The sequence below is a fragment of the Streptomyces sp. NPDC005722 genome, assembly GCF_040630935.1.
Lineage (GTDB): Bacteria > Actinomycetota > Actinomycetes > Streptomycetales > Streptomycetaceae > Actinacidiphila.
Genome location: NZ_JBEXYN010000061.1, coordinates 1 through 41519 on the forward strand (window position 1 = coordinate 1; position 41519 = coordinate 41519).

At 68.8% G+C, this 41519-nt stretch carries 36 protein-coding genes and 4 pseudogenes; 20 read left to right on the forward strand and 20 right to left on the reverse strand.

Features of this window, described 5'->3' with window-relative positions; translation table 11 throughout:
• Window positions 1–294: 294 nt before the first annotated feature.
• Window positions 295–426 (reverse strand): hypothetical protein, encoded by a 132-nt coding sequence (locus tag ABZ479_RS37820; protein ID WP_500465799.1) that lies wholly within the window; start codon window positions 424–426, stop codon window positions 295–297.
• An 85-nt stretch (window positions 427–511) separates the two neighbouring features.
• On the opposite strand from ABZ479_RS37820, the pseudogene ABZ479_RS37825 reads away from it, so the two are divergent.
• Window positions 512–874, forward strand: a pseudogene (locus ABZ479_RS37825) (transposase); the annotation flags it as partial.
• Window positions 875–1747: 873 nt separating this feature from the next.
• Here ABZ479_RS37825 and ABZ479_RS37830 read toward each other — a convergent pair.
• The 4 genes from ABZ479_RS37830 to ABZ479_RS37845 all read right to left on the reverse strand — a co-directional run bounded on the left by ABZ479_RS37830 (window position 1748) and on the right by ABZ479_RS37845 (window position 4792).
• Window positions 1748–2611, reverse strand: a complete 864-nt coding sequence (locus ABZ479_RS37830; RefSeq protein ID WP_500465800.1) for an LLM class flavin-dependent oxidoreductase — start codon at window positions 2609–2611, stop codon at window positions 1748–1750.
• Between the two features lie 559 nt (window positions 2612–3170).
• Entirely contained in the window at window positions 3171–3647 is a 477-nt protein-coding gene (locus ABZ479_RS37835; RefSeq protein ID WP_500465801.1) for a hypothetical protein, read from the reverse strand.
• A 559-nt stretch (window positions 3648–4206) separates the two neighbouring features.
• On the reverse strand, window positions 4207–4572 hold the full coding sequence (locus tag ABZ479_RS37840; RefSeq protein ID WP_500465802.1) for a DUF6247 family protein: 366 nt from the start codon (window positions 4570–4572) through the stop codon (window positions 4207–4209).
• 34 nt (window positions 4573–4606) lie between these two features.
• On the reverse strand, window positions 4607–4792 hold the full coding sequence (locus ABZ479_RS37845; protein WP_500465803.1) for a type II toxin-antitoxin system Phd/YefM family antitoxin: 186 nt from the start codon (window positions 4790–4792) through the stop codon (window positions 4607–4609).
• Between the two features lie 182 nt (window positions 4793–4974).
• Between ABZ479_RS37845 and ABZ479_RS37850 the strand changes: the two genes are divergently transcribed.
• Both ABZ479_RS37850 and ABZ479_RS37855 read left to right on the forward strand, forming a co-directional pair.
• Window positions 4975–5583 carry an HhH-GDP family DNA glycosylase gene (locus tag ABZ479_RS37850; protein ID WP_500465804.1) on the forward strand — a complete coding sequence of 203 codons (609 nt, stop codon included), beginning with the start codon at window positions 4975–4977 and terminating at the stop codon, window positions 5581–5583.
• Window positions 5584–6031: 448 nt separating this feature from the next.
• The gene (locus ABZ479_RS37855; RefSeq protein ID WP_500465805.1) at window positions 6032–8728 is read left to right on the forward strand and encodes a helicase associated domain-containing protein; all 2697 of its coding nucleotides are present in this window, start codon (window positions 6032–6034) and stop codon (window positions 8726–8728) included.
• Window positions 8729–9537: 809 nt separating this feature from the next.
• Here ABZ479_RS37855 and ABZ479_RS37860 read toward each other — a convergent pair.
• A complete protein-coding gene (locus tag ABZ479_RS37860) occupies window positions 9538–10110 on the reverse strand; it encodes a hypothetical protein (protein ID WP_500465806.1) in 573 nt (190 codons plus the stop codon).
• A 79-nt stretch (window positions 10111–10189) separates the two neighbouring features.
• Here ABZ479_RS37860 and ABZ479_RS37865 point away from each other — a divergent pair.
• Window positions 10190–10315: pseudogene (locus tag ABZ479_RS37865) on the forward strand (aldo/keto reductase); the annotation flags it as partial.
• A 203-nt stretch (window positions 10316–10518) separates the two neighbouring features.
• On the opposite strand, the gene ABZ479_RS37870 reads toward ABZ479_RS37865, so the two are convergent.
• Window positions 10519–11862, reverse strand: coding sequence for an MFS transporter (locus tag ABZ479_RS37870; protein ID WP_500465807.1), 1344 nt, complete (start codon window positions 11860–11862; stop codon window positions 10519–10521).
• 135 nt (window positions 11863–11997) lie between these two features.
• Window positions 11998–12663, reverse strand: coding sequence for a TetR/AcrR family transcriptional regulator (locus ABZ479_RS37875; RefSeq protein WP_500465808.1), 666 nt, complete (start codon window positions 12661–12663; stop codon window positions 11998–12000).
• A 126-nt stretch (window positions 12664–12789) separates the two neighbouring features.
• Here ABZ479_RS37875 and ABZ479_RS37880 point away from each other — a divergent pair, with 126 nt between their 5' ends.
• Together ABZ479_RS37880 and ABZ479_RS37885 are read left to right on the forward strand one after the other, a co-directional pair.
• Window positions 12790–13668: a shikimate dehydrogenase gene (locus ABZ479_RS37880; RefSeq protein WP_500465809.1), complete on the forward strand. Its 879-nt coding sequence runs from the start codon at window positions 12790–12792 to the stop codon at window positions 13666–13668.
• A gap of 36 nt (window positions 13669–13704) precedes the next feature.
• A complete protein-coding gene (locus tag ABZ479_RS37885) occupies window positions 13705–15510 on the forward strand; it encodes a bifunctional sugar phosphate isomerase/epimerase/4-hydroxyphenylpyruvate dioxygenase family protein (RefSeq protein ID WP_500465810.1) in 1806 nt (601 codons plus the stop codon).
• An 86-nt stretch (window positions 15511–15596) separates the two neighbouring features.
• Here ABZ479_RS37885 and ABZ479_RS37890 read toward each other — a convergent pair whose 3' ends face one another.
• From ABZ479_RS37890 to ABZ479_RS37930, 9 genes are all read right to left on the reverse strand, one after another.
• Window positions 15597–16493 carry a shikimate dehydrogenase gene (locus ABZ479_RS37890; protein ID WP_500465811.1) on the reverse strand — a complete coding sequence of 299 codons (897 nt, stop codon included), beginning with the start codon at window positions 16491–16493 and terminating at the stop codon, window positions 15597–15599.
• 256 nt (window positions 16494–16749) lie between these two features.
• The gene (locus ABZ479_RS37895) at window positions 16750–17442 is read right to left on the reverse strand and encodes a TetR/AcrR family transcriptional regulator (protein WP_500465812.1); all 693 of its coding nucleotides are present in this window, start codon (window positions 17440–17442) and stop codon (window positions 16750–16752) included.
• 14 nt (window positions 17443–17456) lie between these two features.
• Window positions 17457–18356 (reverse strand): shikimate dehydrogenase, encoded by a 900-nt coding sequence (locus ABZ479_RS37900; RefSeq protein WP_500465813.1) that lies wholly within the window; start codon window positions 18354–18356, stop codon window positions 17457–17459.
• A 142-nt stretch (window positions 18357–18498) separates the two neighbouring features.
• Window positions 18499–19233: an ABC transporter ATP-binding protein gene (locus ABZ479_RS37905; RefSeq protein ID WP_500465814.1), complete on the reverse strand. Its 735-nt coding sequence runs from the start codon at window positions 19231–19233 to the stop codon at window positions 18499–18501.
• Window positions 19230–21065 carry a branched-chain amino acid ABC transporter ATP-binding protein/permease gene (locus ABZ479_RS37910; protein ID WP_500465815.1) on the reverse strand — a complete coding sequence of 612 codons (1836 nt, stop codon included), beginning with the start codon at window positions 21063–21065 and terminating at the stop codon, window positions 19230–19232. The genes ABZ479_RS37905 and ABZ479_RS37910 overlap by 4 nt, the downstream gene beginning before the upstream one ends.
• The gene (locus ABZ479_RS37915; RefSeq protein WP_500465816.1) at window positions 21062–21931 is read right to left on the reverse strand and encodes a branched-chain amino acid ABC transporter permease; all 870 of its coding nucleotides are present in this window, start codon (window positions 21929–21931) and stop codon (window positions 21062–21064) included. Before ABZ479_RS37915 ends, ABZ479_RS37910 begins: the two co-directional genes overlap by 4 nt.
• A gap of 46 nt (window positions 21932–21977) precedes the next feature.
• Window positions 21978–23135, reverse strand: a complete 1158-nt coding sequence (locus ABZ479_RS37920; RefSeq protein WP_500465817.1) for an ABC transporter substrate-binding protein — start codon at window positions 23133–23135, stop codon at window positions 21978–21980.
• A gap of 5 nt (window positions 23136–23140) precedes the next feature.
• Window positions 23141–24886 carry a thiamine pyrophosphate-binding protein gene (locus ABZ479_RS37925; RefSeq protein WP_500465818.1) on the reverse strand — a complete coding sequence of 582 codons (1746 nt, stop codon included), beginning with the start codon at window positions 24884–24886 and terminating at the stop codon, window positions 23141–23143.
• A complete protein-coding gene (locus tag ABZ479_RS37930; protein WP_500465819.1) occupies window positions 24883–26391 on the reverse strand; it encodes an aldehyde dehydrogenase family protein in 1509 nt (502 codons plus the stop codon). Before ABZ479_RS37930 ends, ABZ479_RS37925 begins: the two co-directional genes overlap by 4 nt.
• A 209-nt stretch (window positions 26392–26600) precedes the next feature.
• Here ABZ479_RS37930 and ABZ479_RS37935 point away from each other — a divergent pair, with 209 nt between their 5' ends.
• From ABZ479_RS37935 to ABZ479_RS37985, 11 genes and pseudogenes are all read left to right on the forward strand, one after another.
• A complete protein-coding gene (locus ABZ479_RS37935) occupies window positions 26601–27368 on the forward strand; it encodes an IclR family transcriptional regulator (protein WP_500465820.1) in 768 nt (255 codons plus the stop codon).
• A gap of 72 nt (window positions 27369–27440) precedes the next feature.
• A complete protein-coding gene (locus ABZ479_RS37940) occupies window positions 27441–28646 on the forward strand; it encodes a CaiB/BaiF CoA transferase family protein (protein WP_500465821.1) in 1206 nt (401 codons plus the stop codon).
• Entirely contained in the window at window positions 28643–29482 is an 840-nt protein-coding gene (locus ABZ479_RS37945) for a citryl-CoA lyase (protein WP_500465822.1), read from the forward strand. Before ABZ479_RS37940 ends, ABZ479_RS37945 begins: the two co-directional genes overlap by 4 nt.
• 476 nt (window positions 29483–29958) lie before the next feature.
• Window positions 29959–32112 (forward strand): outer membrane protein assembly factor BamB family protein, encoded by a 2154-nt coding sequence (locus tag ABZ479_RS37950; protein WP_500465823.1) that lies wholly within the window; start codon window positions 29959–29961, stop codon window positions 32110–32112.
• A 254-nt stretch (window positions 32113–32366) separates the two neighbouring features.
• Window positions 32367–33359 (forward strand): ThuA domain-containing protein, encoded by a 993-nt coding sequence (locus ABZ479_RS37955; protein WP_500465824.1) that lies wholly within the window; start codon window positions 32367–32369, stop codon window positions 33357–33359.
• 270 nt (window positions 33360–33629) lie between these two features.
• Complete coding sequence (pqqA, locus tag ABZ479_RS37960) at window positions 33630–33755, forward strand: pyrroloquinoline quinone precursor peptide PqqA (RefSeq protein WP_500465825.1); 126 nt, start codon at window positions 33630–33632, stop codon at window positions 33753–33755.
• Window positions 33756–33764: 9 nt separating this feature from the next.
• The gene (pqqB, locus tag ABZ479_RS37965) at window positions 33765–34664 is read left to right on the forward strand and encodes a pyrroloquinoline quinone biosynthesis protein PqqB (protein ID WP_500465826.1); all 900 of its coding nucleotides are present in this window, start codon (window positions 33765–33767) and stop codon (window positions 34662–34664) included.
• Complete coding sequence (pqqC, locus tag ABZ479_RS37970; RefSeq protein WP_500465827.1) at window positions 34661–35392, forward strand: pyrroloquinoline-quinone synthase PqqC; 732 nt, start codon at window positions 34661–34663, stop codon at window positions 35390–35392. The genes pqqB and pqqC overlap by 4 nt, the downstream gene beginning before the upstream one ends.
• Window positions 35389–35661 carry a pyrroloquinoline quinone biosynthesis peptide chaperone PqqD gene (gene pqqD / locus ABZ479_RS37975; RefSeq protein WP_500465828.1) on the forward strand — a complete coding sequence of 91 codons (273 nt, stop codon included), beginning with the start codon at window positions 35389–35391 and terminating at the stop codon, window positions 35659–35661. Before pqqC ends, pqqD begins: the two co-directional genes overlap by 4 nt.
• Complete coding sequence (gene pqqE, locus ABZ479_RS37980; RefSeq protein ID WP_500465829.1) at window positions 35658–36767, forward strand: pyrroloquinoline quinone biosynthesis protein PqqE; 1110 nt, start codon at window positions 35658–35660, stop codon at window positions 36765–36767. Before pqqD ends, pqqE begins: the two co-directional genes overlap by 4 nt.
• Before the next feature lie 391 nt (window positions 36768–37158).
• Window positions 37159–37338, forward strand: a pseudogene (locus ABZ479_RS37985) (transposase family protein); the annotation flags it as partial.
• A gap of 51 nt (window positions 37339–37389) precedes the next feature.
• Here ABZ479_RS37985 and ABZ479_RS37990 read toward each other — a convergent pair.
• A protein-coding gene (locus ABZ479_RS37990) for an IS3 family transposase (RefSeq protein ID WP_500465830.1) occupies window positions 37390–38591 on the reverse strand; the annotation gives its coding sequence in 2 pieces (ribosomal slippage) (window positions 37390–38300 and window positions 38300–38591; 1203 coding nt in all).
• Window positions 38592–38611: 20 nt separating this feature from the next.
• Here ABZ479_RS37990 and ABZ479_RS37995 point away from each other — a divergent pair.
• The 3 genes and pseudogenes from ABZ479_RS37995 to ABZ479_RS38005 all read left to right on the forward strand — a co-directional run.
• Window positions 38612–39412, forward strand: a pseudogene (locus ABZ479_RS37995) (ISL3 family transposase); the annotation flags it as partial.
• A 191-nt stretch (window positions 39413–39603) separates the two neighbouring features.
• Entirely contained in the window at window positions 39604–40623 is a 1020-nt protein-coding gene (locus ABZ479_RS38000; protein WP_500465831.1) for an MFS transporter, read from the forward strand.
• Window positions 40623–40835, forward strand: a complete 213-nt coding sequence (locus tag ABZ479_RS38005; RefSeq protein ID WP_500465832.1) for a hypothetical protein — start codon at window positions 40623–40625, stop codon at window positions 40833–40835. The genes ABZ479_RS38000 and ABZ479_RS38005 overlap by 1 nt, the downstream gene beginning before the upstream one ends.
• 115 nt (window positions 40836–40950) lie before the next feature.
• Here the strand turns inward: ABZ479_RS38005 and ABZ479_RS38010 are convergent, their stop codons facing one another.
• A complete protein-coding gene (locus ABZ479_RS38010; RefSeq protein ID WP_500465833.1) occupies window positions 40951–41097 on the reverse strand; it encodes a hypothetical protein in 147 nt (48 codons plus the stop codon).
• Window positions 41094–41324, reverse strand: coding sequence for a hypothetical protein (locus ABZ479_RS38015; protein WP_500465834.1), 231 nt, complete (start codon window positions 41322–41324; stop codon window positions 41094–41096). Before ABZ479_RS38015 ends, ABZ479_RS38010 begins: the two co-directional genes overlap by 4 nt.
• Window positions 41325–41519: the final 195 nt, after the last annotated feature.

Here is a 41519-nt window from a genome sequence, read left to right on the forward strand (position 1 = left end):
CGGTGGCCGTTTGTCTATGCGGGCACCAACCCAGACGCCGGAGCAAACCCCCGCATCAGGTCCAACCCGCTACACCACTTCCAAGGACGCAACCCGCGCTCTTTCTCTTCGTGCGCATGTGTGGCATTTTGGCCGGCCGGGCCAATCGGCGACTTCGGCCAGCAGCTGCCGCGAGGCGCCAGGCCGTGGCGTGGCCGACTCATACATGGCCCGGGAAGACAGTTGACGGGAATGGCGGCACACCCCCCGACCGAGACACGGCGAGCGTTCCGCGCCGCGGGTAGCCGCACATGGCTACCAGCTCTTCGGGGCGCCTGCACGGACCCGAACGATCTCCACGACCGCCCGGATCCCGACGACGCCGACAACGGTCAGCCAGGTGACGATGCCGAGGACGACGAGCGCTAGGGTCGCGTTGCTGCTCACTCTTCATCGCCTCCTTCCTGGTCGTGGTCGCAGTCTGGACACATCTGGCGCAGGCGCCGGTTCACCTGGTCGACCACGTCGCGGAGGCTGCCGCCTGGTGGTGCGCAACGGATACCACCAGGTGCGGACCGTGGTCACCGCGGCCGGGCCGGTGGAGGTGAAGGCGCCGCGGGTGAACGACCGGCAGGTGGACGAGGCCACCGGGGAGCGCAAGCGGTTCTCCTCCAGGATCCTGCCGCCCTGGTGCCGTAAGTCGCCGAAGATCTCCGAGGTGCTGCCGCTGCTGTATCTGCACGGCCTGTCCACCGGCGATTGCGTCCCGGCACTCGAGCAGTTCCTCGGCGGAGCGGCGGGCCTGTCCGCGGCGACCGTGACCCGGCTGACGAAGCAGTGGCAGGACGACCACGCCGCATTACAGGACCGGGACCTGTCGGACCGCGACCTCTACGCCTTCTCACAACAGGACATCGAAGGTGGAGCAATCGAACATGCACCGTTCTCGGTTCGATCGAGACTCCAGGTCGTGAGTGTGACCTCACGACGGGTCTGAGGGGGGCGCCGTGGCTCGCGCGAAGTCCTTGACCGCTCAGTTGTTGCAGGCCTACCAGGACGCGAAGAAGGCCAAGGCCGCCGAGGAAAAGCGCCTGCAGCAGGAAGAGGCCCGCCAAGCCCGTGCCGCGGAGCAGAAGCGCCTGCGTAAGGAGCGGGAAGCGGCCAAGCAGGAGCGGGGGCAGGCGCAGCGGTCGGTGGCGGCGCAGCAGGAGAAGAAGCGGCAGGATGCGGAGCGTGCGCGGAAGGTGGAGCGGGTCGAGCGGGATTTGGCGCGGCGGCAGGCGGCGCGGGGTGTTGGTGGATCCATTCCAGGACACCGAGGTCGAGGCGGCTGCGTGCGCGGGGAATGGAGAGCTCCCGTCGCTTGGCACCAGGTCTCCCCGACTTCCCGGGGAGACCTGGCCCGGCGCGGAAGGGTAATCCGAAAGGCATCCGTACCCCGGCCATGTGGCCAGCGATGAGACTAGGCCACACGTATGTCACCACGACCGCCAGGTACCTGCCCCACCGCGTCCGGAACACAACGCCGACGGCGCGTGCAGCCCAGACCACACCAACCCTCAATCGCCGACGGCCCGCCCCCGGCTCTGTCCGCCGGGCAGTAGGAAACGGCATACGGACGTCAACGCCTCGGGGAGGTCGGCCTGTCCCGCCTGTGGCATGGCCCTACCCCGAGCGGCACGGGTCGTACTGAGGGCATTCCCGTCACGCGTGGCACGCACAACTCGTTCCGGGACCACGGATTCGGCGAGAATGCGCGCAGGCGCTGTCAGACCGACGGCGGGCCCGCCTCGATGCGTCGCAGCACCGGGCGCAGGTGGTCCAGGTCCGGGCTGCTCTGGATTTGCCGCTCGTCCCACCACGTGGCGCCCGCGTCCCGCAGTGGCCCGATCACGTCCCTGGCCTTCGCCGCGTCCAGGGGCGTCGCACCGCCGAGCACGAACTCGAAGGGGGGCTCGATCCCGGCCGTACGGTGCTTGCGCACAAAGCTGACCAGCTCCTGCACCTCCGCCACGTCCGGCACCTGACCATGCCGGGCCGTCTCGAACAGCGGCACCGCGCCGTCCCAGCGCGTGGCCCGCCGCATGGGCGCCCGACGCGGCCAGAACCCGCCGATCCAGACCGGCGGAGCGGGCTGCTGCACGGTGGCGGGCAGGAGTGTCACGTCCCGCACCTCGTAGTGCCGGCCGTGGTGGTCGACCGGCTCGCCCGACCAGAAGCGCCTGAGCACCTCCAGTCCTTCGTCAAGGCGCTCGCCCAGGACGCGCGGCTCGGCGGTGTCGCCAAAACTCGCGTACTCGTCCTCGACCGGACCACCCAGGCCCGCGGCGAAGATCACCCGGCCGCCACTGAGGTGGTCCAGCGTGACCACTTGGCGGGCGAGTTGCTGCGGACGGTAACGAGGAACCGGCGTCAGCAGGGTGCCCAGCCGTATCCGGGAGGTCGCCAGCGCGGCGGCGGTCAGCAGCATCCAGGGGTCGCCGAAGGGACGTCCCTGATGCCGCCGGTGCAATATGTGGTCCCACACGAAGAACCCGTCCCAGCCGGCCTGCTCAGCGGCGGCCGCCGCGGTCGCGACGTTGCGGGGGTCCGCGAAGTCCCCGAAGTTGGGCACGTTGATCGAGAAGCGCATCCCCGCAGGATGCCCAGCAGGCCGGGCACGAGGCAATCGCAATTCCGCCTCGACCGGCCCCGCCTTCCCGAACCGTTCGAACGGTCCCGGGCACGCGGTGCCGACGCCGGCCACGGCACTGGAGAGGCCAAGATCGTACGGCGCAGCCATGGCCTGGCAGGGACCTCAGCCGCGTTGCCGACGATCCGGCGGTCTGGGCACCGATCCATCGGATCGCCGGAACGCTCGATAAGGCACTTCCTGAGCTGTTCGCGCCTGACTATGACCACAGGCTAAAGGCGGCTCGTGAGCGGCTTCGGCCAGGGGACTGATCGAGCCGCGACTGCCTGCATGACCGAACCCATCGGGCCTGTGGCAAAGGCGGGACGACGGGTGGATTCAGCTCGAAGCCCCTGCAGGATGTCGTGAACCCGTGGGCTTCCCGCCGGGGCGCACGAAAATCGGTGCGCGCGGACCCTTTGATCCGTCTGACGTGGCCTTCGGCGACGACGTGGCGTAGCGGCCGTGGAGCGCCCCCGCTGTCCTTCGGGACGGCGGAAGCGCGTCCGTATCTCCGGGGCTATCCCTGCCTTCGGTCCCACTTCGCCCATTCGCCCGTCTTGAGGTCGCGAGCGCTGTAAGGACGGCCAGGCTCTTGAGTTTGGCCGGTCACGCCGATCCTCTTCCAGGCCCGTACGGCACCCCACACAAAGGCGCCTGCAAGCACGAAGCACATGACCGTCATGGCCGGGTCATGAACCTTGCCGACCGTTATGAAAAAGACAAGAGCCCAGAAACACAGAAACAGCGCGAGAACATTCCACAAAACCTTGCCCCAGGCACTGAGCGGCGTCCGGGGTGCGGACCGGGTGCCCTTGGCTCTTCGCCAGGCGCCGGACACACCGAACCCGAGACCAACGAGAATGGGCGCAGAAACGATGAGCACGTCGAGGGCACTGTTCCGGCCATCGAAGTAGAGCAAGGCCATGACTGCGACCACGGCGACAATCGCCAGGCCGAGCACGGCAGTACAAATGACCCACGGGATGGATTTCATAGCGGCACAGTAGTTTTCGCTGACCTGCGCAGATGCGCCGCCCAGTCTGTTCGGGACAGTACCCGCGGTCAGCGCCCCGGCTTGGCGGCTTCGTGACGAACACGCCCAGCCACGGGTGCATGACGGCCAGGCCGTCCCGCGTAGTGGGCGCCGTACCTTCTGCCCGGTCGCCACAGCGATCCCCCACCCCTGCTGCAACTCCCTCAGCGAGGGCAACGGCAGCTTCCCGCCGGGCGGGTACGCGCCGTCAGCTCACGGCCTGTCAGGTCCAGAAGACGTCAGTGATGGTGATCTGGGGTTCGGCGTGGCGGCGGATGAAGGTGTAGACAAGCCATCCACGGCCGCCGGCGAGATCGGCGATGTGGGGTCCGCCGGGGCTAATGGAGGCAAGGGGGCGCACGTGATCGTCGGCGTCGATCCCTCGGTAGTAGGGGTCCGGGGCGGTGATCAGTTCCGCGCGGGCGGCCAGGACGAGTTGCCGACCGTCGGCGGGCGTCGAATTCCTGTCGTGCCTCAGCGGTCCGGTCCATCTGCCAGGGCGGCTGCGGGAGGTCGTCCGTCACTGGCCAGGCTTCACAGTCGCCGCTTCACGCCGCAGGCGGCTGTACTCGGCCAGGAGAATGGCCGACTCCTCGGGGTCCTCGGACTTCGCGGCGCGGGCCTCGAGACGGTGAAGGTGTGCTGCCAGGCGGGGGTCGCGAGCGATGGCGTACTGGGTCCACCACAGCCGAATGAACGCCGGCACAGGGGTGAGGTTGAAAGCGTCCCCGATCGCCTGGTGCCAATGTGACTCGAAGTCCGGCAGGAGATGCGGGGCGTGCTCCTGGATCGCCAGACGCAGGGCTTGCGGTGTCCGTTCGGGCATCAATGGAACCTGGGGTTCTTCTCCCCCGGGTCCATCGAAATACACTGGCTGAGCAGTCATGAAGTCAGGGCTCCCGGTCTTCCTGCCTGGCGCTTCAGGCCGCGTCGTGGCCGACGTCGGAGGCCGCCTGCCGTGCGGCCTGTTGCTGGTGTTGCTCGAACCATTCGGCGGGCACCAGATGGGCCACCGTCTTCCCCTTGCGCGTGATCGCGGCCGCCTCACCCGCGATCCGGGTGCGGTCAAGGATCTCCCCCGTGGCCTTACGGAGGTCGATTGTCATGTATGTCCTCGTCTCCATGGAGGCCACCGTGCCCGAACTATCATAGTTGCGATACTTGCCGTCTGTCCCTCGTCACTCGGCGGCCCTCCCGCCCGGCAGCGCCCCGGCGCCGGTTCCTCTTCCCCTCCCCGGCTTTCGGTGTTCCCGGGTTTGCGGGCCCGGCCGGCCGCCATCATGGGCCGGTGACCGTACACAGCCCGGTGCAGCGCCTGACCGCCCACGTGCGGGCCGCCCTCGGCGACGGCCCGTTCCTCCCGCCTCGCGGCTGGACGCACATGGGCGCCGTGATCTGCGACGCCAGCTTCCACGCCCGCCGCAGGTACAAATCGACGATCTGGCCGCGGCTGATCCGGCTCCAGGCCGCTTGGCCCGACGCCGCAACCGTCCAGGGCTTCCAGGCACGTCTGGCCACCGAAGACCTCGCCACCGCCATGGACTTCAACAGCCCCCGCCGGGTCGCCACCGCCCACGCCCTCACCGACCTCCTGGTCACGAGGCGCGTCGACACCCGCGACGAGCTCCACGCATGGCTCGGCCAGCAGGCCAACCGTGACGCCCTGCGGAAGATAAAGGGCGTGGGGCCAAAAAGCGTGGACTATCTCGGGAACCTCGTCGGCCGTTCCCAGATCGCCGTCGACGTGCACCTGCGCGCCTTCGCCGCCCAGGCCGGAGTCACGGGCCCGGGCTATGGGGAGCTACGGGCGGTGTACGAAGAGACTGCCGATCTCCTCGGACATGACCGCGCCGGCTTGGAGCACGCCGTGTGGCGGTACATGTCGCAATCCCAATAGGGATCGTGCCGGAGGAACCCCTTCTGCGCAGCCCAGGAGCGCAGCGCGGCGATCGTGGGGTCGTCGAGGCCTTAGGCGGTGAAGGCTTCGTCGTCGATCGACTCGGCTCAGGCCAGGTTGGCCTTAAGGTCTCCTCGTTCGAATCCGCCCCGGGCGTGTCGGCGGCCGAACGGGGATCCGGACGTTCACATCCGGCACGCGGGGTCTTCCGTTCACGGTGCAGCAGGACACCACAGGGGGGTCCGGGTACGCTCCCGTGCCGCTTCCCGAACGCGCGCGACACCCGAGAGCGGCGGACGGGCCGCAGGCCGGCCCGTGGCCGGAGACTGGCCGGTACGGTGTCACACCGGACGCCTTGGCTCTCGCCACCTGCACGAGCAGCGCGTGGGGGCGGGAACAGGGCGCAGGCGGCGGTGGCCGTGGAACCGGCTCAGGAGGAGGAGCAGGCGTGAAGAGCGTCCGGCTGCGTGAGCACCAGGTCGAGGCGAACGCGCGGATCCGGCAGTGGGCGGGATTCCCCGCACGCTCCCCCGTCCCCGACGACGGGGCGCGGGCCACGCTGGTGTCCGCCACCGGATCGGGGAAGACCATCACCGCCGCATGGGCTGCGCTGGATCTGTTCAGGGACGGCCGGATCCTGGTCATGGTGCCCACCCTCGACCTGCTCGTGCAGACCGCGCAGGCCTGGCGCCGGGTCGGGCACCGCGGGCCCATGGTCGGCGTCTGCTCGCTGGAGGGTGACGAGCTGCTGGAGCAGTTGGAGGTGCGGACCACCACGAACCCCATCCAGCTCGCGCTGTGGGCCGGTACCGGGCCCGTGGTCGTGTTCGCCACGTACGCCTCCCTGGTGGACCGGGACGACCTCGAGGACGTCACAGGTGGTGGACGGGTGCGCGGGCCGCTGGAGGCTGCACTGGCCGGCGGGCAGCGCCTGTACGGGCAGCGGCTGGTCCCGTTCGACCTCGCCATTGTGGACGAGGCGCACGGCACCGCCGGGGATCTGGGGAGGCCCTGGGCTGCAATCCACGACAACACCCGCATCCCGGTCGCTTTCCGGATGTACATGACCGCGACTCCGCGGATCCTGGCCGCGCCCCGGCCACCCGTGGGCAAGGACGGGACCGAGCTGGAGATCGCCTCGATGGTCTCCGACCCGGCCGGCCGCTACGGGGAATGGATCTTCGAACTCGGGCTGTCAGAGGCAGTGGAGCGGGGCATCCTCGCCCCGTTCGAGATCGACGTCCTGGAAATCCAGGACCCCGACCTCACCCTGGGAGCCTCCGAGGAAGCCATGCGGGGCCGTCGCCTCGCCCTGCTGCAAGCCGCCCTGCTGGAACACGCAGCCGCCCACAACCTCCGCACGGTCATGACGTTCCACCAGCGCGTCGAAGAGGCCGCCGCGTTCGCGGCCAAACTCCCGGAAACCGCAGCCGAACTCTATGGGAGCGAACCGTCCAAGCACGCCCTGGCCGAAGCCGGGGCTTTGCCGGCGTCGCCGATCGACGCCGGCTTCTACGACCTCGCCGCGGACCGCCACGTACCCCCGGACCGCGTCTGGGCTGGGTGGCTATGTGGGGACCATCTGGTCGCCGAGCGGCGCGAGGTGCTGCGGCAGTTCGCAAACGGCACCGACGCGGACGGCAAGCGGGTCCACCGGGCATTCCTCGCCTCGGTCCGGGTCCTCGGCGAGGGAGTCGACATCACCGGCGAACGAGGCGTCGAAGCCATCTGCTTCGCCGATACCCGCGGCTCACAAGTCGAAATCGTCCAGAACATCGGCCGCGCCCTCAGGCCCAACCCCGACGGCCGAGCGAAGGTCGCCCGGATCATCGTCCCCGTCTTCCTCCAGCCCGGCGAAAACCCCACCGACATGATCGCCTCCGCGTCGTTCCGGCCCCTGGTCGCCGTACTCCAGGGACTGCGCAGTCACGACGAACGACTCGTGGAGCAGCTCGCTTCGCGTGCGCTGAGCAGCGGAGCCCGCACCGTACACGTCCTGCGAGACGCGGACGGCCGCATCATCGGCACCGCCGGTGCCGCGGCAGGAGGCGGATCCGGCGGCGGGGACCAAGAACAGGGCGCGGAGGGTACGGGCGCGGCGGAGTCGGCGTTGCTGAACTTCGCCACCCCCCGCGACCCCGCCACCATCGCCGCGTTCCTGCGCACCCGTGTCTACCGCCCCGAATCCCTGGTCTGGCTCGAGGGCTACCAGGCACTGCGCAGGTGGCGCCAGGAGAAAGGCATCACCGGCCTGCACGCCGTCCCCTACGACACCGAAGTCGAACTCGGCGTGACCCGATTCCCGCTCGGACGCTGGGTCAACCAGCAACGACGAGCACTCCGAGCAGGAGAACTCGAAGAACGCCGCAGGAAACTCCTCGACGAACCGGAAGCCGGCATGGTCTGGGAACCCGGTGACCAAGCCTGGGAAACCAAACTCGCCACGTTCCGTGCATTCCACCGCGCTCACGGGCATCTGGCCCCGAGACAGGACGCCGTCTGGAGCGACGGCCCAGACGGCCAGACCCGCCCCGTACCCATCGGACAGCACCTGGCCAACCTTCGCCGCAAAGACGGCCTCGGCAAAGACCGCGCACGGGCAGCAGCCCGGGCAGCGCAGCTGGCCGCGATCGATCCCGACTGGAACTGCCCCTGGCCCCTGGACTGGCAACGCCACTACGCCATCCTCCGCGACCTCGCGAAGACCGAAGCCGACCACTCCGTTGCCGGCATCGAACCCGGAGTGCGGTACGAGGGCGATGATCTTGGGGCGTGGCTGGTACGGCAGTCCACGGGCTGGGCGCAGCTCAGCACCGAACAGCAGCACCGACTCACCGCACTCGGCATCACGCCCGCCGAACAAGCCACCCCTCCCCCGGCCGGGCAAGGCGCTGGGATAGAGCCGTCGGCCAAGGCACAGCAGGCCTTCCAACGCGGCCTGACCGCCCTTGCACAATGGATCGAACGCGAAGGCCCACACCGGCCAGTGCCGCGAGGGTGCAGCGAACCCATCGCTGTCGACGACGAAGCAGAGCCGGTAGCAGTCCGGCTCGGCGTATGGATCGCCAACACCAAGCAGCGGCGGGACAAGCTCAGCCAGGAGCAGTTGAACGCGCTGCGCAGGCTGGGCGTGGAGTGGGCGTAGCCGGTAGCGTGGGGGGCGGGCGGCCCGCCGGCGGCCCGCCCGATAATAAACACCACCACCCCCTAATAATAAATGTCGTGCGGCACCAAGCGGCGGGGGGGGTGGGTGGGGCGTTCGCGGTTCCGCCCGCCCCCCCCCCGCGGCCGGGCCCGACACTGGTCATCTCCGCCCCCAGCTCATGCTGAAGCCGGGCCAGGATCCGCTGGACGGTGTGCCGCTGCTTCGGCGGAGCCACCAGATCGTCCAGCAGCCACTGGTGGATCGTCTTCTTGAACGGCTCCAGCCTCGGGGAATGCCTCCTCCGGTATCCGCCGTGGCGGCGGCACCACCGAGCACAGGGCCTCGCGCACCAGCCGCCGGTGCACGCCGTACTTCCACGCGAGGGCGCGGACCGACAGCCCCTCCCGCCACGAGTCGCGATGGATCAGCAGGAACAGCTCTTCCTTCGAGGACACCACTCGGTATCGCCCCCATACGGAGAGCTACTCCGAGCGTCCCAGCCGCACGTCGAGGGGTGGGGCAAACTCGGGTCGGGAAAGTGGTGCCAAATCAGACCGTTAACGCCATCCGAGGGCGAGCCGAGACCCGTCCCGGTCTGCGCTCTCTTGCTCGCCAGGCCCTGGGTAACCCCGTTGAACCTCGCCGACACGAGCACTACCGTTCCGTCGTGATCGACATCAAGGCATTCACGCCCGAGCACCAGCGGGTGCTTCTCCCGGTTGGCCAGGGCCTGGTGCGGTGGCTCCGGCAACATCGGTAGAAGGCTGGGCGCCAGCGGCACGTGAGCGGCAGGCGCTGGGCGTGATGAGTCATCTCAGGTTCTCGTCGCGGATCATTCTGCGGAGGCTGGTACGGGTGGCGGCCAGGTCTTCCTCCAGGGCTGAGATGCGGGCCTCGGCCGCGGTCTGCGCTGCTGAAGCCTGTTGGAGCTGGCTGGTGAGGTGCACGTTTTGACGCGCCAGTTCGTCGGCTTTGGCGGCCAGGTCGGGGCTGTGCAGAGCGTCGAGCTGCCGGCCCAGCTGGTGGCGCAGGGCGTCGCAGAGCCGGTCGCGTTCCGCGCGTAACTCCTTGATCTCTTCGCGGGCGAGTTCGAGTTCCGCGCGCAGGCTGATGACGGTGGGCGGGTTTCCTGGCTGGGCCGGGCTGGTGGTAATGCGGGCTTGGCGGAGTTGAGCGGCTTCGATGTGCTCGCGCACGCCGGGGGCGTAGGTGAGCCAGGAGGAGACGCGGGCGGTTCGGCGGACGGCGGCGAAGGTGACCGGCTGTCCTTCCTTCTCGAGAGCGGTGATGGCGGTCAGGACGCGGGCGCGCTTGTCGAGGCTGTCGCGACGTCTGGCTTCGGCGAGGGGAACGGGGTTGCCGCGGGGGGCTGCGACTACCACCGGACGTGACAGCCGCCCTGACCCTCATCATGCCGTCGCAGGCCACCCTCAAGACCTCACCCTGAACAACGGCGTCCAGATGCCCGCCCTCGGACTCGGCGTCTTCCAGACCCCGCCGGACGAGACCCGGGCCGCCGTCACGGCCGCGCTCGAACTGGGCTACCGGCACATCGACACCGCCGCTGCGTACGGCAACGAGCGCGAGGATGAACGACCGCGAAGCACTGAAGGTGCTGGGGCGCCCGTAACCACCCGCCCCAATGCTGCTGCCGCCGCTCCGGCGCACGGGAGGGCCGTAATGCCGAAACAAACCAAAGACTTCCATATGGGGTGTTCCCCGGCCAGGCCAGAGACGACGTTTCCGGCAGCCGCGAGGCCAGCCTCGCCGCCGGGTGGAGGGCAGGCGGGTCAGACCTCGACCGTTATCCGGCTGGATATGGGGTGGGGGTCGTGTAGGCCGAGTCGTTCGGTGGGTACCTTGTGGGTCTCGCGGGCGGTGAGGGCGGCGAGCACCGGGGGCACGCACAGGGCGGCGGTGAACAGCGCGACTGCGCCCCAGTCATCGCCGTCGGGTCCGGCCATCTGTGCGGCGAAGGTGACCGCGAACCCGGCGATGGCGAAACCGATCTGGGTGCCGATCGCCATGCCCGACAGGCGGACGCGGGTGGGGAACATCTCGCCGTAGAAGGACGGCCACACGCCGTTAGCGGCGCTGTAGACGACGCCGAAGGCGAGCACGCCGAAGACCAGGACCAGCGGGTACGAGCCGGTGGAGATGGCCCACAGGTAGGCGGCCATCATCACGGCGCTGCCGGCCGCGCCGGCCAGGTAGACGGGACGCCGGCCGACGCGGTCGGAGAGGTGGGCCCACAGCGGGATGGCGCCGAGGGCGACGAGGTTGGCCAGGGCGCCGACCCACAGCATGTCGGAGCGGCCCAGGCCCACCGCGTCACCGGTCGCGTAGGCCAGCGCCCACACGGTGAAGATGGTGCTCACGGACGCGACGAGGGCACCTGCGACCACTCGCAGGACGTCCGCCCAGTGGTCGCGGAGGAGGACGAGCAGCGGCAGCCTGGCGACGCCCTCGGCCGCCGCGGCCTGCCGCACGAAGGCGGGGGTCTCCTCGACGTCGCGGCGGATGAACCAGCCGACGACGGCGACCGCGACGCTCAGCCAGAACGGAATCCGCCAGCCCCAGGTGAGGAGTTGGCCCTCGGGGAGGGCGGCGACGGGGATGAAGACGAGGGTGGCCAGCAGCTGCCCGGCCTGCGTGCCGTTGAGGGTGAAGCTGGTGAAGTAGCCACGGCGGTGCGGCGGTGCGTGTTCCAGCGTCATCGAGTTGGCGCTGGCCTGCTCCCCGGCGGCGGAGATGCCCTGGAGGACGCGGAGCAGGACGAGGAGCACCGGGGCCGCGCCGCCGATCTGCGCGCGGGTGGGCAGGCAGCCGATGAGGAAGGTCGACAGGCCCATCAGCAGCAGCGTGAAGAGCATGATCCGCTTGCGTCCGAGGCGGTCCCCGAAGTGGCCGAGGAAGAGCGCGCCGAAGGGGCGGGCGGCGTAGGCGACTCCGAACGTGGCGAGCGAGAGCAGGGTCGCCGTGGCCGGGTCGGACTCGTCGAAGAAGACCTTCGGGAAGATCAGCGCGGCGGCGCTGCCGTAGATGAAGAAGTCGTAGTACTCCAGCGCGCTGCCGATCCAGGCCGCGAGTGCGGCCTTGCGCGGCTGGCCCTGATGGGCTGCGGGGACGGTCACGGCGGGCTCCTTCGGGAGGGACCAGCCGGGGCGCGGACGAAGACCCCGGCTATTAACCCACTGGATAGTTAATAGCGGGTGGCTACGGATGTTGGGGCAGCCTCTGCCGGGTGTCAAGGGGTCGCGCAGGGACGATCAGCCGGCCGGGTGCTGCGCCGTCAGATAGGCGACCACCATGTCGCCGAGCATCGTCCGGTAGTGCTCCCTGCGATCGGCGGCGACCAGGTCGCGGTCGAACAGGGCACCGAAGGTATGCCGGTTGGCGACCCGGAAGAAGCAGAAGGAGCTAATCATCGCGTGCAGGTCGACGGCGTCGATGTCGGCCGCGAACACACCGGACCTGCGACCGGCCGCCAGGATCCGGCGGAGCACGTCGATGGCGGGCGAACTGAGTGCGCTGAGCTGCTCCGAGGCGGCCATGTGCTCGGCCTCGTGGATGTTCTCGATGCTGACCAGCCGGATGAAGTCCGGGTGCGCCTCGTGGTGGTCGAAGGTGAGTTCGGCGAGCCTGCGGATGGCGGCCACCGGGTCGAGGTGGTCGACGTCGAGATCCTGCTCGGCCTGCCGGATGACGGAGTACGCGCGCTCCAGCACGGCGGTGAACAACTGCTCCTTGCCGCCGAAGTAGTAATAGATCATCCGCTTGGTGGTGCGGGTGCGGGCGGCGATCTCGTCTACTCGGGCCCCGGCGTAGCCGGCGCGGGCGAACTCCTCGGTGGCCACGTCGAGGATCTCGGTCTGCGTGCGGGCGGCGTCGCGCGTGCGCCCGCCCGCCCGCACCGGCTGTTCGGCAGTGGCCATCCGCTTCCTTCGCTCGGTCTTGTGTCCGCGATTGTAGAGGGGCCGCCGCACCCCTTGGCCTTCCCTGCTACGCCACGCCCTGATATTAGTAACGTACTAGTCCGTACATTATGTGGAGGAGTCAAGGTGCCCCAGGACTCGTATCTCGTCGGCCTGATCGGCTCCGGCATCGGCCCCTCCCTCAGCCCCGCACTGCACCAGCGCGAGGCGGACCGCCAGGGCCTGCGCTACCTCTACCGGTTGCTCGACCTGGACACGCTCGGGATCCGGCCCGCAGCCGTGGGCGCCATCGTGCGCGCCGCCCGTGACACCGGATACGACGGGCTGAACATCACCCACCCCTGCAAGCAACTGGTCGTCGACCACCTCGACGCGCTCTCCCCGCAGGCCCAGGCCCTCGGCGCGGTGAACACCGTGGTCTTCGAGAACGGCCGCACCACCGGCCACAACACCGACGTGACCGGCTTCGCCGCCTCCTTCGCGATCGGCCTGCCCGACGCCGCCATGGAACGCGTCGTACAGCTCGGCGCGGGTGGAGCCGGCGCCGCCGTCGCCCATGCCCTGCTCACCCTCGGCACCGAACGCCTCACCGTCGTGGACGCGCTCGCCGACCGCGCGGCGCACCTCGCCGCCTCCCTCAACCGGCACTTCGGCCCCAGCCGTGCGATCGCTGCCGCACCCGGCGCGCTGCCCGCCCTCATGGCCAGTGCCGACGGCCTGGTGCACGCCACCCCCACCGGCATGGCCACCCACCCCGGCATGCCGCTGCCGGCCAGGCTGCTGCGCCAGGCACTGTGGGTCGCCGAGGTGGTCTACCGGCCGCTGGAGACCGAACTGCTGCGCACCGCCCGCGCGCTGGGCTGCCTCACGCTCGACGGAGGCGGCATGGCGGTCTTCCAGGCCGCAGACGCCTTCCGGCTCTTCACCGGCCGCGAACCCGACACCGCCCGGATGCTCGCGGACATCACGGAACTGGCCACCGGAACGGCAGACGCCAGGAACTGAGAGAACCGGGACACCACAGGCACCCAGGAGAAGCCCATGCGCACGTCCATCGCCACCGTCTCGCTCAGCGGCCCCCTCACCGAGAAGCTCAACGCGGCCGCCCGCGCCGGATTCAACGGTGTGGAGATCTTCGAGAACGACCTGCTCGCCGCCCCTCTCTCCCCCGCAGAGATCCGGTCCCGCGCCGCCGACCTGGGCCTGTCCATCGACCTCTACCAGCCCATGCGCGACATCGAGGCGGTGCCCGAGGACACCTTCACCCGGAACCTGCGCCGCGCCGAGCACAAGTTCCGGCTCATGCGGGAGCTCGGCACCGACACGATCCTGGTCTGCTCCAGCGTCTCCCCGCTCACGGCGGACGACGACGCGCTCGCCGCCGACCAGTTGCGCAGGCTCGCGGAGCTGGCGCAGGAGCACGGCATCAAGGTCGCCTACGAAGCCCTGGCGTGGGGACGCCACGTCAACACCTACGACCACGCCTGGCGCATCGTCGAAGCCGCCGACCACCCCGCCCTCGGCGTGTGCCTGGACAGCTTCCACATCCTGGCCCGGGGCTCGAACCCCCAGGGCATCGAGGACATCCCCGGCGAGAAGATCTTCTTCCTCCAGCTCGCGGACGCCCCGCTCATGGCCATGGACGCCCTCCACTGGAGTCGCCACCACCGGTGCTTCCCCGGCCAGGGTGGCTTCGACCTCCCCGGCCTGGTCGGGCACGTCCTGCGCGCCGGGTACCACGGCCCGCTCTCCCTGGAGGTCTTCAACGACGTCTTCCGTCAGGCCGACGCGGGTCGCACTGCTGTTGACGCCCAGCGCTCACTGCGGCTGCTGCAGGAAGCCGTCGGCACCGCCTTCCCGCCCACTCCTCCGGCCCTCACCGGTGTCGCCTTCGCCGAACTCGTCACCCCCGACACCGAACCGGTCGCCACGCTGCTGGGCATACTCGGTTTCACCCGCACCGCACGGCACCGCGGCAAGCCCGTCGAACTGTGGCAGCAAGGCGAGGCCCGTATCCTGCTCAACTCCGCCTCGGCGACGGGACGGGAGGGCCAGGCTCCCACGCTTGCCGCCATCGGCCTGGAGACTCCCGACCCCGCCCGCGCCACCGCGCGTGCCGAGGCGATGCTCGCTCCCGTCCTGCCGCGCCGCCGCGCCCCCGAGGACGCACCGCTCGACGCGGTGGCCGCGCCGGACGGCACCGAGCTGTTCTTCGCGGCCACCGGCCCCGCCAGCGCCAACGGCTGGCTCGGCGACTTCCCGCCCCTCGACGCAATCGAAGCCAAGGGCACGGGCATCCAGCGCATCGACCACCTCGCGCTCACGCAGCCGTGGCACCGTTTCGACGAGGCCGCGCTCTTCCACCGCGGCGTCCTCGGTCTCCACCCACAAGAGAGCATCGATGTCGCCGACCCCTACGGCCTGCTCCGCAGCCGCGCCGTCACCACCGCGGACGGCAGCGTCCGCATCGTGCTGAGCGTCGGGCCTACCCCCACCGGCGACCGCACCGCCCATGCCCAGCACATAGCCCTCGCCACGGACAACTTGCTCGCCACGGCCCACCACATCCGCGCCGCGGGCGGCCGCCTCCTAGCCGTACCCGCGAACTACTACGACGACCTCGCGGCCCGCTTCGCCCTCTCCCCCGACGAACTGGCGACCTATCGCGAACTGGGGATCCTCTACGATCGCGACGCCCACGGCACCTTCCTGCACTGCTACACCGAAACGGTGGGAAGCGTCTTCTTCGAGATCGTCCAACGCGACACCTACCGCGGCTACGGCGCCCCCAACGCCCCCATCCGCCTCGCCGCACAACACGCGGGCCGCCTTCTTCCCGCGAACTGACGCCGACGACTGCGCGCCACCCGCACGCAGGGGACTATCGGAGTGTCAATGGGTGTCCTGAGCCGGGGCCCATCCGCCTCGACCCATCACATCGGCACAGAGGCATCCGTTGCGGCTCTCCCTTCGGTCCTGTCGCCCAGGAGGAAATCGACATCAGCAAGTAGCCGGTCGGTACGGGCCTCCAGGCCGGTGAGGAGACGAAGGCTGTCGGATGCCTGGAAAACAGCCGTATGGCCACCGCGAAGAGTCCGGCAGCCCGCCGCAGCGGCCGCTTGTAGCAGATCTGTCCCTTGCGGATGGTGCGCTGCTTCCGTCACCCACAGACCTGAGTGCAGCACCCCCGGTCGCAAGACAACCTCGGAACAGGCCCCCAAAGGCACGGCGTTAACCATGCCGTCGGCATGGGCAACGGCGCCGGGCAGATCATCGAGGTGGGCTGCCGTGGCGCGCGCATTGCCGAACTCCTGGTTGAGCTTGCGGGTGAACACGATGGCACGCGCGGGGTCGCTGTCGACAACGGTGAGCTGCCCTGTGCCGAGCGTCAGCAGAGCGTGGGCAGCGGCTGCGCCGGCCCGTCCCGTGCCAAGCTGGACGACCCGCCGGGCTGGCACTTCGGACAGGCCACAGGCGAAGGACTTGGCGAACCCGGTGACTTCGGTGTTGTGGCCGATGGTGCGGCCGTCCTGGAAGACGACGATGTTGGCGGCGCCAAGACTGCGTGCTTCGGGAGCGAGTTCGTCAAGGTTCTCTGTCACCAGCTCTTGGAAGGGGCCGGTGATGTCAAGGCCCGCGAAGCCGAGAGGGCGTGCGGCCTTGAGGAGGTCTCCGACATCCTCGCTGCCTGCGTGATGCGGGTTGAGGGTGAGGCCGACACAGAGCATCTGCTGGCCTTGGCGGGCGGCCTCGCGGGCACACAGGGCAGAGGTGAGTGACGGGCGCGTCCCGGAGCTGACCACTGCGATGAGACGGGCGGGGAAGGTCACAGGGTCACCATCCTGATGCTCGGCGATCGGGACAGTCGGCAGCGCAGGGTGGCCGTCGGATCCTGCGTCCCGGTAGCGGATCCGTAGGGAGTGCGGGCGGGCTGGAGGCTCGGCCGACGAGACAGAGACGAGTTAACGCACTAGATAGTTAATAGTACCGACAGCGATCGTCGGCGCTATGACGTCTGGCGTCAAGGTGTCTTCAGGAAGCAACCGCTTCCAGCTTCGGCAGCGGGCGACGCAGGTACCAGCTGGCTCAGACGGGGTGCGGAAGTGAACCCTTCGCCAGATAGGCGACCACCATGTCGCCAATCATGGCCCGGTACTTCGTGTGCAGCGCTGGATCGGTCATGTCCCGGCCGAAGATCGCGCCGAAGGTGTGCCGGTTCCCCACGCGGAAAAAGCAGAACGAGCTGATCACCATATGGACGTCCAGGGCGTCAACCTCGGCGGTGAACACGCCCGCCGCTCGACCGGCCTCCAGTATCCGGGCCGTCACCTCCACTGCCCGCGCATTGGCTGCTGATGCCGATGTCGAACCGGTGATGTGGGCCGCCTCGTGGACGTTCTCGATGCTCACGAGCCGGATGAAGTCCGGATGAGCCTCATGATGATCAAACGTCAGCTCAGCGAGACGGCGAATGGCCGCGGTCGGCTCCAGGTGCTCGATGTCCAGGGCCTGCTCTGCATGGCGGATCTGCGCGTACGCCTGTTCCAGGACTGTGGTGAAGAGGCGTTCCTTGCTGCCGAAGTAGTAGTAGATCATCCGCTTGGTGGTGCGTGTCCGGGCAGCGATCTCGTCCATGCGGGCACCGGCGTATCCGTTGCGGGTGAATTCCTCGCGGGCTACGGAGAGGATCTCCGCCCTGGTGCGCTGGGCGTCGCGCCGGCGCCCGTCGGGCGGTGACGGTTGTGTGTCCGAAGGGGGACTGTTCTTCGGTTCGTGCATGGGAGCTCTCGGCATCACTGTGCCGGAAGCCGGCCCCGGGTCGTGCCGCTCTCCTCGAGGATGAGCTGGTCGAGGTGGCGGAGCATGCGGGTGGTGTCGGCTTCCGTGCCGGTGAACAGGCGGAAGGCGTCGACGGCTTGGTGGACGACCATGTGCCCTCCGTGCATGGTGCGGCAGCCGCGCGCTTGAGCTGCCGTGAGCAGAGGGGTCTGCAGGGGCCGGTAGACGATGTCGGCGACCCACAGGTCGGCGGTGAGGAGTTCTTCGGGCAGGGGCAGACCTGGGTGGGCAGCCATTCCGGTGGGGGTGGCGTGGACCAGGCCGTCTGCCTGTGTGAGGACGCCTGCGATGTCGTGGGGCGGGTGTGCAGTGATGCTGCGGTGTGGTCCGTGGTGTGTGGTGAGCCTGGCGGCGAGGTGCTGGGCGCGGGGCAGGTCGGTGTCGATGACGGCCAGGCTGGTGGTGCCGATACTCAGCAAGGCGTGCGCCACGGCGGCTCCCGCGCCGCCGGCGCCGATGAGAACCACGCGTTCGGGGTTGGTGTCGGGAAGGACGGTGGCGTAGGCCTTGGCGAAGCCTGCGCTGTCGGTGTTGTGTCCGGTGCTCTTGTCGCCCTCGAAGACGACGGTGTTCACGGCTCCGATGGCGTGGGCTTCGTCGGACAGAGCGTCCAGTGCGGTTACGGCGAGCTGTTTGCAGGGGTGGGTGATGTTCAGCCCCTGGTAGCCGTCTGTGTGGGCGCGGGCGATGAGGGTGCTGACCGCTTCCGGTGGTAGGCCGAGGGTGTCGATGTCGAACAGCTGGTAGGTGAGGTTCAGGCCCGCTGCTCGGGCTTCGGTCTCGTGCAGGGCGCGGCTGAAGGAGGGGCCGATGCCGGCGCCGATGAGGCCGGTGCGGATGGTGTGGTCGGTCATGACGGCCTTCCCGGACGCCGGGGGTACAGGGCGGAATCGGCTGGGGCCACATCTGGCGGTGGCGACGGTGGTGTAGGGACCCGGTAGGGTTCCCTCCCGGTCACGTGGGCTGAGACCGCGCGGCCGGGAGGGAGGCTGAAAGTCACAGGCCGAGGTAGATCTGCCGGACCTGGCTGTCGTGACGGAGGTCGTCCGAGGTTCCGGTCATGGCGACCGTGCCGTTCTCCATGACCAGGCAGTGGCTGGTGACTCCGAAGGTGAGTTTTGCGTTCTGTTCGACGAGCAGAAGGCTCAGGCCTTCCCCGCGGAGCCGGATGAGTACGTCGAGGATGTCTTCGATGAGTTTGGGTGACAGGCCCATCGACGGTTCGTCCAGGAGGAGCAGCCTGGGGCGTGCCATGAGGGCGCGGCCGATGGCGAGCATCTGCTGCTGTCCTCCGGACAGTGCTCCGGCGAGCCTGCCGCGCATCTCTTTCAGTACGGGGAAGAGGTCGTACACCTCGGCCAGGGTGTTGTGGGTGTCGGCGTTCCAGGCGTGGCTGTAGGCGCCGAGCAGCAGGTTCTTCTCCACAGGCAGACCTGGGAAGACGTGCCGGCCTTCGGGAACGTAGCCGATGCCGTGACGGACCATGTCCCGGGCTTTGACCTTTGACAGGTCCTGCTCGCCGAGGGTGAGCCGGCCGATTTTGCGGGGGACCAGTCCCATCAGTGCTTTGAGGGTGGAGGTCTTGCCTGCACCGTTGGCGCCGATGACTCCGACGGATTCCCCGGGGCCGACGGTCAGGTCGACGGAGCGGACCGCGCATACGCCTCCGTAGTGCACGGTGAGGTCCTCGACGACCAGGGTGTCGGTCGAGCGCGAGGAAGGCGTGGTCACTGGGTCACCTCTGTGGGAGCCGACGTGGGGAGGTCATCGCTCATGGAGTCGCCCAGGTATGCCTCGATCACTTCGGGGACGGCGACGACCTCGGCGGGGGTGCCTTCCGCGATGACTGCGCCTGCGGCCAGGACGGTGATGCGTTCGCACAGGGACATCACCAGCCCCATGTTGTGCTCGATGAGGATGACCGTGGTGCCGTGGTCGCGGATGGAGCGGACCATGCCGGCCAGGTGACCGACCTCTTCTCCGTTGAGTCCTGCGGCTGGTTCGTCCAGGAGGAGCAGACGTGGCCGGGACGCCATGGCCCGGGCGATCTCGATACGGCGCTGGATGCCGTAGGGCAGGGCTTGGGGTGCCGCATCCGCGAACTCGGTCAGGCCGAATTGGTCGAGGAGCCTGTCGGCCTCGTGGCGCAAGCGCCGTTCTTGGCGGATGACGCCGATCGGCCACAGCAGGTACTGCCAGATCGCGTAGGTACGGGTGCGGTCGAGCGCGACAAGAATGTTCTCGCGCACGCTCATCTGGCGGAAGAGGCGAAGGTTCTGGAAAGTCCTGGCCATGCCGAGCAGGGACAGCCGGTAGGGACGGGCGTTGGTAATGCTCTGGCCGCTGCACAGGACGGAGCCTGAGCCGGGGCGGTATACGCCGCTGATGGTGTTGAACAGGGTGGTTTTGCCGGAGCCGTTGGGGCCGACGATGCCGCGGATCTCGCCGGCGCCGACGGTGAGGCTGACGTCGTTGAGAGCGGTCAGGGCCCCGAAGCGCTTGGTGATGTGCCGTACTTCCAAGATGGGAGCCTGTTCGGACGATTCGTCGCCCGGCTCAGTGGATTCCACTGCGGGATAGGGGGTGAAGGGCCGCAGGGTGCTGCGCTGCTGGTCCCCTCCCCTGCGGCGGCGGATCATGCCCTGCAGTCGCTGCGGGATGCCGGCGAGGCCGGTGGGGGCGAAGACCACCATGGCGACGACGACCACGCCGTAGCCGAGCTGGGCGTAGGTCGCGAAGTCCACCAGGGCCTCGCGGATGAGGATGAGTCCGACCGCGCCGACGGCGCATCCGATCAGGCTGTACCGGCCGCCGATGATGACCATGGCGAGGAGCAAGAACATGTTGGAGATGCTGAACGTCTCGGGCGCCACGTAGCGGATGAGCCCGGCGTACAGGATGCCGGCCAGTCCGCCGTAGACGCTGGCCAGCATGAAGGCGGTCATGCGCAGCAGGGGGATTTCGGCGCCCATGGAGCCAGCGGCCAGGGCGTCGTCGCGCATGGCGCGCAGGCGGCGGCCCAGGCCGGTGCGGACGACGAAGGCACCGAAGATCAGGGCCAGGGCGAAGACGACGATCTCCAGGTAGTAGTAGAGGTATTCGCTGGAGAGGTCGATCCCGAACAGGGGTGGGACGGGAATGCCGAGGATACCGTCCGCTCCGCCGGTGATCTTGGCATTGGTGATCCAGTTCGTGAAGCCCAGCGCCAGGCCCAGTGTGACGATGCCGAGGTAGTGGGACTGCATGCGCAGGGCCGGGATACCGACCAGGAGGCCGACGGCCATGGTGGCAAGCAGGCCGAGCACCGCAGCGAGCCAGAACCCGAAGCCGCTGTGGGTGGTGAGGATGGCGGTGGCGTAGGCGCCGACGCCGAAGAACGCGATCTGGGCGAGGTTGATCTGGCCGGAGATGCCCATGGCCAGCCCCATGCCGACGGCCAGGAGCGCAAAGACCAACGCGATGTCGACGACGTGAATGATGTAGCTGTTGAGGCCGTAGGGCAGGGCGTAGGCGGCGACCGCGAGCGCGGCGTACAGGGGCAGTCGTGTCTTGAGGGTCTTCATGCGCGGCTCACCGTCCGCTCTCCGAAGATCCCCATGGGCCGGATCATGATGACGAGGGTGAGGACGAGGAAGGTGACCAGGACGGAGTAGCCCTGAAAGTGTCCTGCGGTGTAGGAGTCCAGGATGCCGATGGCGAGGCCGCCGGCGACGGCTCCGGGGATGCTGCCGAAGCCGCCGAGCATGGCTCCGGCGAATCCCTTGATGCCAAGGGCTCCGCCGAGGCTGGGGTCGACGTAGAGCATGGGGCCGACGAGGCCGCCTGCCAGGGCTGCAAGGCCTGCGCCGATGGCGAATGCCAGGGCGTTGCTGCGGCCGACGTGTATGCCTACGGCGGTGGCTGCTTCGTGGTCCATGGCGACTGCTTGCATGGCCACTCCCTGCTTGGTGCGCTGTAGGAACAGCACGAGCAGGGCGACGGATGCTGCGGTGACGGCGATGACGAGCAGGTCGTAGGTGCGTACCTTGACGCCGAGCAGGTCCAGAGGCGCTGACCTGAGGGGCGAGGGCACCGCACGGCCCGTCGTCCCCCAGATCAGTGTGGCGGCAGCCTGCAGGACGGTTCCGAAGCCGATCGTGCCGATCAGCATCAGGTCGAAGTCCTTGTTTTCCAGCGGACGCAGGACCCGCTCGATGACCAGGCCGATGCCGCCGGTGACGGCGATGGACAGGATCAGCGCAAGGGCGAAGGGGACGTGCGCGGTGAGGTAGAACGTGGAGGCCGCGTAGGCCCCGATCATCGCCACGTCGGCATGGGCGAAGTTGACGAGCCCCATGGTGCGGTAGACGACGGAGAATCCCATGGCTATCAGGGCGTAGATGGCCCCGAGGCTGATGCCTCCCATGAGGGTCTGCAAAGTGACTTGCACTGCTGGCTCCTGTGGTCGGGCCCGTGGTCCCGGCTGTCGGCGTCTGCTACTGGTCGGCGGCGACGAGCTTGCCGCTGGTGATGGTGCCGATGGAGGTCTTGAAGATGCCGACCCCGGTGTTGTCGTAGGCGAACTGGCCCAGCAGTCCGTCGTAGCGGGTGGCGCGGATGGCTTCGGCGAGCTCGCTTCCGGTGCCCACGTTGGTGGTCTTCAGGGCGGTCAGCATGATGTTGGCGCCGTCATAGGCCTTGGCGCCGTGCAGTTCGGCGGTCTCGTTGTAGGCCTCTTGGTAGGCCTGGGCGAAGGCCTTGCTTGCTTCGCTGGTGTCGTTGCTGAGGTAGGGGGAGCTGACGATGGTTCCCTCGGCGGCCTTCTGGCCGGCGGTGTCGATGAACACGGGGGTGCCCTGAGGGGCCGCGCCGGCGAAGGGGGCGCTGACGCCCAGGTCGCGTGCCTGCTTGACGATCAGGCCGGCTTCGACTTCCTCGGAGCCGATGAACACCACGTCCGGCTTCTTCTGGCGGATGGTGGTCAGAGCCGCGGAGAAGTCCTTCTGGTCCGTGGTGACGATCTGGTCGGTGACGGGGGTGATGCCGAGGGACTTGGCCGCGGCGGTGAAGGCGTCGTGCTCGCCCTTGCCATAGGACCCGTTGTTGGTGATCATGGCGATCTTCTTGAACTTCTTGGTCTCCACCAGGTACTTGGCCAGAGTGGAGTCGTAGGTGGTGCTGGTGGGGCCGTTCAGGAAGAGGAAGGGGCTCTTGACGTCGACCAGGGCGGTGGACTGCCCGGAGGTGATGTTGGGGATCTTCGCCTGCTGTAGGACAGGGGCCATGGCGACGGTGACGGCGCTCTCAGAAGTGCCGATCATCGCTATGTAGTGCTGGCTGGCGATCTTCCGGGCGATGTTGGTGCCGGTGGTGGGGTCGCCCTGGTTGTCGAAGAGCGTCAGTTTGATCTTGCGGCCGTTGATGCCGCCCTTGGCGTTCCACTGGTCGACCGCGAGCTTGGCGCCCTTGTACTCCCACGCTCCGAGCGAACTGAGCTGCCCGCTCTGGGCGTTCACCACGGCGATCTTGATGGGGCCGGAGTCGGCTGCCGCATCGGAACCGGATTCGCCGGGGGCGGCACAGGCGGCGACCGCACCCAGGGTCAGGACCGTGGCGATGGCGAGAAGGGTTCTGGCGGGGAAGGAGGCAGACATGGCGGTCATCCTTCGTCGGGGAACTGGCCCCGGTAGATGTCGGTGATATTCCAGTGGCCGGGGGTCGGGACCGGCTCGTTGACCATGGGGATGTCGATGACGGCGGGACGGCGGCGCTCCACGGCCTGGGCCAGCGCCTTGGCGAGGTCGGCGGCGCTGGTCACCTCGTAGCCGTCGGCGCCGCAGGAGCGGCCGTAGGCGGCGAAGTCGGGGCTGTAGGGGCGGCCCTGCGGGTCGGTGAAGTCGCAGCCGTAGCCGCGGCCGAAGTTGGAGACCTGCAGGTCGGAGATGGTGCCGTGGGCACGGTTGTTCATCACGGCGAAGATCACCGGCAGGCCCTGTTCAACGGCCATGGGTACGGCCGGCAACTGAGCGCTCATGCCGCCGTCGCCGATCAGGGCGACCACGGTGCGCTGGGGCTGGGCCATCTGGACGCCGACCGCGGCGGCAGGACCGAAACCCATGGTCGAGGCCCCGCCGGGGGTGATGAAGCGGCCTTGCTCGGGCAGGTCGTAGCACTGGGCGACGCCGTTCTTGTTCCAGCCGACGTCGGTGACCAGGACCGCGTCGGCCGGCAGTGCGGCACGCAGGTCGGCCAGGATGCGCTGGGGACGCAAGGGGTAGCGGTCGCTGATGCCGTCGTCGTCGGCCTTGTCGAACAGGGCCGAGCGGGCGCCGGTAATGGACTCGCGCAGTCCGGGCCGAGACAGGGGTTCGGGCCGGGTTGCACGGACCGCGTCGGCGACGGCGGCAACGGCATGGCCGACGTCGGCGACGGCCCCGATCTCCACCGGGTAGTTGCGTCCGATCTCCGCCGGGTCCAGGTCGATCTGGATCAGCCTGCTAGGCGGGAAGTTCCAGGTGTGCGCCGGGTCCCAGGAACTGGCGTCGGTTTCGGCGAAGCGGGTGGCGAGTGCCAGGACGACGTCGGCCTGCTTGGTGTGGGCGTGGGTGGACTCCAGTCCCCAAAAGCCCGGCATGCCCAGCAGGAGCGGGTGGCGGTCGGGGATGGTGCCCTTGCCCATCAGGGAGTGGGCCATGGGGATGTCGAGGTGTTCGGCCAGGTCGAGGAGGGCCTGGCGGGCCTGCGGGGTGCGCAGGCCGCCGCCGAAGTAGATCAGGGGGCGTTCTGCGGTCAGGAGTGCGTCGGCGATGCGGCGGGCGGTTGCCTCGTTCAGGCCGGGCAGGGCGATGTCGGGCAGGGGGTGGGAGCCGACGGCGTAGGGCTGGACCTGGCGGGAGAACAGGTCCATGGGAATGTTGACCAGGACGGTTCCGGGCCGGCCCGAGGTGGCGGTATAGAAGGCGCGCTCCATGGTCCGGTGCAGGTCGAAGGTGCGCTGCACGGGCCACACGCGCTTGCAGAAGGGCCGGTAGATGGCCGTCTGGTCGGCGTCGGCGTGGAGGTTGACTTCCTGGTGGGGGTGGCGTCCGTAGTAGTAGGTGGGGATGTCACCGGAGATGACGATCATGGGGATGGAGTCGAGGGCTGCGGTGGCCACGCCGGTGACGGCGTTCATCATCCCGGGGCCGACATGGGTGAGCAGGACGCCGGGCTTGCCGGAGGCGCGGGCGTAGCCGTCGGCGGCGTGGGCGGCGGCCTGTTCGTGCCGGGCGATGACGAAGGTGATGGAGCTGGGTCCGAGTGCGTCCAGCAGGGCGATGTTCGTGTGGCCGCACGTTCCGAAGATGTACTCGACGCCGTAGGACTCAAGCTGGGCGACGAGGGCCTCGGCCGCGGTCACCGTCATGATTCGTTCTCCTTTGTGATGTCTCGGGTGTCTCCCCAGACGGACAGTCCGCGCAGGACGAGGGTCTTCACCGTGGTGAAGTCCTCGATGAGCCAGCGGGGCGATTCGCGCCCGAAGCCGGAGTCTTTGACGCCGCCGAACGGCAGATGGTCCAGGCGGTAGTTGGAGGTGCCGTTGATGATCAGGCCGCCGACCTGCAGCTGCCGCCACGCGGTGATGATGCGGGAGATGTTCTGGGTGAACAGGCCGGCCTGCAGGCCGTAGCGGCTGTTGTTGCAGGAGGTGATGACCGCCTCGAAGTCGTCGTAGGGCAGGACCGCCACCAGGGCGCCGAAGACTTCGTGGACCACGACGGAGGCGTCCGCCGGGGGGTTGGCCACGATGGTGGGTGCGGCGATCGCTCCGTCGCGGGTTCCGCCGCGCAGGACCTGGGCGCCGCGTTCGGCGGCTTCGGCGCTCCATCGCACGACGCGTTCGGCGGCGTCCTCGTCGACCATGGATCCGACGTCGGTGCCCAGGTCGAGGGGGTCTCCGACGACGAGTTTGTCCACGGCGGCGGTGAAGGCGTCGAGGAATTCGGTGTAGCGGGAGCGGTGGACATAGACCCGCTGGACGGAGATGCAGCTCTGGCCGGAGTTGCTGTATCCGGTGCGGGCGCACGCGGTCGCGACGGTGGCGATGTCGGCGTCTTCGCAGACGATGGTGGCCGCGTTGCCGCCCAGTTCCAGGGCGAGGCGCTTGGCGCCTGCTGCTTGGGCGACTGCTGTGCCGGTGGCGTGGCTTCCGGTGAAGCTGATGACGTCGACTTCGGGGGCTGCGCACAGTGCGGCGCCCACGTCGCCGCCGCCGTGGAGCAACTGGACTGCTTGCTGGGGCAGACCGGACTCGAGCAGCAGCGCGATGATCGCGGCGGAGGCGGCGGGGGCCTGCGGTGGAGCCTTGACCAAGGTGGCGTTGCCTGCGGCGAAGGACGCACCGAGTTTGTGGGCGAGAAGGTTCGCCGGCGCGTTGAACGGGGTGATGGCGAGTGCGACGCCGGCAGGGGCGTGGTAGGTGAAGGCGGTGTTGCCGATCCCGTTGTCCCACCCGGCGACGGGCAGGGTCTCCCCGCCGATACGGCGGGCCTCGGCGGCGCACACGGCGAAGGTCGAGGCCACGCGGTCGATCTCCCCCAGACCGTCACGTAGGGGCTTGCCGAGCTCGAGGGCGAGCAACCGGGCAAGGTCCTGGCGGTGTTGGGTAGCGGCTTCGGACGCCTTCTGGAGGATGTCGGCCCGCCTGGCGGGGGCCAGGGAGGCCATGGAGGGTGCCGCGGAGCGGGCGTGAGCCAGTGATCGTTCGATGTCCGCAGGCGTCGCGTTGCGGGTGCGGCTGACGGTTCGTCGCAGGTAGGGGCCCGTCCGCTCGGCCGGCGGACCATCGTCGTCAGCCCACTGCCCGGCGAGGTACCCCGGGGCGTGAATGACCTCCGCGTTGGCAGCGGCCGTAAGGATGTCTTGCAGCATGAACCCACTCCCAAAAAACCATCTAGCGGTTTACGTGGACTGCCCTGTGGACTGGCGTGTAACGTACGGGCGCCGCAGACTCGTGGCAAGAGGCCGAGCGGGAGAAGTTGTCCGGGCCGTGAAACCAGTGACGGGCTTTATCGCGCACGGGAGTTGACCAGCCTGCTGTGCCGGTCAGAGCATCACCGGACCAACAACGAGGGAGACCCATGGACAACGAACCAGGTACGAGCGGTGTACGCAGTGTGCGCCGGACCCTGGACATCCTGTCGCTGCTGACGGAAGATCAGCCAATCGTGCCCCTGCGGGACATCGTGGAGGCGACGGGTCTGCCGAAGACCACGGTGGTCCGGCTGGTGCAGACTCTGGAACAGAGCGGTCTGCTGTGGGCTACCTCCGCGGGCTACACCGCAGGACCGGGACTGTGGCGCTGGGCTCACCTGGCACACAGGAGCTGGGATCTTCCCCCGGAGACACGCAAACTCATCCGGCTGCTGGCCGAGCGCCGAGGCGAGACCGTCAACGTGATGATCCGGCGTGACATCCACCGTGTCTGTGTCGCCCAGGCGGAAAGCCCTCACCCGCTGCGCCATGTGGTCCGGGTCGGTGACGAACTGCCCCTGTGGGCCGGCGCGTCTTCCAAGGTCCTGCTCGGCGACGCATCGGACACCCTCCTGCAGCGGGTGGCCCGCGATTCCCCCCACGGCGCAGGTGAAGTAGACCGGCTCCGGCAAACGGCCGAGGAGGCCACCCGGCAGGGCTGGGCGATCAGCCGCGGAGAACGCGACACGGACCTGACGGCGGTGGCCGTGCCGATTCTGGGCCGGTCCGGCTCGATGATCGCGTCGCTGTCACTGAGTGGGCCCACCACCCGCATCCCGGATTCCGTGGTGGAGGAGTTCGCCGAGGACCTGCGCGAAGTGGCCGCTCAGGTGATGGGACACGGGTTTCCCTCCGCCCTGGCAGAGGGTTCGTGACCCCGCAGGCGCCGCCCCGGGTGCACCCCCACAAGCGCAACTTACCCATGGCACCGCGGAAGGGATTGATACATGCAGGACCTACCGCTTAACGGCGTCCGCGTCCTTGACCTGACGAACGTCCTGGCAGGCCCCTATTGCAGCTATCAGCTCATGCTGCTGGGTGCCGAGGTCGTCAAGATAGAGCGCCCAGGCCAAGGCGACCTGGCCCGGGCCCTTGGCCCGGACCCCGAACTGAACCGTGCGGGACTGGGCGCGTCCTTCCTAGCCCAGAACGCCGGGAAAAAGTCCCTGGAACTCAACTGGAAGGACCCCGCCGACTACGAACGGCTCGAGAAGCTCATCGCCGGGGCGGACGTGCTGCTGGAGAACTTCCGGGCGGGGGTCCTGGACCGCATGGGCCTGGACCGGGATCGTCTGCGCGACCTCAACCCCCGCCTGGTGAGCTGTTCGATCAGCGGTTTCGGCCAGAGCGGGCCGATGAGCGATGCCCCCGCCTACGACCAGATCATCCAGGGCCTCTCCGGCATGATGAGCATCACCGGCACCCAGGAAACCGCCCCCCAGCGTGTGGGTTTTCCGGTGTGCGACACCAGCGGGGGCCTGGCGGCGGCACTGGCCATCAGTGCCGCTTTGCTGCGCCGTGAACGCACCGGCACCGGTGCGCAGCTCGACGTGTCCATGCTCGAGGTCTCCTTGTCGACCATGGGCTGGGCAGTGTCCAACTACCTTGTCAGCGGCGTACCTCCGCAGCCGATGGGCGACCAGAATGCGACCGCGGCACCGTCGGGCACGTTCGAAACGGCCGAAGGGTCGCTGAACATTGCAGCTAACCAGCAGGCGCAGTTTGAGTCCTTGTGCCGCCTGGTCGGCGTCCCCGAGTTGATCAGCGATCCCCGGTTCTCCGAACGTGAGAACCGCAAGCGGCATCGCGACGCTCTCAACGAGGAACTCAACCGGGCGCTGCGCGCCAAGCCCGCAGCAGAGTGGGAGCACATTCTGTCGGCCGCTGGTGTGCCTGCGGCCAGAATCCTGAACGTTCCGCAGGCCGTCGACCTGCCGCAGCTGGAGCATCGCGGCTTCTTCACCGATCTTCAGATTCCCGACGGCACCGGTCGCCGGCTGCGTGTTTCCGGCAGCGGAGTTCTCCTGGACGGTCTGCCGCTGCGGCCCACCACGTCGCCGCCGCTGCTGGGCCAGCACAACGACGAGCGTGATCAGTTGGTGGCGGGATGGACCACCACCGCCCTTTCCTGCACGGAGGCACCAGCGCCATGACCTCTCCGGCCGCATCGAATCCGAGCCCGACCGCCGCCGACGAAGCGGCGCAGTGGTGGGCCACCGCCGTCAGCCATATCGAGCCGGGTTCCATCGAACTGCGGGGAATCCCCGTGCAGGACCTCATAGGCTCGGTCGGTCTGGTGGAGATCGCCTGGCTGCTGCTGCGTGGAGACCGTCCCACTCCTGTGCAGGCTGCGCTGCTGGAGGCCGCTTTGGTCGCTGGGGTCGACCACGGACCACAGGCTCCGTCCATCGCCGCAGCCCGGATGGCCGCCACGTGCGGCGTCGGCCTGAACAACGCGGTCGCCACCGGGGTGAACATGCTCGGCGACGTCCACGGCGGAGCGGGCCAGCAGTGCGTACAAATGCTCACAGACATCGTCGAGGAGCGCCGGTCCGGCACTGCGCTGGACGCCGCCGCTGCTCGCGTCATGGCCGCCTGGCAACAGCGTTCTCGATATCTGCCCGGCTTCGGTCACCGCTTCCATCCCCTCGATCCCCGCCGAGACCCTCTGCTGAGGCTGGTCGAGCAGGCGGTGCAGGCCGGAGAGGTCAAGGGCGAATTCCTGCAAGCCGCACTTGCCGTCGAAGCGACCCTGCAACAGCGACGAGCCGGAGCCCGTCCCGTCCCCATGAACATCGACGGCGCCACCGCGGTCATCTATGCAGAGCTCGGTTTCCCGGCTCCGTTGGCCCGCGGCCTGTTCGTACTGAGCCGGTCCGTGGGCATCCTGGCGCATGCCTGGGAGGAGAGCGGCCAGGGCCGCCGCAACAAGGGCCCCATCCCCCGTTCGGTCCTGCCCGCCCGCCTGGAGCCCGCCCAGCACGCCTGACCGCAACCCCCGAGCTTCCCCCGCTCTCTCACCGTGGCATACCCGCAACCGCCCCATCCTGTGAGGCCTGACCTCTTCACCGCACTGGCGCCTGGCCGGCGGTCGGCACAGCACCCGCCGACCGCCGGCCAGAGCTGCCTGCGTACCCGCGGATAAGCCGCTGGGCGCGTAACGGACGATCCGACAGCGGACGATGCATGCTGCCCTCGCCGAAAAGGGCCCCCAACACCCCGCGTCAGCCTGCTGCGGCGGCAACTCCCCTGCTGACGTGGGAAATCACAGAACCCCTGTCACGCCTCTTGTCAGGCCATCACACCGTGCCTAACGTATTGCACCGCCTCACGGTAACCACCATACGGATTATCCGAACCACCTAGCGGACCGCGATCCGCAATTCGGCACCCTCCACCCCTGTCGCCGACGGCGGTACGTCCTATGCCGCCCGCCCGGCCCGCAGAACAACGAAAGAGGGATCCATGGACAGGCGCAGGTTCCTGGTCAGTGCGGCGGCCGGCAGTGCCGGCACCGTCGCCCTGATCAACGGCTCCCCAGCGCAGGCCTCCCCCGGCTCCTCACCACAGCTGGCGCTGCCGGTTCCGCCTCAGTCTCACGCAGCCACCCGAGGGGACTTCCCCAAGGCCGGCGGCAACCTGGGCAATCACAACTACTCCGCCCTGGGCGACATCTCCAGGTCCAACGTGCACCGGCTCGGCGGGGCATGGCACATCAATCTCGAGGGCGGCGACACCCGCTCCTCTCAGCAGTGCGCCGTCATTGCCGACAAGGGCGTGCTGTATCTCGCCACCACGCAGCAGAACGTCTTCGCCATCGACGGCCGAACGGGCGCGGTGAAGTGGAAGACGAACGTCGGCACCGAGACCACCAACATGCGCGGCATCGCGCTCGGCAAGGGTCTGGCCTTCACCATCTCCGGCTCCAACACGGTCTACGCCCTCAACCAGAAGACCGGCGCGGTCGTCTGGCAGACCGAACTGCTGATCGAGGACCAGGGCGACCCCGACTGCGACCCCGCCAGCGGCCAGTGCGGCGGCAGCAAGGGCGGTCTGGCCGGCGCGGTCGTCTACTGGGACGGGCTGATCTACGTCGGCACCCAGGGCAGCACCGCCGGAGCTCGCGGCCGTGGCTACGCGATCAAGGCCGACACCGGCGAGGTCGCCTGGATCTTCTGGGGCACCCCCGGCCCCGGCGAGTTCGGCCACGACACCTGGGAAGGCGACACCTGGAAGACCGGTGGCGCGGTGTGCTGGATCCACCCGGCCGTCGACCCCGATCTCGGCATCGTCTACTGGACCTTCGGCAATCCGTATCCACGCACCGACGGCTCCACCCGGGGTGGCGACAACCTGTTCGCCAACTGCCTGGTGGCCATCGATGCCAAGAACGGAAAGCGCCGCTGGCACTTCCAGTCGGTCCATCACGACATCTGGGACTACGACGGCGTCATGTCCCCGGTGCTGGCCGACCTCCTCATCGACGGCAAGAAGCGCAAGGTCGTCGTCTACGGCAGCAAGACCGGGATGTACTACATCCTCGACCGGGCCACCGGCAAGCCGATCCACGGCATGGAGGAGCGGCCTGTCCCCCAGCACGCCGCTCAGAAGACCGCGCCCACCCAGCCGTTCCCCGGCGGCGAGCCGTTCGTCGAGACCGAGCCGCGACTGGACAAGGCAACCCGCCCGGTGCCCTTCTACCCCACCGGCGGAATCTTCGAGGTCCACTGGGACCGCGCGACGATCATCTTCCCCGGAGCCGGCGGCGGCGCCGACTGGTCCTTCCCGTCCTTCAGCCACCGCACCGGCTACGTCTACGTCGGATACGGGCTGATCAACTCGGCCTACTCCAACACCCACGGCGGGCGCGTCAACACCGCACGGCCGCTGGGCGAGTACTTCGCGGGCGGTCTGGTCGCCGTCGACCCCCGTACGAACACCGTCGCCTGGCGCCGGGACGGCGACTGGTCGCTCGCCCACGGCAACAGCATCCTGAGCACCGCGGGCGGCGTGCTCTTCCAGGGCCGCCCCGACGGCGTCCTGACCGCTCTGGACGACCGTGACGGCACCGAGCTGTGGACCTGGCAGTGCGGCGCCGGCGTCAACACCAGCCCTTTGACCTACGAGGTCGACGGAGAGCAGTACGTCGCCGTCCTGGCCGGAGGCAACGGACTGCCCTACCCGGACATCCCCAAGGGCGACCACCTGTGGGCGTTCAAGATCGGCGGCAAGGTGGCACCCGCCGCGGCGCCCATACCCCCGTCACGTCGCAACCAGATCCGTACGGCCCCCGTCACCGGCGAGGTCGCCGGCAACACCGTGACCCTGGGACGCGTCTGGAACGCCACGAAGAAGGCCCCGGGCACGACGGAGAACCTCGTCGCCCAGAACGCGATGTCACCGCAGCACCTGACTGTCGCCAAGGGCACCACGGTCACCTTCGTCAATCCGGCCGACAACAAGTCGGCGCACGGCGCCGCCGCCTTCTTCGACGCCGAGTTCGACACCGGTCTACTGATGCCGGGCCAGTCCTACAGCTACACCTTCAACACGGCGGGCGAGTTCTTCTACAACGACCCGGTCGCCCCGCAGAACACCGGCAAGATCGTCGTCCAGTAGCTGCGGCGTCACCCGCCGCCCGCACGACGCCCCCTGTCCTGGACGCATCGCAGCAACAGCGCGCCGAACTCACGACAGGCAGCGCAACACGCCGCGCCGAGCAAGCCCCCCAGTCCGTGACCCGGACCTGTGAGCGCGTGCCCGGCGCCACCTCACCAGGCGTCCTGCTCCCCCACCCGTACGGGGAAACTCCCCGCCCCTCCGCCGCGCCACGACACGGCGCGCCCGCACCCGACGTGAAGGGTACGTTCACCATGGCCACCACCCCCACGAGCAGACGCCGCATACGGCCGCTGCACGCGGCGCTGACCACACTGGTCGGCACACTCACCGTCATCATCGCCCTGATCGCCACCGGCACGCTCAGCGTGGCGCAGGGCAGGATCGGCCAGGGCGCCAAAGAGCTCGGCGACCCCGACTACGGCGTCTGCCGCGGCACCGACCCCGGCTGCTACCACGACTGGGGCAACTTCGACCCCGCCAACGGATACAAGGTCCTGCTGTTCACCCGCACCGCCGGCCCGCGGCACGCCAATCTGGGCCCCGCGCTGGCGCCCGGGATGAACCCGCCGCTCACCGACGCCAACGTCGTGCAGAACGCCGTGGTGAAGATGGGCCAGAACAACGGCTTCCAGGTAGACTACACCGAGGACGTCACGCAGTTGGCCTCGCCGGGGACCCTGTTCCGGTACAACGCCGTGATCTTCTACTCCACCAGCCGTGACACCCTCGACGATGCCGCCCAGACCTCGCTGCGCCAGTACGTCCGCGGCGGCGGCGGCTTCGTCGGCATCCACAACGCCTTCGGCACCGAGTACAACTGGCCCTGGTACGAGGGGCTGCTGGGCAACGCCAACTTCTACGACCACGGTCCCAACCAGACGGGCATCGTGCGGACCGTGGACCGCAAGGATGTGTCCACCAAGTCCCTGCCGTCCTCGTGGACCTTCACCGACGAGTGGTACAACCTCGTTCCCGCCCCCACCCGGGTCCGGGTGCTCGCCAAGGTCGACGAGAGCTCTCTGACCAGGGGCGTGACCGGCAACTACAACCACCCCGGACACGGTGACAACCACCCGGTCGCCTGGTGCCAGTACTACGACGGCGGCCGCGCCTGGCTGACCACCCTGGGGCACGACGCCAAGGACTTCAGCACCGACGGCTCCTTCGCCGGCGCCACGGAGTTCCAGAACCTGATCCTGGGCGGCATCCAGTCGGCCATGGGCAAAACCCCCTTCTGCAAGTAACAGACGGCGCCCCCAGCAGCGCCAGCAAGCCGTCCATCACGGGGAGTTGAGCCGCCGAGCGTCTTGCCAGCCCCACCCGTCCTGTCTAGCGTAGCCACGGAAAAACCATCACGTGGTTCACATGGACCGCTTAATGGACCTCACTCGTTCGCGGGGCACAGGCCGACTCCGTGACCCGGTACCGCGAACACCCGGGACGGCCGTGCACGACCGCCAGCCGAGCGCTGCCGTCCCGGCTGCCGCCTCCACCTCATCCAGAAAGGCAGTTCCATGAACACCGAACACCAGACCCAGCACCAGGACCAGGCGACCGAGCCCACCGGCTGGCAGGCGCCCGACTTCACCGTGGTCGACACCGCGCTGGAGGTCACCGCCTACTCGCTGCGCAGCAAGTAGCAGCCGGCCATGCTGCTGCGGGTCCTCGGCACAGCAGCAGGCGGTGGCCTCCCCCAGTGGAACTGTGCGTGCCCCGGATGTTCCGGGGCACGCCGGCACCCCACCCGGCGCCGACTGCACGACGGCCTTGCCGTCCACGCATCCGACACCGGCTCATGGTTCCTGGCCAATGCCACGCCTGACATCGCCGAACAGATCGAAGCCGATACCGGGCTCCGCCCCAGCCCCGGGCATCAGCGCACCCCTGTGGTCCGCGTCGTCCTGACCGATGCCGAGCTCGATCACACGCTCGGCCTGCTCCGCCTACGGGAAGCGGCCCACATCGAAGTCTGGGCGACCCCTCAGGTCCGGCAAGCCCTGGAAACTCGGCTCCACCTCGACGAGATCCTCGCCCACTACACCAAGCTGACGTGGAACGATCTGCCGCTCGTCCGCGACGGCGCACCCGCCGACATCGCAGGGCTGCACGTCAGCGCGGTGCCGCTGTCGGCCAAGCGTCCGCGCTACGCCACCGACGCCCCGGCGCATCCCGCGTGGAGCGTGGCCCTGCACGTCCGCGACCCCCTCACCGGTGGCACAGCACTCTACGCACCCGCGCTCGCCACATGGAGCGCAGATCTCGCCGAGCAGACCGCCGCCGCGGACTGTGTCCTGATCGACGGCACCTTCTTCGACGACGACGAACCGCGGCGCACCGGCATATCGCAACGGACGGCGTCCGGCATGGGGCACCTGCCGATCGACGGCCCCAGGGGCACCGCCAGGCATCTGAAGCACCTGGCGGGTCGCTGCTACTACACCCATCTCAACAACACCAACCCCCTGACCGACCCCGACGCTCCGCAGCACGCCTGGCTTGCGCGACTGGGCCTGGCGGTGGCCGAGGACAAGATGGTGATCTCGCTATGACCACAACCGGGCTCGAACATCAGATCCCGGCCGCATGGAGTGCGGAGGAGCTGGAGAAGCAGCTTCGCGACCTGGCCACCCGCCGCTACCACGACCGTCACCCCTTCAACCTGCGCATGCACGCCGGCGACCTGAGGCCGGCCGAGCTGCGCACCTGGGTGGCGAACCGCTTCTACTACCAGTGCAACATCCCCATCAAGGATGCCCTGATCCTGGCCAAACTGCCGCAGCCCGCCCAGCGCCGGTCGTGGCTGCGGCGCATCCAGGACCACGACGGGACCAGCGAAGGTGACGGAGGCCTCGAACGCTGGCTGCGACTGGGACAGGCGGTCGGGCTCGGCCGCGCCGAGCTCCTTGCCCATCAGCACGTTCTGCCCGGTGTCCGGCTGGCCGTCGACGGCTACGTCAACTTCTGCCGGCTGCGCAGCCCACTGGAGGCCGTGGCCTCCTCGCTGACCGAACTGTGCGCGCCGTCCATCATGCTCACCCGGCTGGAGACGTTCCCCCAGCACTATCCCTGGATCGAATCAGGCGGGCTGTCGTACTTCCGCAGCCGAGTCCCACAAGGACGTCGCGACGGCAGCGAAGCTCTGGAGTGGGTAAAGCAGTGGGCCCTGACCCGAGAGCAGCAGGATCAGTCACTGGCGGCCCTGTCCTTCAAGTGCGACGTGCTGTGGTCACTGCTGGACAGCGTGCAGCTGGCCGGAGAGCCGGAGAACTCCCGGTGACCGGCGGCACCGCAGCCGAATGGCGCCCGCGGCTGCACTCCTCCATCGTGCTGCGCCACGACCGAACCCGCGGCAGCGACGTGCTGCTCATGCCCGAGCGTGTCGTCGTGCTGCACGGCACGGCCCGGCCCGTCCTCGATCTGTGCGACGGCACCCGCACCGTCGACGAGATCTCCGCTCGCCTGGCCGAGGGGCATCCCGCACAGACAGTGCGACGCGACGTCGAGGCGTTCCTGAACCGCATGCGCACGGAAGGCTGGCTCCAGTGACACTCCCCCCACCCCCCTGGGCTCTGCTCGCCGAGCTCACCCACGCCTGCCCGCTGCACTGCGGATACTGCTCCAACCCACTGGAGCTGACCCGCCGTTCCCGCGAGATGACCGCGCCACAGTGGGCGGATGTCTTCCAGCAGGCCGCCGACCTCGGCGTACTGCACACCCACCTGTCCGGCGGGGAGCCGCTGCTGCGATCCGACCTTGCGGCCATCACCGAAGGAGCTGCCGACGCCGGCCTGTACACACAGCTCGTCACCAGCGGATCCGGCCTGACCAGGGACCATCTTCAGCTGCTCGTCGATGCCGGGCTGCGCAGCGTCCAGCTATCTGTGCAGCACTCCGACCCCGAACAGTCCGACAAGATCGCCGGCAGCCGGGCCTTCGCCGCGAAGGAGCACGCGGCCACGCTGGTCAGGGAGGCGAATCTCCCTCTGGGAGTCAACGTCGTTCTGCACCGCCACAACCTCGACGCCATCGACGATCTGATGGCGCTGGCCGTGCGCTGGCGGGCCGACCGCATCGAACTCGCCAACACCCAGTTCTACGGCTGGGGACTGCTCAACCGGACCGCGCTCATGCCGACCCGAGAACAGCTCACCGCTGCCGGCACCGCTGTGGAACGCTGGCGCGCACGTCTCGCCGGCCAGATGGAAATCGTGTGGGTGGCCCCCGACTACTTCACCGGCACACCAAAGCCGTGCATGGGCGGCTGGGGAGCCGTCTCCCTGACCGTCACCCCTGACGGAACAGTCCTGCCGTGCCCCGCCTCCGCAGCGCTGCCCGGCCTCAACCCCCCGACGGTTCTCGAACAGCCGCTGCGGTGGATCTGGGAGAAGTCGCCCGCCTTCAATCTTTACCGCGGGACCGACTGGATGCCCTCCCCCTGCCGTACCTGCGACCGCCGGACCGAAGACTTCGGCGGCTGCCGGTGCCAAGCCCACGCCCTGACCGGCGACGCGTCCCGTACCGACCCTGCCTGCTCCTTGTCACCCGACCATGCAGATCTCACCGCACTCGCTCTCACGCCACCGGACAACCAAATAGCCATCATCCCTCGTAAGCCGTCTCACAGCGTCCTACGCCAGGCGACACGGCTGTAATCAGCTGCTCTCATAAGAGCGTCACGGCTCCAGCGTGCAGCTCCACCGCCGGTCCTCGCGGGAAAAGCGAAGAGTGGGCCATCCGCACATGAGTCGTCATCAGCACGACTGCTGCATTCAGTCTGGCCAGCCCTGACGGCGTAAACGGGTTGACGCCTCAGCCTGGCGAGCGGATGGTTGGGGCCGCCGCCGGTCCGGCGTTACCTTCAGGGTGCCTACGGGCCGACAACAGCCGTCACACCGCTTGGTCCCGCCGGATGTCGGGGTCTGTCCATTGAACGGCTCTGTCTCACATTCGGTGGTGACGGAGAGTGGTGAGGATCGTTGATTTCATGTGGTAGATGTCAACGAGCTCGCGCAGATGGTGTTTTCGGGTCTGTCTCCGCTGGTCATGGAGGATGTGGCCGACGAGGGTGTGCGGATTGTGGTGCGGGCCCGGACTCCGCTGGACACCGCGGTCTGCCAGGTGTGCGGGGCCTCGTCAGGGCAGGTGCACGGCTATCACTGGCGGACGGTCGCCGACGTTCCGGTCGACGGACGCCGGGTGGTCGTCCGTGTGCGGGTTCGGCGTCTGGTGTGCCCCGCGCGAGGCTGGGCCTTGACCCCGAATCCTGGACACGGGTTATGCGGCTGGTGCCAGCGTAGTTGGTGCTGTCCGGGACGCTGTTTCGTAGGCGATCGGGCTGCGATGCCCGAGGCTGGAGTGGCGACGGACTGTGTTGTAGCGGTGCAGCCAGCGGAAGAGGTCGAGGTGGGCCTTGCGTTCGGTGTCCCAGGCTCGGCGGCCTTGCAGGGTCTCTCGTTTGCAGGTTGCGTTGAACGATTCGGCGAGTGCGTTGTCCGCGCTGGAGCCGACCGCGCTCATGGACTGGCTGACGCCGGCCATGCGGCAGGCGTCAGCGAAGGCCCGGCTGCAGTACTGAGCCCCGTGATCGCTCTGAAACGTGGCGCCGACGAGGGTGCCGCGAGTTCGTTCAGCCGCATGCAGGGCGTCGATGACGAGGTCGGCGCGCATGTGGTCGGCGATCGCCCAGCCGGCCAGGCGCCGGGAAGCGAGGTCGATGACCGTGGCGAGATAGAGGAACTTGCCGCCGGTCAGAGGCAGATAGGTAATGTCGCCGACGTACTTTGTGTTCACCGCGGTGGCGCTGAAGTCGCGGCCGATCATGTCCGGGGCCTTCGCCGCGGCGGGGTCCGCGATCGTGGTGCGGTGCCTGCGACGTAGCCGCACTCCCGCGAGATCGATGCTCCGCATCACGCGCGCGATCCGCTTGTGGTTGATCCGCTCGCCCTTCTCGCGGAGCTCGGCGGTGATCCTGGGGACACCGTAGGTGCCGCCCGACTCGCGGTGCACGACCCGTATCCGTGCGGCCAGACGAGCGTCGGACGCTTGCCGGGCGGCTCGGTCCGCGGCCGTCGCGCGCCAGTAGTAGTAGCTGGAGCGGGCGATGCCCAGGATGGTGCACAGCCGCTTCACGCCGTAGCGGCGCTGGTGGTCAGCGACGAACTGGAAGCGGTTCACCAGCGCGTCTCCCCGGCGAAATACTTGGCCGCCTTCCGGAGAATCTCGCGCTCTTCTTCCAGCTCTCGCACCTTCTTGCGCAGGGCCGCGTTCTCCGCCTCCATTGGGGTGGGCGGCTCGGTCGGAGCCTCCGCGCGGCGTCCCCGCGGCCGACTCGCTCCGGCCGCACGGACCCAGTTCCGCAGGGTCTCGGGATTGATCCCCAGATCGGCAGCGACCGACCTGATCGTCGCCTCGGGCCGCGACTGGTACAGCGCGACCGCGTCCGCCTTGAACTGCGGCGGATAGTTCTTCATGACCACGAGATGTCCGTCCTCAGATCCTCAGGATCCAGTGTCTCGTGTGTCCAAGATCCGGGGTCAAGACCCGCTGCCGCCACACCTTCCGCGAACAGGTGCCCGGGGTGCTGGAGCGATACCAGCGACGCACTGCCCGTCTGACCGCGCAGGTCAAGGCCGTGGTCAAAGAGTTAGCAGGCCGAGCAGGATCACGTTTGCTGGCGATACTCGCGATGGGCCTGTCCCGTCACACCGCCCTGCGCACCATGCTGCGCTTCCCGTTGCCCACCGGGCGGACGCCTCGCGTGATCGGCGTCGACGACTTCGCCCTGCGCCGACGACACCGCTATGCCACCGTGGTGATCGACGCCGAGACCCACGAGCGGATCGACGTCCTGCCGGACCGTACGGCCGGCACGCTGGAAGCGTGGCTGCATGAGCACCCGGGCGTCGAAGTCGTCTGCCGAGACGGCTCCACAACCTATGCAGATGCCATCCGCCGCGCCCTGCCCCACGCGTTGCAGGTCGCCGACAGGTGGCATCTGTGGAACAACCTGTGCGAAGCCTCCCTGAGCGAGGTGAAGGCGCACAGCACCTGCTGGGCAACCGTATTGGACGCACCCATCCATGACGGGCCACGCGCCCGAACCACCCTGGCACGCTGGCAGCAGATCCATGACCTGCTCGACCAGGGGGTGGGCCTGCTCGAATGCGCCCGCCGTCTGCAGCTGGCCTTGAACACCATCAAACGCTACACACGAGCCGACCGGCCCAAGCGGATGCTCCGCGTCCCCAAATACCGCGCCAGCCTCGTTGACCCCTACCGCGAGCACCTGCGAAAACGAGGACCCCGCCGCCGGTCGCTGATCGCCTCCAGTTCGGTTCGGTCGCCGCACGTCGCCTCTGCGGCGATACGCGCCTCCACCGGGATCAGGTGTGTCGTCATGTCTCATCCGTCTCGATACGTGCCCTAGGGTGTTGGCGTCCCGCCAGGCTCATCTGCCGGGACTTCGCGCGTTCCAGGGCGGGAGTGATCTTGGGGTACGTCCGGCTGCTGCGCCGTCGCCGCGTCCTTGCCCTGTGGGGTGCGCAGGCGCTGTCGGTGTTCGGTGACCGCCTGTACGCCATGGCGATCATGTGGCTGGCGTGGGAGAAGTCCGGCGCGGCCGCCATGGGCCTGGTCGCGGTCGCCGAGTCAGTGCCGTACGTCGTGATGGGCACCGTCGGCCGCCGCGTGATGGACCGCTTCGCCTCCCTACGAGCGCTGGCTGCGGTCGACGCCTCCCGGATCGTGCTCGTCGCCCTACTGCCCGTCGCCTGGGGCACGTTCGGGACGCCGGGCATGCTCGTCCTGGCCGCCGCCGTCGGCGCCGCCGGGGCCGTCTTCGACCCCAACCTTGGCGCCCTGGTGCCCGATCTGGTGAAGCCCGGCGAAGTGCAGGCCGTGTACGGGCTGATGGACCTCACCGGCCGCCTCGCCCGCATCACCGGACCGGGCGCAGCCGGTGTCCTCCTCGCGGTGATGCCGCAGCCCGCGCTGTTCTGGCTCGACGCGGCCACGTTCGCGGTCTCCGCCGCGGTGCTCGCCCGCCTCGGCCGCAGCGCCCGCAAGAGCGCCCCGGCCGGGAAGCGTCCGACCGCGCCCGAGAGGCTCGGGGCCCGTGTGCTGCTGCGTTCCCACCCGGCGACCGGCGCCGCGATCGGCGTGCACGGCGCCGGCATCTTCGCCCAGGCGGTCTCATTCGCCCTGCCCGCCCTACTCGCCGCCCGCTTCCACGCCGGGGCCGGAACGTACGGGCTGATCCTGGCGACGACCGGCGCGGGCGCCCTGGCCGGGACCTCGTCGCCGGACACGTCCGCCTCCCGTCCCGGCTGCCCGCTGCGTACTGCGCGGTGTGGGCGGCCTCCGGCCTGCTGCTGGCCCTCAATGGCCTCGCCGGGAACCTGCCGGTCCTCCTGGCGCTCGCCGCCGCCTCGGGCTTCATCGCCCCGTTCTGCGGCTTCACGTTGCAGACGCACCTTGCCGGCTTCCCGGCCGGCCCGCGTCGCCGCCTGATGTCGCTGGACCTCACGGTGATCCGCACCGCCGGAACGGCGTCGATGCTCGTGGTCCCCGCGGTCGCGGCGGGCTCGCCCACGGCCGGGTTCCTGGTCGGCGGACTGGGCACGGTGGCCGTCGCCGGCGTCGGCACGGCGGCCGCCTGGTGGTGGACGTGCGACGAGGGCCCGCGCGTGCCGCAGCCCGAGCCCGCTCTGTCGCGCGACTGACGCCCCCTCAACCGATCCTCCCTCCGTAACGCCGAAGGCCGGGCCCGCACCTCCTCCCCCCAAGGGAGGCCACGGCGGACCCGGCCGCTCACCCCTGCGTCAGCCCATCAGCCGCTCAGGCGACGCGGCTCCAGTGGGTGACCTCGATGTTCTCCAGCGGGATGCCGAGGCCCTGGTAGATCCGCTGGTGCATCGCGCCGAACCACTCCTCCTTGCGGTCGGCGAAGAACTCAGCGTCGTACCAGGCCACGCCGTGGATCACGTGCCGCCGCCATTGGGGTTGTTCTGCTCGGCCTCCAAGTACGTGGACTGCCAGTCCCAGAGCATCAGCTCCTCCGGCCGCTCCCGCAGCCGCTTGTCGGACTCGGCCAGCGCCTCGATGCATCGGCGGGCCGTGGCCTCGTCGGGGCAGTAGTAGGTGCACTCGCTGCGGAACAGCGGCCTCTTCCCGGCCTGAAGCTCGACGTCGTTGTCCTCGCCGCTCAGCACGCGAACCCGGGCGGCCCGGCGGACCATCCCCGCGGGTGCGGGGAGCAGACTGAGTGACCTGCAGCTTTCCCAGGCCAGAGCACAGGAATTTAGCAGCATTAGGAGGTGTTGTCTTTCCGAAGGTGGTAGCTGCGTTTCCGCTGGTCAGGCATGGGATCGGTGCTCCGGCGGGAGGGATGGCATGTCGTGTCGTCT

Bases quoted from the DNA above. Each gene is read 5' to 3' on its own strand.
- ABZ479_RS37830 (WP_500465800.1), bottom strand. From the start codon at position 2,611: ATGCGCTTCTCGATCAACGTGCCCAACTTCGGGGACTTCGCGGACCCC.
- ABZ479_RS37835 (WP_500465801.1), bottom strand. From the start codon at position 3,647: ATGAAATCCATCCCGTGGGTCATTTGTACTGCCGTGCTCGGCCTGGCG.
- ABZ479_RS37840 (WP_500465802.1), bottom strand. From the start codon at position 4,572: ATGACTGCTCAGCCAGTGTATTTCGATGGACCCGGGGGAGAAGAACCC.
- ABZ479_RS37845 (WP_500465803.1), bottom strand. From the start codon at position 4,792: ATGACAATCGACCTCCGTAAGGCCACGGGGGAGATCCTTGACCGCACC.
- ABZ479_RS37875 (WP_500465808.1), bottom strand. From the start codon at position 12,663: ATGGCCACTGCCGAACAGCCGGTGCGGGCGGGCGGGCGCACGCGCGAC.
- ABZ479_RS37885 (WP_500465810.1), top strand. From the start codon at position 13,705: ATGCGCACGTCCATCGCCACCGTCTCGCTCAGCGGCCCCCTCACCGAG.
- ABZ479_RS37895 (WP_500465812.1), bottom strand. From the start codon at position 17,442: ATGCACGAACCGAAGAACAGTCCCCCTTCGGACACACAACCGTCACCG.
- ABZ479_RS37900 (WP_500465813.1), bottom strand. From the start codon at position 18,356: ATGACCGACCACACCATCCGCACCGGCCTCATCGGCGCCGGCATCGGC.
- ABZ479_RS37910 (WP_500465815.1), bottom strand. From the start codon at position 21,065: ATGAAGACCCTCAAGACACGACTGCCCCTGTACGCCGCGCTCGCGGTC.
- ABZ479_RS37920 (WP_500465817.1), bottom strand. From the start codon at position 23,135: ATGTCTGCCTCCTTCCCCGCCAGAACCCTTCTCGCCATCGCCACGGTC.
- ABZ479_RS37925 (WP_500465818.1), bottom strand. From the start codon at position 24,886: ATGACGGTGACCGCGGCCGAGGCCCTCGTCGCCCAGCTTGAGTCCTAC.
- ABZ479_RS37930 (WP_500465819.1), bottom strand. From the start codon at position 26,391: ATGCTGCAAGACATCCTTACGGCCGCTGCCAACGCGGAGGTCATTCAC.
- ABZ479_RS37935 (WP_500465820.1), top strand. From the start codon at position 26,601: ATGGACAACGAACCAGGTACGAGCGGTGTACGCAGTGTGCGCCGGACC.
- ABZ479_RS37940 (WP_500465821.1), top strand. From the start codon at position 27,441: ATGCAGGACCTACCGCTTAACGGCGTCCGCGTCCTTGACCTGACGAAC.
- ABZ479_RS37945 (WP_500465822.1), top strand. From the start codon at position 28,643: ATGACCTCTCCGGCCGCATCGAATCCGAGCCCGACCGCCGCCGACGAA.
- ABZ479_RS37950 (WP_500465823.1), top strand. From the start codon at position 29,959: ATGGACAGGCGCAGGTTCCTGGTCAGTGCGGCGGCCGGCAGTGCCGGC.
- ABZ479_RS37955 (WP_500465824.1), top strand. From the start codon at position 32,367: ATGGCCACCACCCCCACGAGCAGACGCCGCATACGGCCGCTGCACGCG.
- pqqA (WP_500465825.1), top strand. From the start codon at position 33,630: ATGAACACCGAACACCAGACCCAGCACCAGGACCAGGCGACCGAGCCC.
- pqqB (WP_500465826.1), top strand. From the start codon at position 33,765: ATGCTGCTGCGGGTCCTCGGCACAGCAGCAGGCGGTGGCCTCCCCCAG.
- pqqC (WP_500465827.1), top strand. From the start codon at position 34,661: ATGACCACAACCGGGCTCGAACATCAGATCCCGGCCGCATGGAGTGCG.
- ABZ479_RS38005 (WP_500465832.1), top strand. From the start codon at position 40,623: ATGTCGCTGGACCTCACGGTGATCCGCACCGCCGGAACGGCGTCGATG.